Genomic DNA, 51415 nt, shown 5'->3' with positions numbered 1-51415 from the left:
TTTTTGCCGTCGCCTCCTAACTTTTTTTATAACCCACCCCCCTGCCGCACCCGCCCCGTCCCCCCTACCGCCGCACCGGGGGGGGGAGGGGGGCGGCCCGCGGCGCGGGGTGTTCATTCCCCCCGGCGCCTCGGCCGCTCTCGTCTCATGCCCGTGTGCGTGGGCGTCCTTGCCGCTAACGCGCCTGTGGTTCCAGGGTGTCCAGCGCCGCCAGGTCCCGGTCCGCGGTTTCTCGGCCGGTGAACGCGGCTATCGAGGCGATGACGCACACCACCGTGGTGAACAGGGCCGGTGGGATCCAGCCCTGGGGGCCGGTCTGCTGGATGGCGTAGCAGATGGTGGGGGCGAAACCGGCGACCAGGAAGCCTAGTTGGCTGCTGATGGCGACGCCGGTGGTGCGGACGTTCGTCGGGAACATCTCCGTGAACATGGAGAGCTGGAGTGCCTGCCCGGCGTTGAGGAATCCGTAGGCCAGAACCTCCAGGACGAGGATGTAGAGGAGGTTGCCGTTCTTGAGTGCCAGGAAGAGGGGGAAGATCAGCAGGCCGCCGATCAGGACACCGCCCGCGAACACCGGCCGGCGTCCCCAGCGGTCACCGAGGATGCCCCACAGCGGCAGCAGCGGTGTCGTCACGACGATCACGATCAGCTGGACGGTGAGGAGTTTGCTCGCGTCCAGACCCACCGTGTCGACGCCGTAGCCGAAGGCGTAGACGCCCACGACGGTGCCCGGGACCGCCATCAGGCAGAGCAGGATGACCCGGACGACGCTCCGCCAGTGATGGCGGAACAGCGGGGCGACCGGATAGCGGGCCACCTTGCCCTCGTTCTTGGCCTCGACGAACACCTCGGCGTCCTTGATCTTGCTCCGGAACGCGAGCACGATGATCGTCCAGATCATGCTGGCGAGGAACGGGATCCGCCAGCCCCAGCTGAGCAGGTCCTCCTCGGGCAGCGCCAGGATGGGGATGAAGGCGAGCTGTCCGAGCACCGCGCCGACCCCGACGCCGACATTGATGAAGCTGACGAAGAACCCACGGCGTTTGGTGGGCGCGTGCTCCATGGTCAGCGAACTGGTGCCGGCCTGCTCGCTGGAGGTGAAGAAGCCCTGGGCGATCCGCAGGATCACCAGCAGTACGGGCGCCGCGAAGCCGATCGTGGCGTATCCGGGGAGACAGCCGATCAGGAACGTGGCGATGCCCATGCCCGTGATGGTGATGACGGTGACCTTCTGGCGGCCGATACGGTCGCCCAGCGGGCCCAGGACGAACGCGCCGATGGGTCCGGTGATATAGGCGACCGCGAAGGTCGCGACGGCACCGATACTCGCCAACTGGGGATTGTCGGCGGGGAAGAAGACTTTGCTGAAGACGACCGCGGCGACGATTCCGTAGATCGACGCGTCCAGGAATTGGAAGGTCGTGCCGAGAAAGCTCGCGAACGCCGTCCGCTTCGCCATCTTCAGCTTCTGTCTGTCTTCGTCACTCGTTGACTGCACTGTCAATTGGGTCATTCGACTACTCGATTCGCGTACGGCCCACGAGGGGGACGGGGCTGCGGTGGGTCACCAGATGTCGCGTGGCGTGTACGCCTCGGCCGCCACGGCCGAAGTGCTGTTCAGGCGCAGTGCGGTGGCCACCTCGACGGTGTGCGCCACCAGGGAAGAGATCGGTACGCCGTCGTAGCCGAACACCGCGCTGCGCACGGTGTCCTTGAGCGGCGCGGTCCAGCGCTCGTCGATGGCCGCGGCGAGCGGGCCCGCCACCGAGCCGGCCGTCGCCCCGTTGGAGTCGGTGTCCAGTCCACCGAGGACGGTCAGGGCGATCGACTGGTCGAAGTCGCCGTCGGCCCACAGCAGTCCGGCGGCCAGGACGGCCGCGTTGACGACCGTGTGGACCGTGCCGTAGGAGCCGAGTCCGGCATCGATCCGCGCCCGCGCCTCCTCCCAGGTCAGCCCCAGGTCGTACGCCTCCCGTACGGCGGTCAGGGCCGCGTGCAGCCGCGAGCGGCGCGGGACGACGGTCAGTGAGCGGTCGTACGCCTCCCGGATGCCGCCCGCCGTGAAGGCCGCCGCCACCAGCGCGGCGCACCACATCTCGCCGTACACGCCGTTCGCCCGGTGCGACAGCGTCGCGTCCCGGTAGGCCAGTTCCGCCGCGCCCGCCGGGTCGCCCGGCCGGACGTAGCCGAAGACGTCGGCGCGGATCGCCGCCCCGATGTACTCCCGGTAGGGGTTACGGGTGTCCGCCGCGGCCTCGGGGGCGGCACCGGCCGCCAGATTGCGCAGGGCGACCCGCTCGGCGGTGTAGGTCTGGAGGAACGGCAGGAGGGTCAGCCAGGCGGCGGCCACGTCGGCCGTCGTGAAGGCCGGGCCCACCGTCCGCAGCAGATGCAGGTTGAGGACGGTGTAGTCGATGTCGTCGTCCCGCGCCGAGCCGTCGACCCGGCCCCGGGTCGTCTCGGTCCAGCAGGGGACGTACTCCGGGAAGCCCTCGCCGGTGTCCTCGACGGCCGGGAAGTAGTCGGTCAGCGGCCAGGCGTCCTGCGACTTGAGGAAGGCCCGCAGGACCGCCGGGGACCACTCCCCGAGGCTCTCCACCGGCTTCCCGAGCATGTTGCCGACGATCCGGCCGTGCCAGGCCCGGGAGACCTTGGCCGGGTAGTCCGGCGGGAGGCCGGGGCCGGGGTTCTCGGACAGGCCGGGGCCGGTGGCCGGTACGGCGTGGGCGTCGGCCGCCGGCCAGTCCGACTCCGCGATGATCTCCGCCAGGGTCTCCGGCTCGACATAGGCCCAGTCGGGGCGGTGGGCCGTCGCTTCGAGGTCCGTGAGGAATTCCTGTGCCCGGGGCTGGGCAAGGGCGTCGATGCCGCCCTCGGCGGAAATCCGTTCCGCGATGTCGGACACGTCGTATCCGCTCTCCGTCCGCTGTGCGAGTTCCGCCCGGAGGAGATGTTGTTGATTGAGTGCGCCGTGCAATGTGACTCCTGCGCTTTCGCAGACGAACGTACTTTTGCCGACAACCTCGGCGGACGACATGTCCAGAGAATCCGAGCGACGAGAATCACATGGTCGATCTCGGGCCCGGCGAGGGTTTTGGCTTTGACTTGCTATGTCGCTTCACTCATATCAACACGTGTTGCGGGGTGAGTCAACACGTGTTGCACGAGGTATTTTCCCGCTTCTCGCATGAGGTTTCCTCACTGCTCGAAGGACGGGATCTCCACCACCGAGCCGCCGTTCATCGCGGAGGTGTGCGCGGCGAATCCCGCCGCCGTCCACTGGGCCGCGACCACCGCGTCCAGGGCGGGGCGACGGCCCTCGACGACGCTGCTCACGAACTCGTGCACCAGGCGCGGAGCGGCGCCCCAGTACAGCTGACTGCCCCGGGCGAGGGCGGGCGGCATCGTGTCGGACAGGTCCGGCGGTGTGTACGGGACGGCCTCGACCATGCGTCCGCGCCCGCCCGGACCGTGCTCGCCCCAGGAGAAGTACAGGGGCGCCTCGTCGGTGGTCCGGCCCCACTCCAGGCCGTGCCGCTCCCCGTAGAGGGAGAAGGACTCCACCGGTGCGCGGGCGGTGCGGAACATCGACCGGGTGACCTGGAGGGTGGCCGTCGAGTCCGCCAGCTCGTACAGCGCGGTCTCCATCGGGTACGGGTTGTCCCACACCGCGCGTTCGTCCGCGGGCAGCCGTCCGGCGCCGAGCGCTCGGACCGTGGTGGGACGGCTGCCGAGCGCCGCGAGCATCGGGGACAGCGCGTGGGAGGAGTACCACATCGGCGGCAGCCCGACCCAGTAGCCGGGCCAGCCCTCCATGTCCTGGTGGTGCTCGCCGCGCCCGAAGACCACGTCCCCGAACTCTCCGGAGTCGACCAGACTCTTGATGTGCACGACCGGGTCGGAGTAGGCGCCGGTCTCCATCATCATGTAGTTCAGCCCGGTGCTGTGCTGGAGGTCGACGATCCGCTGGAGGTCGCCGGGGTCGAGGCTCGGGGTGACGGCGACGGCACAGTGTTTGCCCGCGCCCATCACGGCGAAGGTCTGCTCGGCGTGCAGATGCAGCGGGGTGAGCAGGTGGACCGCGTCGACATCCGGTGCCCGGAGCACCGCTTCCAGCGAGGGATGGGTGCCGGGGACGCCGTGCGCCCGCGCCACCCGTTCCAGGACGTCCGGCGCCGGGTCGCACAGCACGACCCGTTCCACCTCGGGGTGCGACTGGTAGATCGGCACCCATAGCTCGCCGAAGTTCAGCCCTACGACGGCGACGGTGATCCCGCTCATGGTTCTCTCCTGCTGGTGCTGGGGTGGTCAGGAACTGCGGAACTGCTCGATCAGTGCTTCGGCGAACGCGTGGTTGGAGTCGAGGGTGCGGCCCGCGTTGTGCGGGGTGTGCACCACGTTGGGCCGGCCGAGCAGCGGGTCGTCCAGCGGCAGCGGCTCGATGTCGAAGACGTCGGCGGCCAGCGACAGCTCGTCGGCCAGTACGCGCCGGCGCAGCGCCTTGCCGTCCAGGATCTGCATCCGGGTGACACAGACGACCAGACAGCCCATGGGCAGCGCGTCGATCAGCCGGTCCGTGATCAGGCCCTCCGTCGCGGGGAGGTGGGGGATCATCGGCGCGAAGATCTCGGCGTCGGCGACCAGTTCCTCCAGCCGGAACCGGCGCCGGGCGCCGGAGCGGTGGAACGCCGGGTCGGGCGCGGACCGGCTCCAGCCGACGACGTCCGCGCCGAGCGCGGCGCAGAAGGAGCCGTACCGGGTGCCGATGTTGCCCATGCCCGCGATCCGCACCCGCTTCCCGGCGACCGTGCCGGAGACGAAGGCCGGATCGTCGCCGAACTGGGCGGCCCGGGTGCGGGGACGGCCGTTGCCCTCACCCGGGTAGTACGACCAGACGTCGTGGCTCTCGCGCATCGCGGCGTACGTCTGCGGAATGCGGCGCAGCCCGCCGATGGTCAGGCCGAGGGCGAATTCGGCGACGGACTGGGCCCAGTAGCCCTCGTTGCGCGGCACATACACGGTGACTCCGCGCGCGGCGGCGGTGTCCGCGAATCCTGCGGTGCCGGGCACGTCGGCGAAGGCGGCCTCGGTCAGATGCGGCAGCGCCGGGAAGGAGCCGTCGCCGTAGTCCAGGTCGTAGCCGAGCACGAGGAGGCGCCGGGTGTCGCGGGGGAGGTCCAGCTCGTCCAGGGTGCGCGGGTCGCCGGGCGCGAGCCGGACGAAGTGCGGGTTCGTGCCGCGCCACAGGTGCAGGGCGTGGTCGGCGGCGTAGGACCAGTGCCGTTCGAAGGACTCGTTGACGACGATGACGTCGGTCATGGGGATCGGTTCTCCTGCTCTGTGCGTGGCGATCGCTGTCGGGATCGCTGTCGTGGCTGCCGGCCTGATCACTGTCGTGACCACTGTCGTGCCTAGTGACTGTGGTGACCGCTGTCGTGACTACTGTGATTACTTCCGTGGTGATCGCCGTGGTGACTGCCGTGGTGACTGCCACGGTGATCGCCGTGGTGATCGATGTGGTGATCGCTGTGGTGGCTACTGTCGTGATCGCTTGGGTGATCGGGGTGCCGTGTCGGCCACGGACGGGCGCGGTGGTGCTGAGGGCCGGTCGCGGGCCACCCGGAACGCGAGGGCGAACGCGAGCGCGGCGACGACGGCCGACGCGGCGAAGCCGATCCGTACGGCCCTGACCTCGCCCTCGACGGCGGCGCCGGGCCCCGCGGCCATCGCCGACAGTGAGAACACCGCCGCGAACACCGCGCTCCCGGCGGCGCCGGCCACCTGCTGGAGGGAGGCGATCACGGCGTTGCCGTGCGCGTACCTGCCCGGCGGCAGCGCTTCGAGTGCGCCGGTCACGGCCGGGGTGGACAGCACGCCCATGCCCAGTCCCATGAATCCGGCGTACAGGACGGCGACCAGCCAGACCGGGGTGTCGGTGCCCAGGAAGGCGAAGGCGGTGTAGAAGACGACCAGCGCCCCGGTGCCGGCGACCACGGGGACGCGTCCCCCGAAGCGGTCGAAGAAGTGTCCCGCGAGCGGGCCCATCAGTCCCATCAGCAGGCCGCCGGGCAGCAGGATCGTGCCGGTGGTGAGGGTGTCGAGGCCGAGGACGCGCTGAAGGTAGTAGGGCAGGGCGAGCAGGGCACCGTAGTACGCGGCCATGCACAGCAGCAGGATGCTCAGGCCGATCCGGAACTGCGGTGCCGCGAACACCCGGACGTCCAGCACCGGGTCCCCCGTCCCGGCGAGGGCCTTCTGGCGCCGGGCGAACAGCGCCACGCCGCCCGCCCCGGCGGCGACCAGCGCCGACGCGAGCACGATCCGCCCGGTCCCGTGCATCGCCTCGCCGAGCTGGCTGAGCCCGAGCACCAGGGGGCCGAAGCCGAGGACGGCCAGCGCCACCGACGGGAGGTCGAGCGAGACCCGGCGGGTCGTGCCGACGTCGGTGAGGAAGATCAGTCCGATGATGAGCGCGCCCACCGCGACGGGCAGCAGTACGACGAAGAGATAGCGCCAGTGCAGGTACTGGAGGACCAGCCCCGCCAGAGCCGGTCCGATGGCCGGCGCGACCGCGAGAACGATCGTCACCACGCCCATGAGCGCCCCCCGGCGTCCGGCCGGGGCGAGGGTGAGCACGGTCGTCATCAGGAGTGGCAGCATCACCCCGGCCGCCGCGGCCTGCACGATCCGCGCGGCGAGCAGCAGGGGGAACCCCGGGGCCACGGCCGCGAGCAGCGTGCCGCAGAGGAACACCCCGCAGCTCACGGCGAACACCGCCCGGGTCGGGAACCGCTGGATGACGAACCCGGTGGTCGGGATGACCACGGCCATCGTGAGCAGATACACGGTGGTCAGCCACTGGGCGGTGTTGACGGAGATCCCCAGCTCGATGACCAGCCGCGGGATCGCGACGGTCATGATCGTCTCGTTCAGCACCACGACGAACGAGGCGACGAGCAACACGCCGATCACGACACCCGTCCGTGCCGGTGCCGGAGATCCACGTCGTAGTCGCTGAGCCAAGGCCGGGTTCCTGTCGTAAGGGTCGTGTCGGGGCGATGCGGGGTGCGCGAGGCGCAGGGGGGTGGTGCGGGAGGTGCAGGGGGGTGGTGCGGAGGAGGTGGTGCGGAGGGGTGACGGGGTGGCGCCGGGTCCCGCCGCCAGATCCACGTCCAGGTCCACCAGGTCCCGACGTCGGGTTTCGCCGTCGTTTCCGTCGGGTTCCGCCGTCGGGTCCTCGTGGGGCGCGGTTCGGGTTCGGCGTGCCCTTGCAGGTCTTATGTCAACACGAGTTACCTTTATGGTCAACACGTGTTGCGTAACGGAGAACGACTCCGGGGAATCCCGTGGATGCCCAGCGAGGGGAGACAAGATCGTGCCCGGCACCGTCATCGTCGTGGGTTCGGCGAATCAGGACTACGTCATCGCCTGTACGGCGCTGCCCCGGCCCGGGGAGACCCGGCTCGCGGGACGGCTGAGACGGTTCCCCGGCGGCAAGGGCGTCAACCAGGCCGTCGCGGCGGCCCGGCTCGGCGGGGCCGTCCGCTTCGTCGGCGCGGTCGGGGACGACTCCGACGGGGCGTTCCTGATCCGTGAGCTGCGCTCGGAGGGCGTCGACACGAGCGATGTGGAGATCACCACGGTCGCCCGGACCGGCCTCGCCTTCGTGTCCGTCCTGCCCGACGGCGAGAACGCGATCACCGTCGTGCCCGGCGCGAACTTCACGCTGGTCGCCGACCGCACCGCCCGTGCCGTGCGGCGGCTGGCCGACGCGTCCTCGATCGTCGTCCTGCAAGGGGAGATCCCGGTGCCGGCGCTCCGTGCGGCGGTCGAGACGGGGGTGCGGTGCGGTGCGCGCGTCGTCCTCAATCTGGCGCCGTACACCGAACTCCCCGCCGAACTGCTGCGGCTCGCCGACCCGCTGGTGGTCAACGAGGTGGAGGCGGCGGCGCTGCTCGGCACCCCGGTCGCGGCGCTCGGCTCCCCGGCGCAGGCCGCCGGGCGGCTGGCGGAACGGGCCGCCTCGGCGGTGATCACGCTGGGCGGGGCGGGCGCGGTGTGGGCGCGGGGTCTGGACGGGGCGACGGTCCCCGCTCCCCCGGTGGGGCAGGTGGTGGACACGACCGGCGCGGGTGACGCGTTCGTCGGCGGCCTGGCCACGCTCCTGGCGGAGGGCCACGACCTGGACGCGGCGGTCCGCTTCGCGGTCGAGGTCGGCACGGTCGCGGTCACCCGCGTCGGCGCGCAGGCGTCGTATCCGTCGCGGGCGGACGTGGTGGAGGCGGGGCGGGCCAGGGGGCAGGGTGGGGGGCGGTTGGCGGGGCGGAAGTCTTCTTGAAACGGGGGCGGCGGCTGCGGGTGCCGGGTGGGCCCTGGTCGCCCCGGCCGGTTCAGATCGCCCGGCCGGGTCCCAGTCGCCTCGTCCCGTCCCGGTCGCCCGGCCGGGTCCCGGTCACCTCGTCCCGTCCCGGTCACCTCGTCGAGTCCCCGTCGCCCCGTCCCATCCCGGTCACCCGGTCCGGCTCGGTCGAGCCGGGGTTGTTCCGGGGTCAGCCCGGACGGGCCAAGGCCGACCCGAACCAGCCGAAGTCACCCGACGCCGGACCAACCGCAATCAGCCCAGCCAGACTCCTCTGCAGTCAGCCAGGGCCAACCCGGACCAGCCCAGGTCAGCCGCGGTCGGCCAAAGGCCCCCGCACCGGCCAAGGTCAACCCTCACCGGCCGGGAACGCTGGGCGCCCGTCAGCTCATGCCGCCCGTCCACTGGATCGTGGGCTCGCAGCCGCAGCTTTCGCCGATGAGGAGGTTGCCGCGCAGGGAGAGGCGGGGTGGGCGGGGCTGGGTCTCGGTGGAGTCGCCGGTGGTGATCAGGGAGATGGCCGTGCGGACGATCTCGCGCAGCGGCCTGCGCATCGAGGTGAGCCGGGGTGCGCTGAACAGGCCCTGGCGGACACCGTCGTAGGAGACGATCGCGAGGTCGCCGGGGACGTCGATGCCCAGTTCATGGCAGACGCGCAGGGCGCCGATGGCCTGGATGTCGCTGGTGACGACCACGGCCGTGGGCCGCAGTTCACGCCGGGAGCTGCGGTAGGAGTCCTCTTCGAGGAGCACCCGCAGGGCCATCGAGCCGCCCTCGGCACTGACATCGGCGTGGCCCACGAGGTCGTCGCCGGCCGGTAGGCCCTCCGCGAGTTGCTGGTCGCGCCACGCCTGGACGCGCCGGGCGTCGTCCGGCCAGGTGGGCGGTCCGGCGATGCAGGCGATGACGGAGTGGCCGTGGTACTGGAGATGATCGACGGCGCGGCGGACGTCGTAGTACGAATCGGCGTACACGGACGGCGAGTCGGGCGACACGTCGGTGACGTCGTCCAGCACCACGTGCGGGGTCGACCACTGCCCCGCGGCGAAGCCGGTGGGGAGGGACGCGGCGGACGCGATGAGCAGACCGGTCATCCGGCGGTCGTCGAAGGATCTGATCTGCGCCTCGTCCTGGGCGGCGTTGAACGCGCTGATCCCGATGGACAGGACATGGCCGCGCCGGGCGAGTTCGACCTCGACGGCGTGGGCCATCTCGGCGTAGTACGGGTTCATGGGGCTCGGCATCAGCAGCCCGACGGACATGGTGCGGCCGTCGCGGAAGGCGGTCGCCAGTGCGTCGGGCCGGTAGCCGAGGGCTTCGATGGCCGCCTCGACCCGGGCCCGCGCGGCGGCCGACACGGGGCGGGGGCCGCCATTGGTGACGTAGCTGACGACCGCCGGGGAGACACCCGCCATCCGTGCCACGTCCGAGCGTGTGACTTTCGGCGCCATCTGCTGCCCCTTACCTCGTTCCTCTCGGCGTCCCGACCGCACGCTCCACCGTTCCGGTCCCTGTGTCCCCCGGTCTCCGTGCCGTTCCACCGGTCAGCGCCTGAGCTGGCGGATGTCGCGGCGGTACGGGTACGAGGCCTGCGCGCCGACGCGTGACATGGCGACGGCGCCGGCCTCCGCGCCGACCCGGACCGCGTCCTTCAGGCTCGCGCCCTCGGCGAGCAGGGTGACCAGACCGCCGACGAAGGCGTCCCCGGCGCCGGTCGTGTCGACGGCCGGGCCGACCCGGGGCGACAGGACGTATCCGCTGCCACCGCCGTCGGCCCAGGCCGCGCCGGAGCGGTCGGCGACGACGACCACGGACCTGGCGATGCGCAGCAGCGCCGCCGCGGCCTCCTCGGCACGCTCCCTGCCGTCGATCGCGAAGCCGGTCAGCGCGGCGGCCTCGACGCCATGGACGACGAGCGGGTCGGCGTGGCGCAGCACGTCCTCGTCGAGGTCGATGACCGGCGACAGGTTCACCACGCTGCGCACGGCGCTCCGGGAGGCGGCGCGCACCACGGCGGTCACGACGTCGGCGGGGATCTCCGCCTGGACGACGAGGATCGCGTCCGGGGTGGCGAGCCGGGTCACCACATGGGCGGTCCGGGCGGCGCTGAGGGTGTGGTTCGCTCCGGGTACGACGGTCTGGGCGCTCTCGCCCGCCGGGAGGAGCGAGACGACGGCGAGCCCGGTGCGGTCGGCGGAGGTGATCTCGATCTCGCTGGTGTCGACGCCCTCGGCGCGCAGTTCGCGGATCAGCAGCGCCCCGTCGTCGTCGTCACCGACCGCGCCGACGATCGCCACGTGTGCCCCGAGCCGGGCGGCGGCCACGGCCTGGTTCGCGCCCTTGCCGCCGGGGAAGCGGCGCAGGCTGTGCGCCAGCCGGGTCTCCCCACCGGTCGGCAGCGCGTCCACCGCGAGGACGTAGTCCTGGTTGGCCGACCCGACCACGATGAGGTTCCCAGCCATTGCTTCCCTTCGCCGGCACTTGCCTGTTCTCCGCCCGGCCCATGGTATTCCCCCATGTGACGGGGGCGACGGCGGTCAGGCCGGTACGGGTGCGGCGGGGGCGGTGTGCCGGGCCTGTTCCGGGTCGGCGCGGGTGACGCCGTGCCGGGCGAGGGTGTCGGCCAAGAGACCTCAGCCGAAGACCCAGACCCCCGCGCCGGCGGCCAGACCGCCGGCCACACCGACGGTCACGCCCACCAGCCGAACCGCCCGCGCCCCCGCCATCGCCTCTCGGTCCCTGAGGGCGAGCAGAAACACCACGGCGGTGCCGACCAGCCCGTCGACCCCGGCCATGAGGAGCGTGAACTTCCAGTCGATGTCACCTGTGAACGCCCCGGCGACTGTCTGGACCACCAGCGACAGCGCGACGGTGACCATGAACGGCGGCCCGTAGCCCGACCAGTGCGGGGCCGCCGGGTTCCCGCGCCGCCGCGCGTCACGGACGATCGCGATAACGATGACCGCCATCGCGCCCAAGACCCAGGAAAGGGCGAGCACACCCGCTATGTTCCGGATCAATTCCATCAGGAAGCCACCTAGTTGCCCGTCGGGCGTCTGAGAACAACTCACGCCCGCACCACCACTGTTGCGGGACTTCCCGGCGATCTTCCGTGCCCGCCCGGATTCTGTCCAATCCCCGGTCCGCGCGTCGCCCGACCCCACGCACTGCGGCGGCGTACTCCGACGTGGATGTCGGGGTACGCCGCCGTGGTGCGGTGCCGGCTGGTTACTTCGGGTCGCGGTTGAAGAGGGACTTGGACCAGAAGTAGCCGAGGACGGCCAGGGCGAGGCACCACAGGACGGCCAGCCAGCCGTTGTGGCCGATCTCGGTGCCGAGGAGCAGTCCGCGCAGGGTCTCGATGGCCGGGGTGAACGGCTGGTACTCGGCGACCGGCCGGAACCAGCCCGGCATCGAGTCGATCGGCACGAAGGCGCTGGACAGCAGGGGGAGGATCATCAGCGGCATGGCGTTGTTGCTGGCCGCCTCGACGTTGGGGCTGGACAGGCCCATGCCGACCGCGATCCAGGTGAGGGCGAGGGAGACGAGGGCGAGCAGGCCGATGGCCGCCAGCCATTCCAGGGGGGTGGCGTCCGTGGACCGGAAGCCGATGGCCACCGCGACGGCCCCGACGAGGAGCACACTCATCACGCATTGCAGCACGCTGCCGATGACATGCCCGATGAGCACCGACCCACGGTGGATCGCCATCGTACGGAAGCGGGCGATGATGCCCTCGGTCATATCCATGGAGACGGACACCGCGCTGCCGATCGTGGTGCCGCCGATGGTCAGCAGGAGGATGCCGGGGACCACGTAGGCAAGGTACTGGGATCGGTCCGCCCCGCCCGCCCCGATGCCGGCGCCCATCGCGTCGCCGAAGATGTAGACGAAGAGCAGGAGCAGCATCACCGGCGTGAGCAGCAGGTTCAGGGTGAGTGAGGGGTAGCGCCGGGCGTGCAGGAGGTTGCGGCGCAGCATCGTGGACGAGTCACGGACGGCGAGGGTGAGGGCGCTCATCGGGCATCTTCCTTGGACTGGGCGGGGACGGTGGGTGTGGTGGTCGTTGTGGTGCCGGTGGTGGCCGTCAGTGCGAAGAACACGTCGTCCAGGTCGGGTGTGTGCACGGTCAGTTCGTCCGCCTCGATGTTCTCCGAGTCCAGCCAGTCGAGGATGGAGCGCAGTTCGCGCTGGCTGCCGTCGCTGGGGATCTGGAGGGCCAGCGCCTCGTCGTCCCGGGTGACCTCGCGCAGCGCGGTGGCGGCGCTCTGGTACGCGGCGGGGTCGGCGAACCGCAGCCGCACATGCCCGCCGGGGATCATGCGCTTCAGCTCCTCGGCACTTCCCTCGGCGGCGATCTTTCCGTTGTTCAGTACCGCGATGCGGTCGGCGAGTTCGTCGGCCTCCTCCAGGTACTGGGTGGTGAGGAAGACGGTGACTCCGTCGGAGACCAGTTCGCGGATGATCTGCCACATGTTGTGGCGGGAGCGTGGGTCGAGGCCGGTGGTGGGTTCGTCGAGGAAGATGATCCGTGGGTTCCCGACCAGGGTCATGGCGATGTCCAGGCGGCGTTTCATGCCCCCGGAGTAGGTGGAGGCGGGCTTCTTCGCCGCCTCCACCAGGTCGAAGCGGGCCAGGAGTTCGGCGGCGACCCGACGTCCCTCGCGCTTGGACAGGTGATGCAGGTCGGCCATGAGGAGCATGTTCTCCTCGCCGGTGATCAGGCCGTCCACCGCCGAGAACTGCCCGGTGACACCGATCGCCGCCCGCACTCCGTTCGGGTGAGCGGCGATGTCATGGCCCGCCACCTGCGCCTGCCCGCCGTCGGCGGTGATCAGGGTGGAGAGGATCTTCACGGCGGTGGTCTTGCCGGCGCCGTTCGGGCCGAGCAGCGCGAACACGGACCCGGCCGGGATCCGCAGATCGATGCCGTCGAGCACGGTCTTGTCACCGTACGACTTACGCAGGGCGGTGGCGGAGACGGCGACCGGGGACGGCTGACCGTCGCCTCGCTTGGACGTGGGCATGACAGATGAAGGCATGGAGCCCTCCCGTTCGAAGGCTGAAGTGATGAGGGGATCAGGTGAGATGAGGCGGTTGGGATCTCGGGGGGTGCGGGGGGGGTGCGGGGGGGGCGGGGGGGGTGAGCCGTGGCTCAGGACTTGGCGCGGAGGATGTCGATGTTGCCCCAGTTGGTACGGGCGCGGACCTTGACCGTCTCCTCGGTCTCCGTCGGGGTCTCCGAGGTGGCGAGCATGTTGCGTACCTGCCCACGGTTGGAGCTGACGTCGAGCCAGGCGGCCGTGCCCTCGCGGACACCGACCTCGATGTGGCCGTTGGAGGTCTCCAGACTGACCTCGCCGCGGACGACCTCGGCGACACGGAGGGCGCCGTTGGTCGTGGTGCCGGTGACCGACGCCTCGGCGCGTGCGATGTCGATGCCGCCGTTGGTGCCGTTCACCCGCAGCTCGCCGGTCACCGCGCCGACGGTCATGGTGCCGTGCGAGTTCTTCAGGACGGCCGGTCCGTCGATGAGGCCGACGCGCACATTGCCGGAGCTGCTGGTGATCTCGGCCTGGCCTTCGACCCGGTCCACGGCGCTGGCGCCGTGCGACGCCTTCAGCCGGAGCGGGCCGGTGGTGTCGAGACGCACATTGCCGGCAGAGCTGTTCACCCGCACCTCCCCGAGCCGGCCCTCACCGATCACATTGGCCGCGGCGCTGGTCATGTCGATGTGCGAGCCCACGGGGAGTTCCACCGTCACGTTCACGGAGCCGGCCCGCCCCAGCAGGTTGGCCTTGGGCGTGGTGATGGTCAGGGTGCCGCCGGCATAGCCGACCTCGGTCTGGTCGGCCGCCCGTACGTCCAGGTCCTTCTTCGGGTCGAGCGGCCGCACCTCCACGACGGTGTCGAAGCGGTCGCCCGCGGCGAACTGGACGGAGCCGGCGTACACGTAGGCGGTGACCGAAATCGGTTCGGGGGTGTCGAAAGAAGGCATGACTGTACCGTCCTCATGGGTCCTTGGGCCGTCCCCGCAGGTGGGACGTGGTGTGGGTGGAGTGACGTACTGAAGTGACCGTGGTGGTGCGGCGTGGGCGCGGCTAGCGCACCCAACCCGTGAAGCTCTGCCCGACGGTGCGGGTCCGCTCCGCCGTACGCGGTCGGGTGCCGCCGTCGACCGCGGCCGAAACGGCGCGCACCAGCCAGGCGTTGACCGACAGTCCCTCACGCGCCGCGACCTCCTCGGCCCGCGCCTTGAGCTGTGCCGGCAGCCGCAGATTGACCCGGGCGGTGCCGCCCTCGTCACCGTCGGCCGGGGCCTTGAGCGGTTCGACGGGCAGGGCCGGCATCTCGGGCGCCCCGCCGTCGCCGGGCGGCGGTGTCACCACGAAGTCGGGGTCCAGTCCGCGCAGCCGCAGGTCGACCGAGCCGGGGGCGAGTTCACGGGTGATCTCGTCCATCGCGGCGGAGAGCACATTGAGCATGGTCAGCCGGGTCGCCGACTCCAGCGGAGCGGTGAGCCGCTCGGCCAGCTCGCGGGCATCTTCCCCGCCTGCTTCGGCGGCCACCGCGAGTTCGCGGCGAAGGTTGTCGACGTACGGCGTGAGGTCCATGACGCCATCATGGCATCACTGTGGCGCCATCCGCAAGCCCGAATGGCGTCGGGAGGGGCGGAGGATCCGGAGATGCCGGTCTGAGCTGCGGAAATGGTGCGGCACAGTGTTGAGTCAGGGTGGCGTCATGCGCGCTCAGACGGCTTGCGGGGGCGCGAAATGGCACCGCGTGGCACCACATGGCACCGGATGGCGCTCGATGGCACCATGTGACACCAGGTGACGCCGGATGGCGCCACCCGGCGCCACGCATCCATGGCCGCCGCCCGACGCCCGTCGTGGTCGCCCCAGTCGCCCGGTCTCCCAGCCACCCCGTCGCCCTGTCGCCCCGTCGTCGTCGGCCGCCCGGATGGGGATCTCCCTCTCCACCATGTCCCGCATGGTGGACCTCCTCACCACGGCCCGGCGGGAGACCACGAGCGCGCTGTGCCACGAGATCTGCGACCTGGACGACACCTCACGCCGCCTGCTGGGCGAGGCCCTGCCCGCCCTGGAGGCCCTCGGCCGGCAGACACGCGCCCGTCTCTCGCCGCCCGGAGGAGGAGTACGGGGCATTCAGGACTTCGGGGAGAAGACCCGCGGACAGGATCAACTCCCCCATCGCCCCTTGGGGTGCCGCGGACGGCGAAGTAGAGTCCCGTTCATGGACGCCCTCTTGCCGTTCCTTGTCGCGACCGCGTTCTTCGCCACCGTCGCGGGCCTCTTCGCGTGTCTGGCGGTGCGTATCCGTCGCCGGGGCCTCGGGGGCGGGGCCATGGGCGCGGCGCTGGCCTCGTACGAGGAGGCGTTCAGAGTCACGGCCCACGAGTCTCATATCGAGATCCGCGCCCAGGCGGAACGCAAGGCGCCGCTCCTGTCGCCCGACGGCCACTGGCGGCGAAACCCCGGCGCGGGCGGTGCCGGCGGTGCGGGGGATCCTCGGCCGCGTCGGGCGCGGGCGCGCCGGTCACGACGGAGTCCGGGCCGCTGGGCCGGCCGGCTGAGGCGCGGTCACTGACCCGTGGACACCGTGGTGCTGGTGGCAGGAGTGGTCGTCGTACTGGGCATCGCCGTGTTCCTGACGGATCGGGTGCTGCTGGCGATGGAGGCGCGGGGCTGGATCCACTGGCGCCGGACCAAGGGCCTGTCGTCCATCGGCGCCGACCTCCTCCAGGAGGGGGACCCGGGGGCCCGGGCCGTCAGACACGCCATGGAACAAGAACGGGTACGCAAGAACGTCAGACCGGCTCAGGACCCGCCGTTCAGGGTGGACTTGGAGGCGGGTACCGTGCGTGTTCGCCGCGCGGCTCCAGCGGATGTGCGCCAAGCCGACACCCGGGCCGTCGCGCGGCCAACCGCCCCCGCGCCCACATCCCCTGCCCCTGCCCCTACCCCTGCCTCCGTCCCCACCACGGGCCGCGCATCCGGTCGTACGCCGCGTGCCCGCTGAGTCCGGCTTCGCGCCCCCTCGGACGGCCTAACCGTCGCTGGTTCCGGGTCCGGCGTGATCCATAGCCTGGCGCCCGGCGCGTGATCTCGCGTCTGCCGGACGGAAGGCGAGCGACTCCCCGTGAAACTCCCCCTGCTGCACCGCATGGCCTGGCTCACCGCCGTGGCCGTGCTGACGACGATGCCCGGCGCTTCCCCGGCCGCGGCTCTGGGCGCCAGCCCGTGGCAGAAGGTCGGCAGCGACGCCCACAGCGGCGTGAGCGGCATCGCGTACGAGGGCCGTACCGATGACGGCACCGGCGTGCGGGTGCTGGTCGTGCACGACAACAAGCGAACCGGGCAGCCGCGGCTGTCCCGCATCACCCATGAGGAAGGCGCCGTCGGTGTCTCCCCCGTCACCTGGGACGGGCCCGAGCCGTCCGACCTGGAGGCCATCGAGGCCATCCCGGGAATGCCGGGCGAGTATCTGGCCCTCGCCAGCCGTGGCATCGTCTACCGCCTCAAGGTCACCGACTCCACCGCGACCGTCGTCGACCACTCACCGCTGCCGGCCATCGGCGAGGGCGACGACTTCGAAAGCCTCGCCCTCTTCTCGCACGACGGGCGACTCGCCGCCCTGTGGGCCGACCGGGGAGCGGGCGCCGAACGCCCCGCCACGCTGTACGCGGCTCCCCTGACCTTCGCCGCCTGGGGACAGCCCCTGTTCGGCGCCGTCACGCGCCGCGCCTACCGGGCCGCCTACCCGACCGACGCCGCCACCCGGCACCTCTCCGACATCTCCCTGACCGGCTCCGGCCGGATCATCGCCGGCTCGGCGTCGGACGCCGGGGACAACGGGCCGTTCGACTCCGCGGTGAGCGACGCGGGCCGGGTGACCGTGTCGGCGGACGGCGGCGTACAGGTCGCTCTCGCCCCGTTCCCCACCGTCCTCGGGACGTTCCCGCAGTACAAGGTCGAGGGGGTGGAGTGTCTGCCGGGGTCGGCCGATGCCGTCCTGGGCACCGACGACGAGAACCGGGGCGGGTACGTGCGGGACGTGCCGCTCTGCGGGGTCTGAGCCCCGACTCCGGTCCGATCCGCGACGGAGCACATGACGTGCCCTATGGCTTCCTCCCCCTGGAGACCGGCCCGTTCCCAGCGGACTGAGTCCGATACGACGTATCGTACACTGACCCCTATGCCCCGCAGCTCTCCTTCCCTGGACCGTGCGACCCCCGAGCGCATCGCCGCCTGCGCCCTTCAGCTCATCGACGAGGGCGGTCCGGGGGCGCTCACCTTCCGGGCGCTCGCGGCGCGGCTGGGGATCTCGCTGGCGTCGGTGCAGCGGCGGTGCACGGATCTGGCCGGGCTGCTGGACCTGTGCACCGATCATCTGGCGGCGCGGCTGCCGGACGTGGCGCCGGGTACGGCGTGGGCCGCGGCCACCGAGACCCGGTTCACCGCGCTGTACCGGCTGCTGGTGGCCCATCCGGGGCTGATCGCCCTGCGCGGGACGCGGCCCTGGCTCGGGCCCCATCTGCTGGCCCGGCTCGTGGAACCGCAGCTCGCCCACAACCTCGCCGCCGGGATGGGTCCCGAGACGGCGTTCGCCACCTACCGGCGGATGTATCTGCTGGCCCTGGGCTGCGCCGGGTTCGTCGATCACCGGGAGCCCGGGATCACCCAGACCGCCACCCGTACGGCGCTCGCCGCGCTCGATCCCCGGGAGTTCCCGGCGCTCACCGGCACCCTCGCGGCGCTCCTGCCCGTCATGACCGACCACGAGGTGTACCACGGCGCCCTCCGCCAGCTCATTGACGCCGCCGACCCCGCAACCGCCCCCGGCGCCGAAGCCGCGGAAGAGACCGAAGGAACCTCCCGATGAGCAACACCACTCCCCCGGCCCGCGTCTTCAGCAGCGACAACGCCGCGGGTGCCTCGCCCGAGATCGTCGAGTCCCTGGTCCGGGCCGCGACCGGTCAGGCACTGCCCTACGGCGCCGACGACCTCACGGCCACCGTCCGGCGCCGGCTGGGCGATGTCTTCGAACGTGAGGTGGACGTCCTGCTGGTCTCCACCGGGACGGCCGCCAACTCACTGAGCCTGGCCGCGCTGACACCGCCCTGGGGCAGTGTGCTGTGCCACCGGGACAGTCACATCAACAACGACGAGGGCGGAGCGCCCGAGTTCTACACCAACGGCGCGAAACTGGTCCCGCTCGGCGGTGCCGACGCCAAGATGGACCCGGTGGAGCTGCGCGCGGCCGTGCGGAACAAGACCGGGGATGTGCACAGCGTCCAGCCGTCCGTCGTCAGCATCACCCAGGCCACCGAGACCGGAGCCGTCTACAGCCTGGAGGAGGTCCGTGCCCTCGGGGCGGTCACCAAGGACGCGGGCCTGCGGCTGCACATGGACGGCGCCCGGTTCGCCGGTGCGGTCGCCGCCCTCGGCTGCACCCCGGCCGAGGTCACCTGGCGGGCCGGGGTGGACCTGCTGTCCCTCGGCGCCACCAAGAACGGCACCATGACGGCCGACGCGATCGTGGTCTTCGACCGGAGTCTGACCACCGAACTCGCCCATCGCGGCAAGCGCGCCGGGCAGCTGACCTCCAAGATGCGCTACCAGGCGGCCCAGTTGGACGCCTACCTCACCGGTGATCTGTGGCTGCGCAACGCCACCCGTGCCAACACCATGGCCGCACGGCTCCAGGACGGTCTCAAGGCGATACCCGATGCGGAACTCCAGGGGGTGACCGAGGCCAACATCGTCTTCTGTCGGCTGCCGCAGCAGGTCATCGACGGTCTTCTCGGCGACGGCTATGTCTTCTACCACGACCGCTGGGAGCCGGGCATCGTCCGCTTCGTCACCAACTTCACCACCGCCGAGCGTGATGTCGACGCCCTGCTGCACGCGGTCGGGCGGCACGCGGGCCGCCCGGACGCCCGCGCCTGAGCCGGGACGCCCTTCCGGCCCGCCTCCCTCACCGCACCACGTCCACCAGATGCGGCACCACCCGGGTCAGGCGCAGGACGCCCCAGACGATCAGGCCCACCCCCATCGCCTCGGGGAGGAGCCACCAGCCCGTGCGGACCGACTCCTCGAAGAGGGTGACGCCCAGGAGGAGGCTCACCGACGCGTCACCGATGGTCAGTGCGGGCTGGGAAGCGGCGAGGGGTCCGGCCTGGAGGGCGTTCTCCAGCAGGAGGAGCGAGGCGACTCCGGTGAGGGCGAAGCCGTAGGTCTGCCAGGTGGTGAGGAAGGCGGGCAGGCCCGCGTCGGCGAAGCGGCCCGCCGCCGATTTCATCAGGGCGGCGGTGAGGGCGTTGCCGATCGCGGCGCCCGTGGCCAGGGCGGCGGCCCGGAACAGGGGCGAGGTGGAGGTGCGCACGAGCAGCACCGCGGCCGTGATCGCGCCGACGGTGAGCAGCAGCACCGGGATCCAGCGGGTCATCGGCGCCTGCTGCCGGGTGCCGGCGGGGGCCGCGGCGGCGAGCAGCACGGTCAGTCCCGCGACCATGGCGGCGACGGCCCACCAGCCCTGGGCGTTCAGTCTGCGGTGCATCAGGGGGATCGCGACCAGCAGGGCGAAGGGCAGTTCCAGGATGAACAGCGGCTGGACGAGCGCCATGGGCCCGTTGACCAGGGCCAGCGCCTGGAACAGCGCCGCTCCTGTGACACCCGCGATGCCGATGGCCCAGGCCGGGCGGTGGACGAGTGCGCGCAGCAGCCGCACCCCGCCGCCCCGGGACACGGTGGAGGCGGCCTTGCGCTGGAACGCCGTGCCCACCGCGTTGCTCATGGCGCCGAGGACGGCGAACAGCACGGCGAGGACCATCATCACTCCACCATGCCTTGAGGGTGCCGGGGCCGCCCCCGGTGGCGCCTCGGGCTCGGCCGCCGGAGGCTCTTGGCCCGCTCGACGGCGGCGATGGACGTGACGGGCGATGGCGGCGGGCGTTGGCGACGGCCGAGAGGGACCGATGCACGGCGGGCCGGTCAGCGAGCCGTCGGCCAGTCCTCGCGGGCGGCGACCTGCCGGGCCGTGCGGACGAAGGCCCTCAGCGCCGGGGCGTCGTGCGGGGTGCGGTGGAGCAGGTGGAGGGTGATCGGCGGGAGGGGGTCGGTCAGGGGCAGGTGGGCCGCGGCGGGCAGCAGATGCGCGGCGACGGAGCGAGGCAGCAGCATGAAGCCGTCGCTGCGGATGCCGAGGTGGTTGCGCAGGCCGGGGACCGGGTTCTCCCAGACGGTGAAGTCCTCGCCGGTGCTGCGGGCCACGGCGAGGACCGCGTCGTGGTAGGCGGGCGCGAGGTCCCGGGCGAGGAAGCGGAAGGTGTCGCCCCGCAGGTCGCGCAGGGCCACGGCGTGCCGCCCGGCGAGCCGGTGGCTGGCGTGGACGACGACCACGTACTCCTCCGTCCGCAGCGGTACCGCCGCGCAGCCGTCGGGCACCGGGAGATGGCGGCCGAGCACGGCGTCGAACTCCCCGTCGCGCAGGCCCTCCAGCAGTTCGGTGTCCCATGCCTCCTGCGTCTCCAGAACGACCTCCGGATGGTCCCCGGCGAGCGCGGCGACGAGCTGTGGCATCTCGGCGTGCGCCGACATCGGCCCGTAGCCGACCCGTACGGTGCCGGTGGCGGTGCGGGCGGCCTGGCGGGTGACGGCGACGGTGCGCTCCGCCGCGTCCAGCGCCTCGCGCGCCGAGGCGACGAAGGCCAGACCGGCATGGGTCGGCCGGGTGGGCCGCCGGTGGAACAGGGCGACTCCCAGCTCCTTCTCCAGTTGCCGGATCTGACGGCTGAGCGGGGGCTGTGCCATGTGCAGGCGCTCGGCGGCCCCTTGGAAGCTGCCGGTCTCGGCGACGGCGATGACATAGCGCATCAGACGCAGGTCGATCGGCATACCGTGAGGGTATCTCCACCGACCGAACGGGTCTGTGCGTTCTCCCTGTTCCCCGGCCTAGGGTCAAAAGCGGCAAGTACGGCGCTCACGACGGGAGTTGGCCTTGACCCACCACGACAGCACGGCCTCGCACGACGCACTCGCCCCGGACCCGCCCGCGTCCCGCCGCCATGTGCTCAAGGCGGCGGGCGGCCTGGCGGCGGCGTTCGCGGTCGCCGGTACGGGGACGACCACGGCGGCGGCAGCCGGGGACGGCGAGCAGCCCGCCGCGCCGGCGCCGGGGAGACTGATCACCAAGATGCTGCCCGGCACCGGGGAGCGGCTCCCGGCGATCGGCCTCGGCACCTTCACCGTGTTCGACAGCCTGCCGGGCGCCGACACCGCCCGGCTCCATGAGGTGGTCCGGCGGTTCTGGGCGGCCGGGGGCCGGGTGATCGACACCTCCCCGCTGTACGGGGCGGCCGAGGCCAATACGGGCGCCGCCGTCGCGGGCTTCCAGGACCAGGTGTTCCTGACCGACAAGATCTGGGCCACGGGCGAGCATCTGTGGGACGAGAGCCATGCGCTGGCCAGTCTGGAACGCTCCATGGAACGCCTCTCGCGCGGCCGGCCCATCGATGTGATGCAGGTGCACAACCTGGTCAATGTCGACTGTGTCCTGCCGATGCTGCACGCCTGGAAGAAGGAGGGCCGGATCCGGGCCCTGGGAGTCACTCATCACGAGCCCGCCTACTTCGGTGTCCTGGCCGACTGGGTCGAGCGCGGCGACCTCGACTTCATCCAGGTGCACTACTCGATCCGCACCCGGGAGGCCGAGCGGCGCGTCCTGCCGGCCTGTGCCGCGAACGGGGTGGCGGTGATGGCCAACATGCCCCTGGAGAAGGCCCGGTTGCACAAGGTCGTCGAGGGCCGGCCGCTGCCGGGCTTCGCGGCGGAGGCGGGCGCGGCGAACTGGGCCCAGTTCTTCCTCAAGTGGGTCATCGCCCATCCGGCGGTGACCTGTGCCCTGCCCGGCACCTCCGACCCGGACCACATGACGGAGAACGCGGGCGCCATGCGCGGCGAACTGCCCGACCGGCGGCTCCGGGAGCGGATGGCGCGGCACATGGAGTCGCTGCCCGGCTTCGACGCCGTGCCGACCCTGCCATGGTTCCCGGACAAGGCGTACCCGGGCCCGGTCTCCCGCGCCCAGTCCGACATCCGCGCCCGCAGCCCGTGGTGGCCGTCCGCGCCGACTACCTGACCCGCCCGAGGGGGATGACTGACGCGGGCGCCGGGACGTACGTACGTCCCGGGACGGTCAGAGGGACATGAGCAGACGATCCAGCGGCCTGGGTACGTGGGTCAGGTCGAGGTGGGTGACCAGCGCCCGCGCGTACTGGGCCTTGCGGCCGCTATGGGTGCCCAGAAAGCGGCGCAACTGGTGCTCCACGGGGCGTTCCCGCTGGGCGGGCTGGCCCTGGAAGGTGTGGAAGGGGCGCGTCTCGCCCTGGGCGTCGATGACCTGCTGGACTCCGGCGGCGCCGAGGGCACGGATCAGTTCGTCCTCCAGGTCGGCGACACACACGTAGAAGCCCAGGGACTCCAGTTCGCCGGGCGTCAGGGCCGTGGCGAGGCCGACGCGCTCCAGGTGGCGGCGGAAGTGTCGTTCCTCGCCGATGTCACAGAGTCCGGCGAGCGGGAGGCCCAGCCCTGGTGGGCCGCAGACGTCCAGGAAGCGGCCGATGTTGGTCGCGCCGCCGAGCGGGACCACGGCGACGCCCTCCGCGTCGAGGTCCCGGCCGTGCCGCGCGGCCAGCGCCGCCAGCGCCGCCTCGTCGCTGTGGCCCTCGACGAGCACGATCGTGCGGACCGCGCCGGCCAGCGCCCGTGCCTCGGACGCGGCCTCGCCCGCGCGGGCCCCTCCGGCCGCCCATTCGCCCAGCGCCCGGTGGAACCGCCTCGACTCGTCCATGGAACCTCGCCTCCCCCACGCCATCGTGACATGGCGGTGATCCCGTACGCATGCGTGTTTGCGGGCACGCGGGTCTACGGGGTGACTCGCCGGCGGAAATCCGTGGCGGCCCGCGCTGTCCGGGAGCTAGCCTCCGCGAGGGCGGGGGCGAGGGTCGTGACCGCGTGAGGAGCGAGGGGGCCGCGGTGGAGACCGGGGATATGAGGACCGACCGTCTGAGCGTGCTGATCGACCAGTTCGACCAGGCCAGGGAGACGGCGGAGGTACGGCTCACGGGGCTCGGCGACGAGGAGTATCTGTGGGAGCCGGTGCCCGGGTGCCATTCGATCCGGCGGCGCGAGGAGGCGACCTCACCCAGGGCGTTCGGGCCGGGTGACTGGCTGCTCGACCAGGGCGCGCCGGACATTCCGGCGAGCGAGTACGCCGAGGTCGCCCGGCAGGTCGAGAGCGGTATGACGATCGAGAAGATCGCCGAGGACTGGAGCGTGAGCGTCGGGCGGGTGACGGAGGTCCTCGCCCACACCGGGCCGGTGGAGCCCGACACGACGCCGGTCACCACCATCGCCTGGCGGCTGGGTCATCTGCACTTCTGCTTCGCGGGCACCTGGGAGTGGACCTTCGGCGAGCGGCGGCGGGATCCCAAGCAGCTGGTCGACTTCACCCCGTCCGCGTCCCTGGCCCTGGAGCGGCTCTTCTCCGCGCTGGACAGCTGGCGCGAGCGGATCGCGACGGTGACGCCCAAGCAGCTCGACACGATCGGCTTCTCCCAGTACCCGTACGGCTCCGACGCCGACGAGCCGTTCATCGGCGTGATCTGGGGCTGCAACCTGGAACTCATCCATCACATGGCCGAGATCGCCCTGCTGCGGGATCTGTGGCGGGCGGGATTCACGGGCGGGGGGAGGGCGTAGCGCCCACGCGATGGCCGGTGGCGCCGACAGTCTGTGGCCGATGGCTGGTGAGGTGACCGATGGCTGGTCACCTCACCAGCCATCGGCCCACCGGTCACCAGCCACCGGTCACCGGTCACCGGTCGCGCAAGTAGGTCTCCAGCTCCGCCGCCCCGCCCAGCAGCGCGCGGCCCCGTGCCGACAGGCGGTTCCGCCAGTCGCGCAGGGCGGCTTCCAGGGGTTGCAGTCCGCCGGCCGCCCGTACCTGGGTGATCAGCGGGGCGATCTGCTCCAGCAGATAGCCGCCGCGCCGGAGCTGGTGGGCCAGCCGGGCGTCCCGTACGTCGGCCTCGGTGTAGACGCGGTATCCGGTGCCGGGGTCGCGGTGCGGGCGCACCAGTCCGGCGTGCTCCCACTTGCGCAGGGTGGCGGGCCGGATGCCGAGCCGCCGGGCCAGCGGCCCGATGAACATGCTGCCGCCGGGCGACGGCTCCGGGCCCGGCTCGGGTTCCAGGTCGCGCAGGGCCCGTTCGACGGCCTCCAGGGTCCGCCGGTCGTCCAGGAGCTGGGCGTGGCTCTGGTCGATGAGGCGGAACGCGTCCTCGTGCCCGCTCTCGTTCACCGCCCGCATGATCGCCGTGGCCGTGCGATGGCCGTGGCCGGGTACCAGGGCGAGGAAGGTGCGCAGGGCCGACGCGTGCAGGGGGGTGTAGGTGCGGTAGCCGTGGGGGGTGCGGTCGGCGGTGGGGAGGATGCCCGCGTCCTCGTAGTTCCGGACGGCCTGGGTGGACAGTCCATGGGCGCGCGCCAGATCGACCGGCCTGAGCCTGGCCCGCCCCTCGCTTTGAGGGTTTTTCTGCATACCTTCCCCACCATCCCGAGGATCTCGCGTAAAAGTCTCCACCGTAGGTTCAACGATACCGTTCATGGCATGGCTACCGACATCGAGGACACCGTCCATGCCGTCGACGCGGCCGCGCTGCTGCGGCTGCTTCCGGACCGGCCCCGGGTACTGGCCCTTGGCGAACCCACGCACGGCGAGGACACCTTGCTGGAGACACGCAACGCGTTGTTCCGGCAACTGGTCGAGGACGAGGGGTACCGGACCATCGCGATCGAGAGCGACGCCCTGATGGGGCTGGTCGTGGACGACCATGTCACCTCGGGCGCGGGCACTCTCGACGAGGTCATGGAGCATGGCTTCAGTCATGGGCTCGGGGCGTCCGCGGCCAACCGGGACCTCGTGCGCTGGATGCGCGCCCACAACGACGGCCGGCCGGCGGCGGATCAGGTCCGGTTCGCCGGTCTCGACGCCCCGCTGGAGATCACCGGCCCCGCGAGCCCGCGCCAGGCCCTCCTCGCGCTGCACGGCTGTCTCGCGGCGGAGGTGGACGCCGAACTGCTGCCCTGCACCGCGGACACCCTGCTCCGGTTGCTCGGCCCGGACGGCCGCTGGACCGACGAGGGCGCGATGCGGGACCCCTCCCGGTCCGTGGGACGGTCACCGGAGGCGGGCGAACTGCGGCTGCTCGCCGACGACATGGCGTCCCTCGTCCATGAACGGTCGCCGCGGCTGATCGCCCGGACGTCCCGGGAGGCGTGGGACCGGGCGCGGCTGTACGCACGTACCGCGACCGGGCTGCTGCGCTATCACTCCTGGCTGGCCGACACCTCACCGGGCCGGATGACCCGGCTGCTGGGTGTGCGGGACCAGTTGATGGCGGACAACCTGCTCGCCCTCGCCGAGCGCGGCCCGACCCTGGCCTTCGCACACCATCTGCATCTCCAGCGGCACCTCGGCGAGATACGGATGGGCGGGCAGCCGCTGCGGTGGTGGAGCGCGGGCGCGCTGGCCGCCGCCCGGCTCGGCCGGAAGTACGCCGTCGTGACGACCGGCCTCGGCACGATCCGGCACCGGGGCGTGGACATCCCGCCGAAGGACACCGTCGAGGGGCTCCTGTACGGGCTCCCGCAGGACCGTGCGCTCCTCGACGCGCGACGGCTGGCCACCGCCCTCACCAGCCCGCCGCCCACTCCCCGGGTCTCCTCCTGGTTCGGCTACTTTCCGCTGACGCCGGAGCATCTGACCGGCAGTGAGGCGATCCTCTACATCAGGGATGTGCCGCAGGTCTGATACATCAGGGATGTGCCGCAGGTCTGACGCGTCCCCGTCCGTCCGCAGGGGGCGGGAAACGATCGGTCGACGCTGATCGCTTCCCGCCCCGAGGAACCGGGCGGGGCCGGGCTCGACCACCTCACGTACGCCACCGCCATCGAGGCCATGTCGCGTGTCGATCACTGTCACGGACGAGTGACCCGAGCACCACCATGACAAGCAGGGGGCCTGATCCTCGGATCAGGCCCCCGCGCGTTCGCCGCACCGGCCGTGGCGGCCGGGGTGTCAGCCCCCGTCGCCGTCCCGGTCGCCCACCAGATCGAGGGCGATGTCGACGATCATGTCCTCCTGGCCGCCGACCAGTCCACGGCGTCCGGCCTCCATGAGGAGGGTCCGTACGTCGATGCCGTACCGCTCACCGGCGGCCTCCGCGTGCCGCAGGAAGCTGGAGTAGACGCCTGCGTAGCCCAGGGTCAGGGTCTCGCGGTCCACCCGCACCGGGCGGTCCTGCAAGGGCCGCACGATGTCGTCGGCCGCGTCCTGGAGGGCGAACACGTCACAGCCGTGCTTCCAGCCCATCAGGTCGGCCACCGCGACGAACGCCTCGATCGGGCAGTTGCCCGCGCCGGCGCCGTGCCCGGCGAGCGAGGCGTCGACGCGGACGACACCGTTCTCGACGGCGACGACGGAGTTGGCGACCGACAGGGAGAGGTTCTCGTGGGCGTGGATCCCGATCTCCGTGCCGTCGTCGAGGAGGTCGCGGTAGGCGCGGACCCGGTCGCGGACGCCGTCCAGGGTGAGTCTGCCGCCGGAGTCGGTGACATACACGCAGTGCGCGCCGTAGCTCTCCATCAGCTTGGCCTGCCGGGCCAGTTCGGCGGGCGGGGCCATATGGCTCATCATGAGGAACCCGGCGACGTCCATGCCGATCTCGCGGGCGGTGGCGATGTGCTGGGCCGCCACATCGGCCTCGGTGCAGTGGGTCGCCACCCGCACCGAGCGCACCCCGAGGTCGTAGGCGCGCCTGAGTTCCTCGATGGTCCCGACGCCGGGCAGCAGGAGGGTGGTCAGACGGGCGTTGGTCAGGTGGGCCGCCGCGGCCTCGATCCACTCCCAGTCGCTGTGCGAGCCGGGGCCGTAGTTGACCGAGCCGCCGGCCAGTCCGTCGCCGTGGGCGACCTCGATCGCGTCGACCCCGGCCGCGTCGAGGGCGGCGACGATCCGGCCGACGTCCTCGGGACTGATGCGGTGCCGGACGGCGTGCATGCCGTCGCGCAAGGTGACGTCCTGGACGAACAGGTTGACCTGGCTCATCGCTGGCTCTCCTCCTGCTGGGCGATCCGCTCGGCCACCTGGAGCGCGGCGGAGGTCATGATGTCGAGATTTCCGGCGTAGGCGGGCAGGTAGTGGGCGGCGCCCTCCACCTCCAGGAACACCGAGACCCGGTGCGTGGGGTGGCTCGTGGCGCCGGGCGCGAGCAGGGTGTGCACCGGCTGGTCGGCGGGGATCGGGTCGATCTGCACGCTCTGCTTGAGCCGGTAGCCGGGCACATAGGCGGCCACGTCGCCGACCATCTTGGCGACCGAGGACCGGATCCGCTCGTGGGTGGCGGCGTCGGTCGCGTCGACCAGGCAGAAGACGGTGTCGCGCATGATGAGGGGCGGTTCGGCCGGGTTGAGGATGATGACGGCCTTGCCCCGCTCGGCGCCGCCGACGCTCCGGATGGCGTGTGAGGTCGTCTCGGTGAACTCGTCGATGTTGGCCCGGGTGCCGGGACCGGCGGAGCGGGACGAGATGGAGGCGACGATCTCCGCGTACGCCACCGGGACGATCCGGGAGACGGCCGCCACGATCGGGATCGTGGCCTGTCCCCCGCAGGTCACCATGTTCACGTTCGGCGCGTCGATGTGTGCGTCGAGGTTGACCGCGGGGACGACGAACGGGCCGACGGCGGCGGGCGTGAGGTCGATCAGCCGCTTCCCGAGGGGGGCGAGCCGGGCGTGGTTGGCGAGGTGGGCCTTGGCGGAGGTCGCGTCGAAGACGATCCCGAGGTCCGCGAAGCCGGGCATGGCCAGCAGGCCCTCGACGCCCTCGTGAGTGGTGGGGACGTTGAGCCGGGCGGCGCGGGCCAGTCCGTCGGAGGCCGGGTCGATGCCGACCATGGCGCCCATCTCCAGCCGCCTGGAGTGCCGGAGCACCTTGATCATCAGGTCCGTGCCGATATTGCCGGAGCCGATGATCGCGACTTTGGTCTTCTGGGTGTCAGTCACTTGTCCCACTCCTGCTGAGGGCCTTGAGTGCCGGGGGTTCCTTGGGTGCCGGGGGTTCCTTGGGGACCGGGGGTGCCCGGGATGCTGTGCGTGCCCGGGGTGCCGGGGGGACCCGGGGTACCGGGGGTACCCGGGGTACCGGGGGTGAAGGTGGCCGTCACGGTGCCGAGGGGCCGGATGGTGGCCTGGACGGTCACTCCGGGCCGTACGGGGCTGAGCGGGCCGAGGGCTCCGGAAAGGATCACCTGGCCGGACCGGAGCGGGTCGCCGAACTCCCGGGCCCGCTGGGCCAGCCACGCGAGCGCGTTGAGGGGGTCGCCGAGGCAGGCGGCACCGCTGCCGGACGACATGAGTTCGCCGTCGACCTTCAGTCCCATGACCACGTCGGCGGGTTCGAAATCGTCGAGGGTGTGCCGCTCGCTGCCCAGGACATAGACGCCGGCGGACGCGTTGTCGGCGACCGTGTCGGCGAAGGTGATGTCCCAGTCGGTGATCCGGCTGTCGACGATCTCAAGGGCGGGCATCGCCCAGGCGACGGCCGCGCGGCACTGGGCCGCGTCCAGGGGACCCTCCGCGAGGTCGGCGCCGAGGACGAAGGCGACCTCGGCCTCCACCCGGGGCTGCAGCAGCCGCCCGATGGGGATCAGGGCCCCGTCGGCGTACTGCATGTCGTCGTACAGCACGCCGAAGTCGGGTTGGTGGACGCCGAGTTGGACCTGTACGGCTTCGGAGGTGGCCCCGATCTTGCGTCCTACGACGGTCCTGCCGCGGGCGCGGAGGCCGTTGAACCGCTCCTGGATCCGATAGGCGGCGACGATGTCGTCCGGGCCGATCAGATCACTGACCGGCGCACAGGTCACGCCGGTGGCGGCGGCCGTGGCGAGCCGGTGTGCGGCCTCGTCGACGACCGAGTCCGGGACGGGCGCCCGCCGCGCGCCGGAAGTTTGCTCGGATGACATGCACCACTCCTTCGTTGACCCGTCCAGTGGACATGCCGGTCTTGGCCCCGCACCATGACTGTGGTCCACTGAGCGGACCGTTTCTTCGAGAGGTCCGCATGCCCGACACCCACCCCGAAGCCCCGCTGGACGAGCGCTCCGTGCTGGGCAGGACCATGCGCATCCTGCGGTGCTTCCGCACGGAGGACCGGGGCGTGGGGCTGTCGGAGCTGGCGCGCCGGACCGGGCTGCCGAAGGCGACCGTGCACCGGATCGCCCAGGATCTGGTGGCCGCCCGGATGCTCGCGGCCACCGACCGCGGCTACCGCCTGGGCGGCGGCCTGTTCGAACTGGGCATGCTGGCGGCCCCCGAACGCAGCCTCATCGAGGTCGCCGTGCCGTTCATGCAGGACCTGTTCCTGCGGACCGACGAGACGGTCCACCTGGGAATCCGGGAAGGCACCGAGGTCGTCTACATCTCGAAGATCGGCGGTCACCGCCAGGCACCCTCACCCACCCGCCTCGGCGGCCGGATGCCGCTGCACTGCACGGCCATCGGCAAGGCCCTCCTCGCTCACGCGCCCCCGCCGGTCACCGACGCCGTCCTGACCGGCCCGCTGGAGCGGCGCACCTCCCGCACCCTGATCCAGCCGGGGCTGCTGCGCAGACAGCTGGAACAGATCGCCGAGCAGGGAGTGGCCTACGAGTACGAGGAGTCCGTGCCGGGACTGGTGTGCATCGCGGCGCCGGTACTGGACGCCGGCGACCGGCCACTCGCCGCGATCTCCGTCACCGGACCGTCGACCCGATTCCGCCCCGACCGCCACCAGACCCCGGTCCGCGCCGCCGCGGCCGGAACAGCATCCATCCTGGCCCGCCGGGGACAGCTTGCACTGCCGGACGAGGGGTGACGCCGGTCGGCGTCATGATGTCCATGGACGCTGTGCGCGATGTCCTGGCGCACGGGGCAGAACCCCTCGGTGGCCAGCATCTGCCGGGCGCCGGTCGGGCACGCCGGGGGCGAGGCTCGCCCGAAGCCGGCGAGCAGGCGCACGGCGACGCGCTGACGTCATACCTCCCTGCTCAGGCGGCGGTCCGCAGCTGTTCGTGCGCCCACTCTTCGAAGCCGGTCAGGTCGATGCCCAGCGCACGAGCGAAGTGTGGCCGGGCCGGCTGGCCGAAAACCTCCATGAACGCGTGGGTGGCACCCATGTCGCCCATTCCGGCGGCGCGGGCCTGTTCCTCGGTCATGTCCGGGGCCGTCAGCGGGACGCCCACGGCGCGGGAGAGGATCTCGGCGATCTCGGTCATGGTCAGGTAGTCGCCGGCCAGCTCCAGTTCCACCCGGTGGAACTCGGCGGGGGCGGAGAGGGCGGCCGCCGCGGCCCGGCCCACGTCCTTGGCCGCCACGAGTGCCAGGTGCGTGCTCGGTTTGAGAACGGTGACCAGACCCCCTTCGATACCGCGGGGGAAGTAGAACCGCATGGACGGCTCGAAGTTCTCCATGAAGAACGACGGCTTGAGCAACGTCCAGTAGGGAAAGTCGAGTTCGCGCAACCGGTCCTGAATCGCGGCCTTCGTGCCGAGCGGGGTTTCCAGCGCCGCCCACCGTCCTTCGGCCCAGCCCGGGGCCTCGATGTGCTGTCCCACGCCGCTGGTGGAGGACTGGACGAACTGTTCCACACCGGCGGCCCGCGCGGTCGTCATCAGGTTGTCCGCCTGGCTGACCTCGCCGGCGAAGTCGAACCCCTGCTCGGTGTATGCGGGCATCTGCACGGAGAAGACGGCCCGCACGCCGTCCATGGCCGCCTCAAGGGTCGCGGGTTCGGTGAGATCGCCCACGAACAGGCCGGCGCCGAGTTCTTCGACGGCCCGCGCACGCGGCGTGCCCGGATCGCGCACCAGGGCGCGCACCGGTATTCCCCGCGCGAGCAGGGCGCGGGCGGTGGCACCGCCCTGGCGGCCAGTGGCACCGGCGACGAGTACGGGTGGTGCGGCAGTGGTCATGTGTACATCTCCTCAGCGGTCACGCACATCACAGAGAGCGGTCACGCACCTCATAAACGGCGGGGTCCGCCGTTTCGTGTTCGCTACAATACGGCGGGGCCCGCCACTTATCAATGTTGGGGAGATCATGACCGGCCAGCGCTCGGACGCCCGCCGCAACTACACGCACATCCTCGCCGTGGCCGAGGCAGAGGTGGCGGCCCAAGGAGCCCAGGCGTCCCTGGAGCGGATCGCCCGCGTCGCGGGCGTCGGCTCAGGCACCGTGAGGCGCCACTTCCCCACCCGCAGAGCCCTGCTCGAAGCCGTCTTCAAACAGCGCGTCCATGACCTGTGCGATCGCGCTCATACGCTCTGCGGCGAGCCCGACAGCCGCTCCGCGCTGGTGGAATGGCTGCGCGAGCTGCTCGCCTACTCACTCGCCGCACGCGGTCTGGCGGACGTCCTCTCCTACCAGCCCCTCCAGGACGAGCCCGCCCCGGACTCCTGTGCACCGGCCATCGGCGCGGCCGGGGACTTGCTGCTGCGCAGGGCCATTGACGACCGGACCGTCCGGGCGGACATCACCATCGACGATCTGCTCACACTGATCGTCGGAATCGCCCTGGCCACCGAGAACTACACCGACCCGGCGACGCAGGCGGACCGCGCCTTCCGGCTCGTCGTCGCGGGCTTCGACACCCACGGCACCTGAGCACTCATATACGACCGTCACGTTCATGGTGCAGGCCCTCGCCGCCGCCGACCTGCCCGAGTGCACGGCCGGGGCGTTGAGCGGGCGTGGGTGGGGATTCAGGACCGTCAGCACACATCCCCGCCGGGCTCAACGCACACCACCATCGGCCAGGCACAGTCCCCACTCACCACCCACCACCGGCCCGGCGCAGCCCCCACCCACCACCCACCGAGCGCAACGCCCGCCCACGACCGCCCCGGCCGAGGCAGCCACCGGCAACCGCCGACGCACATCCGCCACGCGCGGCCACACCCCCGTCAGCGATCCGTACGCATCCCGGGTGCCGCCACCGACGACCACTGCACAGGCTGGCGGGACAGTTCGCGGTACGCGGCCATCCAGGAGGCGCGGGCCTCCTCCAGGTGCACCCGCATGGAGTCCTCGGCGGCCTCCGGATCGCGGGCGCGGAACGCCTTGAGGAGATTGCGGTGGGCCTCAAGAGCCAGGGCGCGATGGCCATGGGTGAAGTCCGCGGCGACCACGCCGAAGGCCAGCCCGTCGGCGACCGATTCGACCGCCGCGGAGAACAGCTCAAGGACGGGACTGCGGGCCGCCGAGGCGACCAGCTCATGGAACTTGAAGTTCTCCTCGCGGAACAGCTGCCGGTCGTCGAGGTCGGCGGCCATCCGCTCGATGGACCCGGCCATCGCCGTCAGGGTCTCGTCGTCCATGTTCTGCGCGGCCATGCGGGCGAGGATGGGTTCGAGCGCCTGCCGGGCCGCGAAGACCTCGACGAAGGGCACGCCCTCGAACTGCATCAGCAGGGTGAGCGCTTCCCCCAGGTCCGAGGGGCGCGGGCGGCGGACGACCGGTCCGCCGTCGCGGCCGGGGCGTACGGTGAGCACGCCCCGGCTCTCCAGCAGCCGCAGCGCCTCACGGAGCGTGCTGCGACCGACCTGGTAGGTCTCCAGCATCTCGCGCTCGGTGGGTAGCTTGGTCCCCTCGGGGAGCCGCTCCGTCATGATCTGCTTGGTGATCTCGCGCGCCACGGACGGCTCGATCCCGCGACCGTGAAGGCCCCTCCCGCTACACGATCTTCGCGGTGGACGCGCCGCCTGTCCGAGCGATGAGCGAGGTGCGGGCCCGCTCCGGCGACGACACCCTGGACTACGTCCCCACCTACGCCCAGTTGTTCGAGGTCCAGGACGGTGTGATCACCACGTTCTGGGAGTTCGCCGACACCGCGCTGCTGGAACAGCTCGCCTTCCGCGCGGCGTGCCGCCGAGCCCACGACCGTACCCACATCCAGGAGATCCGCCAGGTCGGCCGCACACCGCTGGTGTTCAGCAGCAGTGACGGGATCCTGCTGAACGACTCTGAACGAGCAGGTGCGGGTCGTGGTGACCGAGATCCTCGACGCCGGACGGCCGGGGGCGGACACGGACTGGCTCACCGATGCCGCCATGGCCGTCCCCTCGGTCGAGGCCGGGGCCGCCGAGATCATGGGCCGGTAGGCCGCCGAATGGGGCGGCCTGTTCCACGGCCTGGCCAATGTCGCGGGCGTCATCCTGGCCCGGCCGCTGACCGACTGCACACTGGCCGATCTCGAACGCCTGATGCGGATCAACGTGGGCGGCGTTCTGGTGATGTCCCGCGCGATCCTGCCGCATCTGGCGGAACGGGCGGTGATCGTGAACGTGAGTTCCAGCAGTGCCGGGCGGATGACCCCCGGGCTGGGCATCTACGGGGCCAGCAAGGCGGCGAACCTGTTCATGACCAAGGCGCTCGCCGTCGAGTGGGCCGCGCGCGGGGTACGGGTGTGTGCCATCGCGCCCGGCGCCGTGGACACCGCCATGCCGCGCAGCACGATGCCGCCCGGCGAGGAGGGCGAACGCCTGCTCGCCCGGGCCGTCGACGGGGCCCAGCTGATCAAGGCGCTCGCCCAGCCGGGTGAGGTGGCGGCGGCGATCGGGTTCCTGCTCGGCGAGGACGCGGGCTACGTCACCGGCTCGACACTGTGGTTCGACGGCGGCATGCCCCACTGACGCCGCCGAGGCCCCACGCCACCCAGGTCACCGTTCAGTCGTCCCCCTGCGCCCAGGCGGCCACCGGCAGTGACAGACAGACGCCGAAATCGCCGAGGGCGACGGTGGTGCTGATGCTCGTATGCAGCCGGTCCACCCGTTCCTGACGGTCGGCCGCCCTGCTCTCGACGTACTTGGACCGCACCTCGATCACCACGTCCAGTCCAGCGCGGTCGAGCGGCCCGAGCATCCGGAAGCGGATCGCCACGTCACCCGGTCGCAGCTCCCCGTCGTAGGTCATGATCACCGGGACCCGTCAGGATTCGAGAAGCGTCCCCGGCGCACCGCTCCTACGGTTAGGTCCATGACCGGCAGGACGACCGACGGAGGTGGCCCGATGGCCCAGCAGCAGGCGGCGAAGCGCAGGCCGGGAACGCCCGGGGCGTTCTCCCGGTGGATGCAGCACAGGGCGAACGCCCGGCTGATGCGCAAGATCCGGCGCGGCAAGGGCGCGTTCATGGGCATGGACGTACTGATCCTGAACACCGTCGGCAGCAGAAGCCAGGAACCCCGCGAGACACCCGTGGCGTGGTGGGCCGACGGCGAGGACGCCTGGCTGGTGGTGGCCTCGGGCGGCGGCACCCGGCATCCGGACTGGCACGACAACCTGCTCGCGCACCCCGACCGGGCGTCGATCGAACTGCCCGGCCGCGCCGCCCTGCCGGTCACCCCGCGCCCCCTGGACGGCACCGAGCGGGAGCAGGCGTGGCAGCGCATCACCGAGGCCCAGCCACGGATCGGCAAGTACCAGAGCAAGTCCGAGCGGCAGTATCCGGTCATCCGGCTGACCTCCCGCTGATCCCGACCCCCGCCGCCAGGGCATGGTGCGCGTCGGGTTTCGGACATTCCCCGGGTCCGGCCCGCCGCGCCGCCCTGACCCGGCCACCGTCGCCCTAAACTTCTACTCGCTTGTAGAGGACAGCCCGGAGCTGCCGGGAGGTCCCGCGTGATGTACGCACGCACACAGACGCACGTACATGGATGCACGTAAAGGAGTGGACGCCGCGATGGTGTTCAAACGGCTGCTCGGTTCGCTCGGTGTGGGTGGGCCCACGGTGGACACGGTCCTGGAGGGGGGTCCGGCGGTGCCGGGCGGTGCCCTGGTGGGCGAGGTCCGGCTCAAGGGCGGGGACGCCGACTTCGAGATCGAGGAGATCGGCCTGGAGCTGGTGGCCCGGGTCGAGGCCGAGCACGAGGACGGGGAGAGCGAGGGGACCGTCGTCTTCGACCGGTTCACCGTGGGCGGCGGCTTCCGGCTGGCGGCCGGGCAGGAACTGAGCACACCGTTCCGTCTGACGCTGCCCTGGGAGACGCCGGTCAACGAGCTGTACGGCCAGCCGCTGGGTGTGATCCTGGGGGTGCGGACCGAGCTGGCCGTGGCGGGCGCCAAGGACAAGGGCGACCTCGATCAGCTCACCGTGGGCCCGCTGCCCGTGCAGGAGGCGATCCTGGAGGCGCTCGGCCAGCTCGGGTTCGGCTTCCGGACGGCCGACCTGGAATACGGCCGGATCGGCGGCACGGGCCAGCAGCTGCCGTTCTACCAGGAGATCGAGCTGAGCCCGGCCCCGCGCTACGCCCACCAGGTCAACGAGATCGAGCTGACCTTCCTCGCCTCGCCCGGCGGCCTGGAGGTGGTCCTGGAGGCCGACAAGCGCGGCGGGCTGTTCTCCGGGGGACACGACACGATCACCCGCTTCACCGTCGGGCACCACGACGTCCGTGACTGGAACGCCGAGGTCGACGGCTGGGTGCGGCAGCTGGTGGAGCACCGGGCGGCGTACGGCCATCAGGGCGGCCACGGGTACCACGAGCACCACGACGCCCACGGCTCTCACGACACCCACGGCTCTCACGGCTCCCATGACTCGGAGGGGCATCGCTCCGGTCCCGGGGTGGGGACCGTCGTCGCCGCAGGCGCGGCCGGGCTCGCGGTCGGGGTCGTCGGGGGCATGGTCGCGGCCGAGGTCGTGGACGAGGTGGGTGACTTCTTCGAGGGGGACGACGAGGAGGAGTGAGCGCCTGCGCCGGGCGCTACAGCGGGGTCGCCGCGTGCAGGATGACGACCAGGGTCACGGCCGAGTTCGCGGACGCCATCGCGGACACGGCCGTCCCCGCGGCGGCCGTCCACGCGGCGGCGCCGACCCCGGTGAACAGCGACGGCCAGGTGCGCGGTGCGGGCGGCGCGGTGCCGAGCAGGGCGGCGACCCGGCGCGGCACCGGGCCGGGCGCGGCGAGGCCCGCGAGGGTGGGCAGGGGGGTCCCCCGGGACACCAGGGCCGCCTTGCCGATGGCGCGGGCCACGGCCCGGCGGTCACCGACCGTACGGGCCGCCTCTTCGTCCGCCCAGCGTTCGGTGGTGTACGACACGGCGGTGCGCAGCGGGCGCAGAAACGGATTGGCGCGCGCCGCGAGCTGGGCGGTCAGCAGGAACCGGTGGTGACCGGCGGTCAGATGGGCGCGCTCATGGGCGAACAGGGCCCGGCGTTCGGCGGGCCCGAGGCCGTGCAGCAGCGCGGTCGTGACGACGATCCGGTCCCGGGCGCCCCGGCCGGGCAGGGCGTACGCGTAGGGCGTGGCGTCGGGCAGGACGGCGACCTCGGTGTCCGGCAGCCCGGCCAGCGCCCGGTGGGAGCGCCTGCGCACCCGGCGGTGCCGCCAGAGCGTACGGGCGCACGCGGCGGCCACCACCAGCAGCGCGGGGATGGCGACGCGGCCCGCCACCTCGTCGTACGGCACCGCCGCGCGCACCTCGGGGTCGGACCAGCCGTCCGGCAGGGGGTTGCCGGGCAGTTGCGCGGTGCCGACGACCATCAGCAGCGCGAGGCACACCGTGCTGCACAGGGCCATCACGCCCGCGACGGCGGTCAGCAGCCGGGTGGCGACGCGCGGGTGCAGATGCTGTTCGGCCAGCCGGGCGATCGGCCAGGCCGTGAGCGGCAGCAGCAGTGGGAGGAAGACGAAGATCCCCATCGCGGATTCAGTGTTCCCCTTCGCCCTCGGCGTCGTCCTCGCCGTCGTCGGCCTCGTCGTCCTCGTCCTTGGCTCTGTCGAGGAGGTCGCGCAGCAGGCGTTCGTCCTCGGGTTCCAGGGCGGTGACGAAGCTGGCGAGGACCGCCTGTCGGTTCCGCTCGGCGTCCAGCACCTTGCGCATCCGGCGGGCGGCGAGTCCGGCCTCGTCGGAGGCGGGCGTCCAGGCGAAGGACCGTCCCTCGCGCCGACGGGTCACCGCTTTCTTGTCCAGCAGCCGGGTCAGGATGGTGATCACCGTGGTGTAGGCGAGGTCGCCGCCGAGCCGCTCCTGGACCCAGCCGGCCGTCGCGGGCCCGTCCGCCTCGCACAGGGCGGAGAGGACCTGTGCCTCCAGCTCGCCCTGCCCCCGGCGCCGGGGCCGCTGGTGATCTGTCACGTCCTGTCTCCCTTCCGCTGCCTTGCCCTTCGCAAGCGGTCCATCGTAAGGACACAGGGTGCTCCGGGCACGCCACTCTACTTCTACAGTGTTGTAGAGTCGCAGGTAGTGCTGTGACTCAGTCGAACAGCTTGAACTAGGAGGATGACTGTGGGGGTTTCCCTGTCCAAGGGCGGCAACGTATCGCTCACGAAGGAGGCGCCCGGCCTGACCGCGGTCCTGGTGGGCCTCGGCTGGGACGTGCGCACCACGACCGGCGCCGATTACGACCTCGACGCCTCGGCGCTGCTCCTGGACACCGCGGGCAAGGTGCTCTCCGACCGGCACTTCATCTTCTACAACAACCTCACCAGCCCGGACGGCTCGGTCGAGCACACCGGTGACAACCTCACGGGTGAGGGCGAGGGCGACGACGAGGTGGTCAAGGTCGACCTCGCCGCCGTGCCCGTCGAGATCGACCGGATCGTGTTCCCGGTGTCGATCCACGACGCCGAGAACCGCGGCCAGAGCTTCGGTCAGGTGCGGGGCGCGTTCATCCGCGTGGTGAACCAGGCGGGCGGTGCCGAGATCGCCCGGTACGACCTGTCCGAGGATGCCGCCACCGAGACCGCGATGGTCTTCGGCGAGCTGTACCGCAATGGCGCCGAGTGGAAGTTCCGGGCCGTGGGTCAGGGCTATGCCTCCGGTCTCTCGGGCATCGCCGCCGACTTCGGCGTCAACGTCTGACACGGAGTGGGGTCGATATGTTCGGACTGAGTGAGCTGGCGATCGTCCTGATCGTCATCGCCGTCGTCATCGCCGTGAAGAAGGGTCCCGAACTCGCCCGTTCGGCGGGCAAGTCGGCCCGGATCCTCAAGGCGGAGGGCCGGGCGATGAAGGACGACGAGCCGGCGCCGGAACCCCGGCTGATCCAGGGCGAGACCGTCACTCCCCAGGGACCGCAGGGTCCCCAGGGATCTCAGGTACCGCCGTCGTCGGAGGGCGGGCCGGGACACCCACGCGGCTGACCGGCCCGCCGGGGCAGGACGCAGGGGCCGGACGCAGGCGCCGCGCGACGGACACGGATACGTGTCGTCGCGCGGCTCGCGCATGTCGTCCGGCATTCCTGGACGGCCGGGCCCCAGGCCGCAGGACCCCGAGGGTCAGAACGCGGGATGTGTGACTCCGTGCCGCGCGGTCCCGGGCGTCACGCCCCGGACCCCACCGGCTGCTCCCGCCCCCGGCCGGGGGCGGGCATCCGGTCACCGCGGCGCACGAGCAGTCCGTACGCCGTGTGCGCGATGTCGGACGGGTGGGCGCCTGCGAAGACAGGTATCTCGATGTAGCGGGTGCCGCTCGCCTCGTGGCGGGCCCGGACCGGGGCGGGTGGGCTGTCCGCGGCGCACGGGGCGATGGCGACGATGCCGTTGCGGGCCAGCACCTCGGCCAGCAGGCCGGTGCGTTCGAGGGCCGCGCGAGGGGCGGACTCGCCGGACTCAGCGGCGAAAGGACGGTCGATGATCTCGGCCCGCCTGCCGTCGGCCGTCAGGAGATCGGCGAGGGCGCAGGCTGTGGCGCGGCGGTCGGCGACGGACGGGCCGGTCACCCAGACGGTGGCTCCGGGGCACGTACATCGGCAGCTGGGGTCGTGCGGGTCGGTCAACATGGATACCCCCAGGCACGCGTGATCTCGCGCAGCGGGGCGGGGACATCCTCCGCCTCGGGCAGCGGCCGGGCCTTCTGGATCTTCCCGGACTTGATGTTCTCGCTCCAGTCGCCGATGAACGGCACGAACGGACCGTGGTCGCCCTTGCGGTAGTCCAGCATCCTGGCGGTCCAGGGGACGCCGAGGTGGGCGCAGATCTGGCGGGTGACGTCCTCGGGGCGCTCGGTCAGGTCCTCGTAGCGGACCGTGAGGCCGGGCAGCGCGTTGCGGGCGGCCTCGACACCCTCGACGTATCCGCGCACCTCACGGACGGTGGCGTTCAGATCGCGGTCCGGCCGGTTGTTGATCAGCGAGCTGACCATGGAGGCCGGGTGGCGCAGCAGGAAGATGTAGCGGGCCTTGGGCCAGCCCTCGTGCAGGCGCTCCCACACGCCCGCGTTGCCCGGTGTCTTGTCGACCATGACCCGCTTGCCGCTGCGCAGCAGTTCCCGGTGCATGATCCGGTCCCACAGCAGATACTCCAGCTCCCGCTCGTCGAGGCTGAGTTGCTTCATCGCCTTGACGGTGTAGGGCTTGGTCAGGTCGATCGACAGGGTGCGCAGATGCATCTCGTGCGGGGCGCGGATCTGCGGGTGGCTGTTGAGCAGCACCCGCAGCAGGGTGGAGCCGGAGCGTACGGACGACAGGACGAACACCGGGTCCGGTACCAGCCGGTGGGCCGACTCGGGCACCGGCGGCGCGGACCATCTCCGTATCCGCCGCTTCACCCCACGCGCCACCCGGCGCACCTGCGGACCCACCACCGTCATGTCCTGCCTCCCTCGACCCCCCGGTTGTCTGAAGCCTCACCCTCCCCCAGATGGCTTTGACCTTACTGTGACGACCACATGGTTTCGCCATGGAATGCGGATGAGAGTTTCCTGAGATACGGGGGCCGAGCCAACCACATCGCCCGTTCTGGCATCAGGGCCGCGCGGGGCGGCTCAGTCGGTGTAGAAGAGCCGGGCGGGTGCGTCGACCAGGATCTGGTGGCGGTCGGCCGCGTCGGGGGCCCAGTCGGCGAGCAGGTTGAGGTACTCCCCCGTGTCCCGTGCGCCGTCCGTGAGATGGGGCCAGTCGGAGCCCCACACCAGGCGGTCGGGGCGGGCGGCGACCAGGGCTCGACCGAGGGGGGCGACCGAGGACAGTGGCCGGTTCCCGGCGACGCGATAGGCGCCGGACAGCTTGAGGTAGCAACTGCCGTGGTCCAGAACGCGGATGAGCTTCGCGTGGTCGTCGGGGGTCAGGCCGTCGGACTCCTTCATGTATCCCATGTGGTCGATGACATAGGTGTCCTCGAAGTCCGCGAAGAAGGGCAGCAGGTCGCGTACGACGGTGCCGGGTGTGTAGAACTGGAGGTGCCAGCCGCGTGGCCGGGCCCGGTCGGCCATCGCGCGGATGTAGGCGATGAGGTCGGCGAGCGGCCAGCCGGCGCGGGCGAACAGGTCGAGGCGGATCGCGCGCACGCCGAGGCGGTGGTAGGTGTCCAGTTCGGCGTCGGAGGTGTCGTCCGCGATGCGCACCACTCCCCGGCAGCGCGGGCCGACCGACTTGAGGACGTCCACGAGCAGGCTGTTGTCATCGCCGTAGTAGGTGGGCTGGACCAGCACCATGCGGGTGATGCCGAGCCGTTCCATCGCGGTGAGGTACTGCTGGAGGGTGCCGTCGGGGAACTGGTACAGCGGTGCCGGGCCGACCGGGTAGCCGGGTTCGAAGACATGGAAGTGGGTGTCGCAGCTGTCCGGCGGCATCTCGAACACCGGCTCGGTGAGGGTCTCGGCGGCCCGCATGGGGGTGGGCCGGGGCAGGTCGGCGGTCATGACGGCTCTCTCTGTACGGAGGGGTGGGCGGGGCGGGGGCCTACGGCTGGGCGGGGCCGAAGGCGTCCAGGGCCCGGCGGGCATGGGCAGCGGCGGCTTCGTGGAGCAGCGCGGTGTCGGTGCCGGTCATCCGCAGCGGGCACACCCCCAGCGGTACGAGTGCGTCCATCAGCTTCTGGTCGCCGATGCCGCCGAGGACCATGAGCTTGCCGTGCCGTCGGCAGGCGTCGGTGAGCCGTGCCACGGCGTCGCGGACGCGCGGGTCGCCGTACTGGCCCGGGATGCCCAGTTCGGCGGTGAAGTCATTGGCGCCGAGGGCCAGCATGTCCACCCCGTCGAGGGCGGCGATGGCGTCGGCGTTCGCGATCCCGGCGGGGGTTTCCAGGAGGATCTGCACGATCGTGCCGGCGTCGACGGCGGGGTTCATGGTGGCCGCCGGGGTGGGCCGCATGCCCAGTTGGGGGACCATGCCGGTCTGGGAGCGCCGGCCTCGGGGCGGGAAGCGGCAGGCGCCGACGATCTGGCGGGCCTGCTCTACGGTCTCGATGCGCGGGGCGACGATCCCGTGGGCGCCGCCGTCGAGCAGCCGGCCGATCATGCCGTACTCGCGTTCCGGGACCCGGACCAGTGCGGTCAGTCCGAGGCTGCCGGCGAGGGCGCACAACTGGGCGGCGGTGTCGGTGGACATGGTGGAGTGTTCGAGGTCCAGCATGACGCCGTGGTGCCCGGTGGAGGCGGCGATGTGGAGGGTGTCGGCGGTCCGCGCGGTGCGCACGATCAGCATCAGGGTGGGGTCGCCCGCGTGCAGGCGATCGAGGAATCCGGGGTGCGGGGGGTGGGCCATCGTCGGGTCTCCTGCGGGTCAGGCCGCCGCGGACGCGGTGCCGAAGGCGGGGTAGGGCTCGTTGTCGAGGCCGGGGACCACGACGGCCGACGGGTTGTTGTCATGGGCGATGAGCTGCTGGGCGGCGTAGTCGGTGACGGCGCCGGAGAGCAACTGGCGGGGGTCCTCCATCACCAGACGGAGCCGGGTGACCAGGGACAGCCAGTCGTCGACGGCCCGGATGACCGGCTGTTCGGTGACGAGGGCACCGGCACCGGTGCCGGTGACTGTACCGGGACCGGTGATTGTGTCGGGACGGGTGACGGTACCGGGGCCGGTGACCGGGTGGGGGCCGGTGGTCTCGTCGCCGGGGTCGAAGGCGGGGTAGCCGTCGAACATGGCGCCGCCGAGTTCGACGGTGACACGGGTGCCCGCCCACAGTTGGCGAAGCTGTTCCTCCACGGCCCTGACCTCGCGCAGATCGCCGTCCACGGGGGTGGCGAAACCGGCGGCGTGCGGGGCGATGTAGAGGTGGCTGAGCGGGAGTTTGCCCCGGGAGGCGGCGAGCACCATCCCGGCGACACTGTTGGTGCGCCAGGTGACCCCGGCCGTGGGGCGGCCGATCTGGCCCACGACGACGACCATGGCACGGGCCCAGTCGATGCCCCGCTCGTCGAGCCAGCTGATGAGCCGGTACGAGGTGTCGAGCCCGACGAGGAAGAACGTGGCGACCATGATCCGGTTGAAGGAGACCGGTGTCTCGGGGTGACCGTCGTCCAGGTAGGTGTCCCGCAGGGTCTCGTGGTTGAAGTAGCGGGCGGGTTCGGCCAGGGCGCGCAGCAGATAGCGTTCGGTGATCGCGCACGCGTAGTCGACCATGGCCGCGACGGACTCCTCGCGCCCGCGCAGGGCCGCCGCGTCGATACGGTCACGCCACAGGGCGGCGCTGTTGGCGGCGCGGGCCCGCCGGGTGCGGCGCAGCAGCAGTTCGGCGTCCTGGCGCCAGACGCCGTCGGGTTCACGGTGGTACAGCTCGGCGAGGGAGGAGAGGGCGGTGCCGAGGTGGGACACGGCGGCCAGTTCCTTGAAGCCCCGGTTGGTCAGCCGGTACGGCAGCACGGTGGGCGGGGTGCCGTCGCCGGGGTACAGCGCCATGTCGGCCCCGGTGACGACGAGCAGGGGGTCGCGGGAGCGTCCCCGGGCCGCGCAGGCGCGCAGATGGGCGCCGATGGAGTCGGGGCCGGCGGTGTACGCCGTGAACAGATCGACTAGCTCGGGGCTCTCGTGGTCGGACATGTCATCTCTCCTTGGCCACGCCGTGGGCTGCCGGGGTGGTGGTCACCGGGAACGCGGGGCGGGTCATCGGTCCGTGAAGCGGTAGACGCGTACGTGGGCGGAAAATCTCAGGTCGGGGCTGAGGGCGTTGCTCTGGACTACGAGGGGGCCCTCGGCGCTCGGGAGGACCTCCAGATCGGTGCCGCCGGTGGTGGGGAACTCCTCGACGAGTTCGAGGTGGTCCTTGTCCCAGCGGTAGATCTGGGACATCAGGGCCGCGGTGGGGTCGGCGGGGGTGCCGTGGATGAAGTTGACCCGGATCAGGTAGAGCGCCCGGTCGGTGCGGACGAGGGCGAGTTCCCGGCCGCCGGGTCCGTCGAGCGACTGGTGCTCGGTGAAGGTGCCGGTGGCGGCGTCCCGGCGCAGTACCCGGGACGGCCCGTCGATACGGGCGACGACGAGGTAGGTGTCGTCCCCGCCGGGGTCCTGGAAGGTGGTGAAGGCGCGGCCTCCGGTCGGGGCGAGGTCCTGGTGGGCGACGAAGCGGGTGCCGTCCCAGCGGTGCAGCACGCTCGGGGCGGCGTGGTCGGCGTGCGCGAGGAAGAAGTGGCCGCCGGTGGTGAACGGGTGCCAGTTGTAGCCCCACCGGGAGTCGATGTCCTGGAAGTGGGTGAAGCGGGTGCCGTCCCAGGTGTAGAGGGCGGAGGGCCGGTTGATGTCCTTGGTGTGGGGCAGGGCGACGCCCTGGGCGAGGGCGAGGAAGTGGCGGCCGTCGACGGTGAAGTGGCGCCACTGCTTGGCGGCGAAGCCGTCGAACGACTGGAAGGGTGTGAAGCCGCTGCCGGTCCACTCGTGGACGACGGAGGGCACCTGGTAGTCGTAGGGCCCGGCGCCGGTACGGATGCCGGCGACGGCGAGGAAGGTGCGGTCGCCGATGGTGAAGGATTCGGCGTCCTCGCCGCCGGGGGCGGGCAGGGTGCCCCAGGGGGTGAAGCGGTCGCCCTCACGGCGCAGCAGCAGCAGTTCGGTCCCGCTGTCGCCGCCGTTGATGTGGGCGGGGGTGCCGGGGACGTCGTAGGCCAGTTGCGGGATCGCGAGGAGTTCCAGCTCGCCCACGCGCAGACTGTGCGCGGCGCGCGCACCGGAGGCCGGGATGTCCTGGAGGGGGATGAGGTGGCTGTGGGTCACGGCGACTGGTCTCCGTCGGGGCGGCTGGGGGTGGCGGACCGGCCCATGGCGGGGGCCGACCTCGGGGGGGTGAGTACGGTGGTGGTGCGGTGGTACGGGGCTGTCGGCCGCGGCGCTTGGGGGTGCCCGGCGGGGTCGGGCCGTCTCCCGGTCGTGGGTGGCGTCGAGGGGTTCGCCCGCCCGGTCAGGCGGCGGCCTCGTGGTCGTAGGCACGGGCCAGTTGGGAGACGTCGTGTCCGGCGTTGCCGCGGCGGATGCCCGTCTCCTCCAGGTGGGTGGCGTCGGCGCAGGAGGGGACACAGGCGGTGAGCCGGTGTCCGGCCGCGCTCAGGCGCCGTGCGACGGGCAGGGTGAGCGGGCTCGCACCGGCCGGGCCGACCCGCGGGGGCGCGGTCATGACGGCTCGCTGTGCTGGGGGGCGGCGCCGAAGAACAGCCGGGCCATGTCCGGGTCGGCGAGCAGGGCCTTGGCGTCTCCGGTGTGCAGTACCCGGCCGCTCTCCATCACGACGGCGTGTTCGGCGAGGGTGAGCCCGAACCGTACGTTCTGCTCGACCATCAGTACGGTGACGTCGGAGTCCTTCAACGCCCGGATGGACGCGCCGAGTTGGGCGCATGCCTTGGGGTCCAGGCCCAGGGTGGGCTCGTCCAGGAGGACCACCTTGGGGCTGAGCATGAGGGCGCGGGCGAACTCCACCGTGCGGCGCTGGCCGCCGGACAGGGAGGCGGCCTTGTCGCCCGCGCGTTCGGCGACCAGCGGGAAGACCTCGGTGATCTCCTGGTAGCGGCGGCGGTTGCGTTCCTTCTCGCGGCGCCGGGTGTAGGCGCCGAGCATGACGTTCTCGCGGACGGTCATGGTGGGGAACAGTCCATGGTGCTGGGGCACCTGGACGACGCCCTGGCGCAGGATGTCGCCGGGGCTGCGGCCACTGATCTCGTCGCCGCCGATGTGCACCTGTCCGGCGCGCGGTTCGAGCAGTCCGCTGCACACCTTGAGCACGGTGGACTTGCCCGCCCCGTTGGGGCCGACGATGCAGGTGATGGCGGCGGTGGGGGCGGTGAGGTCGACGCCCCGCAGGATGTCGCCCGCCTTTCCGTAGCCGGCGACCAGGCCGGTCAGGGTGATCATGCGTCAACTCCCGTAGCGGTGGTGGTGCTCGCCGCGGCCGGTGTGTGGTCGCCGAGGTAGGCCTCCAGCACGGCCGGGTCCTGCTCGATCTGCCGGGGCGGGCCGCCGGCGATGACATGTCCTTGGGCGAGGACATGGATCTGGTCGCACAGGGACAGCACGAGCGGCATGTTGTGCTCGACGATCACGACGGTGGTCCCGGCGGCGTTGAGCTTCCGGATGATCTCGGCGAGCCGCTCGATGAGGGTCGGGTTGATGCCGGCGGCCGGTTCGTCGAGAAGCAGTACCTCGGGCTCCAGCATCAGGGCCTGGGCGAGTTCGATCAGCTTCTGCTGGCCGAAGGAGAGGTCGCCCGCCTGGTGGTCCGCGTACTCGGCCATGCCGACGAACTCCAGCCATTCCCGGGCGCGTGCCGCTGTCCTGCCGCTGATGGCTGAGTCGGCGAGCTGTCCGGTGGAGAAGGTGCGGCTGGGCACGGCGAGGTTCTCCAGCGCGGTCAGGTGCGGGAAGATCCTGGTCGCCTGGAAGGTGCGGGCGAGGCCGTGGTGGGCGCGCTGCCAGCGGGGGGTGCCGTCGAGGCGGCGCCCGCCGAGGTGGATGGTGCCGCTGTCGGCGGCGAGGCTGCCGTCGAGGAGGTTGAAGACGGTGGTCTTGCCGGAGCCGTTGGGCCCGATCAGCCCGGTGATGGTGCCGCGTCGCACGGTGAACGAGCAGTCGTCGACCGCTCGGACGCCGCCGAACGACTTGCTGAGTCCTTCGACCCGCAGCAGGGTGTCGTCGACGGGCGCCGGGCCGGTGGACGAGGGGTGCGCGGGGCGCGCGGTGTGCTGGGTGAGCGCCTTGGGCGGCAGTTCGACGGCGGCCGTGCTGAGCCGGGCCCCGGCCAGGGCCTGCGGGCCGGTGCGGCGCAGCCGGGCCAGCCAGTCGACGCCCTCGGTGAGGACTCCGCGCGGGAAGAACAGCACGATGGCGGCGAGCAGGGCGCCGTAGATGATCAGGCGCCAGGAACCGGCGTCGGGGCCGCTCAGGCTCTGGTTGGTGAACTGGTTGAGCGGTTCCAGCATGAAGGCGCCGAGGACCGGGCCCCACAGGGTGCCGACACCGCCCAGGTGTGCGGCGAGCACGATCTGCATGGCGATGACGATGTCGAACATCGACGCCGGTTCGAGGAAGGCGATGTAGTAGGCGTAGACACCGCCCGCGATGCCGATGGGGAAGGCGCTCGCGGCGAAGGCGAACATCTTGTAGCGGTCGGTGCGCACCCCGATGCCGTCGGCCTTGGACTCGTCGTCGCGGATGGCCATGAGGCCGATGCCGAACCTGGAGCGGCGGATGGCCCAGGAGCCGAGCACGGTCAGGCCGAGGAGGACCAGCAGGTAGTAGTAGAAGGGCCAGTTGAGGAAGGCCCGGTCCCAGTCGGGCAGCGGCAGGTTGAGTCCGTGGTTGCCGTTGGTCAGGGACGACCAGTTGGACGTCAGCAGGGCCGTGAACTCCAGGAACGCGAAGCTGATGATCACGAAGGCGGCGCCCCGGGTGCGCCGCCCGACGAGGCCGAGCAGCATGGCCGCGAGGGCGGCGACGACTCCTCCGGCGGGGGCGGCGATGAGCGGGGAGACACCGGTGTGGATGGACAGCAGGGCGGTGGTGTAGGCGCCGAGGCCGAGGAACGCGCTCTGGCCGAGCGAGATGTAGCCGGCGTAGCCGGAGATGATGTTCCAGCCGGAGGCCATGATGGCCAGCAGGAACGCCATGATGGCCATGTTCTGCCAGTAGGCATTGTCGGACAGGACCGGGAAGAGGGCCAGCGCGACGGCACCGGCTCCGATGCCCGCGGCCCGCAGTCGGGTGATGCTCATGCGCGGCTCATGTCCTCTCGCAGTCGTGTCCCGAGCAGGCCCTGGGGGCGGGCGGCGAGCACGACGATGATCGCAATGTAGGGCACCGCCACGGCCCAGTCGGGCGAGACATAGGTGGAGGTCAGCGACTCGGCGACGGCGATGACGAGCGCGCCGAGGACGCTGCCGGGCAGGCTGCCCATGCCGCCGAGCACGATGATCGCCAGGGTCAGGCCGATCCAGTGGTCGGAGGAGCTGGGCATGAAGGGGTAGAGCACGCTCAGCAGGGAGCCGCCGGCCCCGGCCGCCGCCACGCCGATGGCGTAGGCGGCGGCCCAGGTGGAGCGGACGTCGATGCCGATGAGGCGGGCCCCTTCGGCGCTGGCGGCGGCGGCCTGGATGGAGCGTCCCATCCAGGTGCGGCGCAGCAGCAGATACAGGCCGGCCAGGACGACGGCGGCGACCAGCCAGGAGTACACCTGGGCCTGCGGGAGGCGCATCCCGAGCACGCTGAAGGACTCGTTGGCGTAGCCGGGGGTCACCGAGTGCGGTTCGTTGCCCCAGATCAGGGCGATGACACCCTTGACCATGAGGGCGAGGCCGAAGGTGGTGACCAGGGCCATGGACGGGTCGGTGGTGCGGGAGCGCTCGATGAAGATGTAGTAGGTGACCCAGCCGACGACGAACAGACACGGTGTGGTGATGACGGTCAGCAGCAGCGGGTCGATGCCGGTGGCCTCCCAGAGCGAGTAGGTGAGGTAGGCGCTCAGGATGAGCATGCTGCCCTGGGCGATGTTGACCACCCGCATGACCCCGAAGACGAGGTTCATGCCGGAGGCGGCCAGCGAGTACACCCCGCCGATCAAGAGCCCGAGAATGAGCGCTTGAAAGAACATCGACACTACGACCACCCCGGCTTGGGGTTGACCGCCTCGGGCACGGTCTGCTGACCCTCGGGGAGGATGAACTCCAGGTTGCCCCGCTGCCACTGGGCGAGCAGCATGTCGCCCTCGGGCACCCCGCGCTCGTCCCAGCGCAGGCTGCCGACGATGGTGGAGACGGGGTGGGAGTGCAGCCAGTCGGCGAGCGCGGTCTGGTCGAGGCTGCCGACCTGCTCGACGGCCTCGCCCAGCACCTGGGCCGCGGTGTACGCGTTGGCGGCGTCGTCGGTGGGCGGGGAGCCGTAGGAGTCGGTGTACGCCTTCACGAACTCGGCGTTGCCCGGGTAGGTGGACTTGGGGCTCCACGCGGTGGTGGTGAAGATGCCCTCGGTGTTGGCCTCGCCGACGGCCTGCGGGTAGGAGCCGACCAGGCTGGGCGCATTGGTCTGGAACATCATGTCCGGGCTGAAGTCCTGCTTCTGGAGCGCCTTGACCAGTCCGGCGCCGTCGTTGGCGGCGACCGCGCCGTGCACGACCAGCTCGGGGTTCTCGCGGGCGATGGCGCTGGCGATCGGGTCGAAGTTGACCGTCTCGGGGGCGTACTTCTCGTTGTAGACCGACTCGACACCCAGCTCGGTCAGCCGCTCGCGGAACTCCTCGATGGTGACATCGGTGTTGGGGTCGTCCTGGGTCGGGTAGGCGGCGGTCCTGGGCCGCTGGTCGGCCGGGAGTGAGGCGATGTAGTTGACGAACTGCTCGGGCAGGTCGAGGGAGGTGCTGGGCTGGGCGAAGAAGAGGTATTCGTAGCCGCGGGTGAAGATCTCCTCGGCGCCGCCGGAGGGTTCGACGTAGAGCATCTTGTTGCGCTCGGCGACGGAGGACGCGGGCAGGTTGAGTTTGGAGGAGAAGGTACCGAGCAGCAGGTCGACCCGGTCCTGGCTGATCAGCCGGTTGTAGTTGCTGACGACGGTGTTCTGGTCGAATCCGTCGTCCAGGACCTTGAGTTCCACCTGGCGGCCCAGCAGTCCGCCTTCGGCGTTGATCTGCTCGACCCAGACTTTGTAGCCTTCGTAGGCGGGTTGGGAGGCGTCGGCGACGGGGCCGGACAGCGGCAGTGAGATGCCGATGGTGATGGGGCCGTTGGTCGAGCCGGAGCCCGAGCCGCACGCGGCGGCGGTGGCCATCAGGAGTGCAGCGGTGCCGAGGGCGGCGTAGCGCCGTCCGCGTCGGCCGATTCCTGGCATGAGACCCACCTTCAGTCGGTGACAGGTTCTGATGGTGTGCTGGGACAGCCCCTCGCTCCGTGCATGGGTGAGCGGCTCAGCCCCGGTGGGGTGGGGGCGGCGACGTCCGGCATGGCGGCGCGTCGGTCTGGTCCGGCGTTCTCCGGTGAGGGCCTGTCCCTGGCACTTCGGAGTTCTCCGGGGGCGCTGGTGGTGCCCCAGTCGGCTGGGGCTGCGGGGCCCCTCGCCTTCATGTGCAATGTATACATTGCACATGAAGGGTCGGCAAGACATCGTGCAGAGGATGTGGAGTGAAATCTTCTACCGCCGGGTAACCCGGTTGCCGCCTCTTTCAAGGCCGTGATGTCGGCTGCGGCGGGGGGTGTTTTCGGGGCGCCGGTGGAGAGGGACCGGAGGCGGCGAAACGCCGAAGGGGGCGGCTGGGCCGCCCCCTTGGATCCCGCGCCGCCGACAGCGACTCAGGCGATCACTTGATGGAGTACTGGAGTCATGGACTGATCAGGTATTGGAGTGCTCGTGGCTGTACATCACCACGGCCTGGTGCACATGCTCGGCCGCCGCCGTCTCGGCCCGCTCCGGGTCCCCGGCGAGGATGGCGGCGAGGATCGCGTCGTGGTCGCGCGGGGTGAGATCGGTACGGCGGTTGATGTTGGCCAGACTGCCGACGGCGAACCGCGCCCAGATCCGGTCCAGCGCGTCCGTGAGCAAGGGGTTTCCGGCCAGCCGGGCGAGCAGCATGTGGAACGCCAGGTTGGCGTGCCAGGCGCCGGTCGCGTCTCCCGCCTCGGCACGCTCCTCGACGGCGTGTGCCGCCGACTCCAGGTCGCTCAACTGGGCCGGGGAGAGCCGTCCGTCGCGCTGGGCGGTGGCCGCGAGCTTGGCGGCCAGTGCGTCCAGGGCGCCCTGGAGCTGCATGGCGTGCAGCATCTCCTGCGGGGTCAGGGAGCTGACCACCACGCCCCGGCCGGTCGAGGCGACCAGCCCGTCACTCTGGAGCCGGCGCAGCGCCTCACGGACCGGGGTCCGGCTCATGTCCAGGTCCTTGCACAGGCCCAGTTCGGTCAGCCGGTCGCCGGGCCGGTAGTGCCCTTCGACGAGCCGCTCCCGCAGCCGTCGGTAGGCGACCTCGGCCTGATTGTGGATCCCTGGACGCTCCTCGACAGAGCCACCGGATGACAGCATGACTAACGTATACATTGTATTCAGTCGCACCCGCAATACGCCGGGGTCACCACGTGCCACATGCTTCCACGCCAGGCTGTGGGGAACGGGGGTGGGTGCGGGCTGACGCGGGGTGGGTGCGGGGGCGGGTGGATCGGCGGGCGATCACCGGGTCGGCGGGCCGATGCGGGGGGCGCCATGGCTCAGGCGGATCGGGGGGCGATCGAGGTGCGGGCGGGGCTGAAGGGACGGGTGCCTGCCTGAGCAGGCGGATCGGCGGCCGATCACCGGGTTGGCGGACACGCCGTGCCGATACGGCCCCCTCACCTCCCCCGGACCGACCCGGATCACCTCACCCAAGCCGCCCCGGCCACCGACCGGCCAGACGCCGCACCGGAGATGGTGGCCTCATCACCGGCGCCCCGCGAGACGACGCACCCAACCGTCCGTCAGAGTCGGGGTCCGGGCCTGGCCCAGGCCGTCCCGGGGCCGGACCCAGGACCGCGCCAAGGCGCCGAGCCCGATGCCGGACGGCGGACCCTCACCAGGCCGCCGGACGCACCGACTCGATACCGCCCCTCACCTCACCCAGCCCGATCCGGCCAGGCGCCCGACCCCAGATGGCGGCCTCATCACCGGTGCCCAGGAAGCCACGCACCGGCCACCGTCAGGGTCGGGGACCGGGCCTGGCCAGGTCAGCCCCGGGGGCCGGACCCAGGACCGCGCCAAGGCGCCGAGCCCGATGCCGGACGGCGGACC

General features: G+C 71.5%; 51 protein-coding genes. 15 read left to right on the top strand and 36 right to left on the bottom strand.

Annotation, left to right across the window (positions count from 1 at the left end; all coding sequences use genetic code 11):
* Positions 1-175 precede the first annotated feature (175 nt).
* From ACFRFC_RS24345 to ACFRFC_RS24325, 5 genes are all read right to left on the bottom strand, one after another.
* The gene (locus tag ACFRFC_RS24345) at positions 176-1459 is read right to left on the bottom strand and encodes an MFS transporter (RefSeq protein ID WP_382692334.1); all 1284 of its coding nucleotides are present in this window, start codon (positions 1457-1459) and stop codon (positions 176-178) included.
* 105 nt (positions 1460-1564) lie between these two features.
* Positions 1565-2905, bottom strand: coding sequence for an ADP-ribosylglycohydrolase family protein (locus tag ACFRFC_RS24340; protein ID WP_382692335.1), 1341 nt, complete (start codon positions 2903-2905; stop codon positions 1565-1567).
* A 293-nt stretch (positions 2906-3198) separates the two neighbouring features.
* Positions 3199-4281, bottom strand: a complete 1083-nt coding sequence (locus tag ACFRFC_RS24335; protein ID WP_382692336.1) for a Gfo/Idh/MocA family protein — start codon at positions 4279-4281, stop codon at positions 3199-3201.
* Between the two features lie 27 nt (positions 4282-4308).
* The gene (locus tag ACFRFC_RS24330; RefSeq protein WP_382692337.1) at positions 4309-5319 is read right to left on the bottom strand and encodes an NAD(P)-dependent oxidoreductase; all 1011 of its coding nucleotides are present in this window, start codon (positions 5317-5319) and stop codon (positions 4309-4311) included.
* A 216-nt stretch (positions 5320-5535) separates the two neighbouring features.
* Positions 5536-6972 carry a DHA2 family efflux MFS transporter permease subunit gene (locus ACFRFC_RS24325; RefSeq protein WP_382692338.1) on the bottom strand — a complete coding sequence of 479 codons (1437 nt, stop codon included), beginning with the start codon at positions 6970-6972 and terminating at the stop codon, positions 5536-5538.
* 403 nt (positions 6973-7375) lie between these two features.
* Between ACFRFC_RS24325 and ACFRFC_RS24320 the strand changes: the two genes are divergently transcribed.
* The gene (locus ACFRFC_RS24320) at positions 7376-8338 is read left to right on the top strand and encodes a ribokinase (protein WP_382692339.1); all 963 of its coding nucleotides are present in this window, start codon (positions 7376-7378) and stop codon (positions 8336-8338) included.
* A 404-nt stretch (positions 8339-8742) separates the two neighbouring features.
* Here the strand turns inward: ACFRFC_RS24320 and ACFRFC_RS24315 are convergent, their stop codons facing one another.
* The 7 genes from ACFRFC_RS24315 to ACFRFC_RS24285 all read right to left on the bottom strand — a co-directional run bounded on the left by ACFRFC_RS24315 (position 8743) and on the right by ACFRFC_RS24285 (position 14973).
* A complete protein-coding gene (locus ACFRFC_RS24315; protein ID WP_382692340.1) occupies positions 8743-9810 on the bottom strand; it encodes a LacI family DNA-binding transcriptional regulator in 1068 nt (355 codons plus the stop codon).
* Between the two features lie 93 nt (positions 9811-9903).
* Positions 9904-10821 carry a ribokinase gene (locus ACFRFC_RS24310; RefSeq protein WP_382692341.1) on the bottom strand — a complete coding sequence of 306 codons (918 nt, stop codon included), beginning with the start codon at positions 10819-10821 and terminating at the stop codon, positions 9904-9906.
* A 171-nt stretch (positions 10822-10992) separates the two neighbouring features.
* Entirely contained in the window at positions 10993-11328 is a 336-nt protein-coding gene (locus tag ACFRFC_RS24305; protein ID WP_382692342.1) for a hypothetical protein, read from the bottom strand.
* Between the two features lie 259 nt (positions 11329-11587).
* A complete protein-coding gene (locus ACFRFC_RS24300; RefSeq protein WP_382692343.1) occupies positions 11588-12379 on the bottom strand; it encodes an ABC transporter permease in 792 nt (263 codons plus the stop codon).
* A complete protein-coding gene (locus ACFRFC_RS24295) occupies positions 12376-13401 on the bottom strand; it encodes an ATP-binding cassette domain-containing protein (protein WP_382692344.1) in 1026 nt (341 codons plus the stop codon). Before ACFRFC_RS24295 ends, ACFRFC_RS24300 begins: the two co-directional genes overlap by 4 nt.
* A 113-nt stretch (positions 13402-13514) precedes the next feature.
* Positions 13515-14357, bottom strand: coding sequence for a DUF4097 domain-containing protein (locus tag ACFRFC_RS24290; RefSeq protein ID WP_382692345.1), 843 nt, complete (start codon positions 14355-14357; stop codon positions 13515-13517).
* A gap of 103 nt (positions 14358-14460) precedes the next feature.
* The gene (locus ACFRFC_RS24285; protein WP_382692346.1) at positions 14461-14973 is read right to left on the bottom strand and encodes a hypothetical protein; all 513 of its coding nucleotides are present in this window, start codon (positions 14971-14973) and stop codon (positions 14461-14463) included.
* 379 nt (positions 14974-15352) lie between these two features.
* Between ACFRFC_RS24285 and ACFRFC_RS24280 the strand changes: the two genes are divergently transcribed.
* The 4 genes from ACFRFC_RS24280 (at position 15353) to ACFRFC_RS24265 (ending at position 19332) form a co-directional block, all read left to right on the top strand.
* Positions 15353-15970, top strand: coding sequence for a hypothetical protein (locus tag ACFRFC_RS24280; RefSeq protein ID WP_382692347.1), 618 nt, complete (start codon positions 15353-15355; stop codon positions 15968-15970).
* A 552-nt stretch (positions 15971-16522) separates the two neighbouring features.
* The gene (locus ACFRFC_RS24275; RefSeq protein ID WP_382692348.1) at positions 16523-17458 is read left to right on the top strand and encodes a hypothetical protein; all 936 of its coding nucleotides are present in this window, start codon (positions 16523-16525) and stop codon (positions 17456-17458) included.
* A gap of 120 nt (positions 17459-17578) precedes the next feature.
* Positions 17579-18265 (top strand): TetR/AcrR family transcriptional regulator, encoded by a 687-nt coding sequence (locus ACFRFC_RS24270; RefSeq protein WP_382692349.1) that lies wholly within the window; start codon positions 17579-17581, stop codon positions 18263-18265.
* Positions 18262-19332: a threonine aldolase family protein gene (locus ACFRFC_RS24265; protein ID WP_382692350.1), complete on the top strand. Its 1071-nt coding sequence runs from the start codon at positions 18262-18264 to the stop codon at positions 19330-19332. The genes ACFRFC_RS24270 and ACFRFC_RS24265 overlap by 4 nt, the downstream gene beginning before the upstream one ends.
* Before the next feature lie 28 nt (positions 19333-19360).
* On the opposite strand, the gene ACFRFC_RS24260 is transcribed toward ACFRFC_RS24265, so the two are convergent.
* Both ACFRFC_RS24260 and ACFRFC_RS24255 read right to left on the bottom strand, forming a co-directional pair.
* Positions 19361-20218, bottom strand: a complete 858-nt coding sequence (locus ACFRFC_RS24260) for a DMT family transporter (protein WP_382692351.1) — start codon at positions 20216-20218, stop codon at positions 19361-19363.
* A gap of 158 nt (positions 20219-20376) precedes the next feature.
* Entirely contained in the window at positions 20377-21279 is a 903-nt protein-coding gene (locus ACFRFC_RS24255; protein WP_382692352.1) for a LysR family transcriptional regulator, read from the bottom strand.
* 103 nt (positions 21280-21382) lie between these two features.
* Between ACFRFC_RS24255 and ACFRFC_RS24250 the strand changes: the two genes are divergently transcribed.
* A complete protein-coding gene (locus tag ACFRFC_RS24250; protein WP_382692353.1) occupies positions 21383-22522 on the top strand; it encodes an aldo/keto reductase in 1140 nt (379 codons plus the stop codon).
* A 57-nt stretch (positions 22523-22579) separates the two neighbouring features.
* Here ACFRFC_RS24250 and ACFRFC_RS24245 read toward each other — a convergent pair whose 3' ends face one another.
* Entirely contained in the window at positions 22580-23233 is a 654-nt protein-coding gene (locus ACFRFC_RS24245) for a TOPRIM nucleotidyl transferase/hydrolase domain-containing protein (protein WP_382692354.1), read from the bottom strand.
* 185 nt (positions 23234-23418) lie between these two features.
* On the opposite strand from ACFRFC_RS24245, the gene ACFRFC_RS24240 reads away from it, so the two are divergent.
* Positions 23419-24144 (top strand): DinB family protein, encoded by a 726-nt coding sequence (locus tag ACFRFC_RS24240; protein WP_382692355.1) that lies wholly within the window; start codon positions 23419-23421, stop codon positions 24142-24144.
* Positions 24145-24259: 115 nt separating this feature from the next.
* On the opposite strand, the gene ACFRFC_RS24235 is transcribed toward ACFRFC_RS24240, so the two are convergent.
* Positions 24260-24985, bottom strand: coding sequence for a TioE family transcriptional regulator (locus ACFRFC_RS24235; RefSeq protein WP_382692356.1), 726 nt, complete (start codon positions 24983-24985; stop codon positions 24260-24262).
* Between the two features lie 69 nt (positions 24986-25054).
* Here ACFRFC_RS24235 and ACFRFC_RS24230 point away from each other — a divergent pair, with 69 nt between their 5' ends.
* Positions 25055-26257, top strand: coding sequence for an erythromycin esterase family protein (locus ACFRFC_RS24230; protein WP_382692357.1), 1203 nt, complete (start codon positions 25055-25057; stop codon positions 26255-26257).
* Between the two features lie 267 nt (positions 26258-26524).
* On the opposite strand, the gene dmpG is transcribed toward ACFRFC_RS24230, so the two are convergent.
* From dmpG to ACFRFC_RS24215, 3 genes are read right to left on the bottom strand one after another with little or no spacing between them, the layout of a single operon-like run.
* Positions 26525-27553, bottom strand: a complete 1029-nt coding sequence (gene dmpG / locus ACFRFC_RS24225; RefSeq protein WP_382692358.1) for a 4-hydroxy-2-oxovalerate aldolase — start codon at positions 27551-27553, stop codon at positions 26525-26527.
* A complete protein-coding gene (locus ACFRFC_RS24220; RefSeq protein WP_382692359.1) occupies positions 27550-28509 on the bottom strand; it encodes an acetaldehyde dehydrogenase (acetylating) in 960 nt (319 codons plus the stop codon). The genes dmpG and ACFRFC_RS24220 overlap by 4 nt, the downstream gene beginning before the upstream one ends.
* The gene (locus tag ACFRFC_RS24215) at positions 28506-29468 is read right to left on the bottom strand and encodes a 2-keto-4-pentenoate hydratase (RefSeq protein ID WP_382692360.1); all 963 of its coding nucleotides are present in this window, start codon (positions 29466-29468) and stop codon (positions 28506-28508) included. Before ACFRFC_RS24215 ends, ACFRFC_RS24220 begins: the two co-directional genes overlap by 4 nt.
* A gap of 98 nt (positions 29469-29566) precedes the next feature.
* Between ACFRFC_RS24215 and ACFRFC_RS24210 the strand changes: the two genes are divergently transcribed.
* A complete protein-coding gene (locus tag ACFRFC_RS24210; protein ID WP_382692361.1) occupies positions 29567-30358 on the top strand; it encodes an IclR family transcriptional regulator in 792 nt (263 codons plus the stop codon).
* A gap of 172 nt (positions 30359-30530) precedes the next feature.
* Here ACFRFC_RS24210 and ACFRFC_RS24205 read toward each other — a convergent pair whose 3' ends face one another.
* Positions 30531-31454 carry an NmrA family NAD(P)-binding protein gene (locus ACFRFC_RS24205; protein WP_382692362.1) on the bottom strand — a complete coding sequence of 308 codons (924 nt, stop codon included), beginning with the start codon at positions 31452-31454 and terminating at the stop codon, positions 30531-30533.
* 127 nt (positions 31455-31581) lie between these two features.
* Between ACFRFC_RS24205 and ACFRFC_RS24200 the strand changes: the two genes are divergently transcribed.
* On the top strand, positions 31582-32145 hold the full coding sequence (locus tag ACFRFC_RS24200) for a TetR/AcrR family transcriptional regulator (RefSeq protein ID WP_382692363.1): 564 nt from the start codon (positions 31582-31584) through the stop codon (positions 32143-32145).
* 299 nt (positions 32146-32444) lie between these two features.
* On the opposite strand, the gene ACFRFC_RS24195 is transcribed toward ACFRFC_RS24200, so the two are convergent.
* Positions 32445-33176, bottom strand: coding sequence for a FadR/GntR family transcriptional regulator (locus ACFRFC_RS24195; RefSeq protein WP_382692364.1), 732 nt, complete (start codon positions 33174-33176; stop codon positions 32445-32447).
* A gap of 483 nt (positions 33177-33659) precedes the next feature.
* Between ACFRFC_RS24195 and ACFRFC_RS24190 the strand changes: the two genes are divergently transcribed.
* Complete coding sequence (locus ACFRFC_RS24190) at positions 33660-34172, top strand: SDR family NAD(P)-dependent oxidoreductase (RefSeq protein ID WP_382692413.1); 513 nt, start codon at positions 33660-33662, stop codon at positions 34170-34172.
* Positions 34173-34206: 34 nt separating this feature from the next.
* On the opposite strand, the gene ACFRFC_RS24185 is transcribed toward ACFRFC_RS24190, so the two are convergent.
* Entirely contained in the window at positions 34207-34452 is a 246-nt protein-coding gene (locus ACFRFC_RS24185; RefSeq protein ID WP_382692365.1) for a hypothetical protein, read from the bottom strand.
* Positions 34453-34515: 63 nt separating this feature from the next.
* Here ACFRFC_RS24185 and ACFRFC_RS24180 point away from each other — a divergent pair, with 63 nt between their 5' ends.
* Entirely contained in the window at positions 34516-35010 is a 495-nt protein-coding gene (locus ACFRFC_RS24180; protein ID WP_382692366.1) for a nitroreductase family deazaflavin-dependent oxidoreductase, read from the top strand.
* A 208-nt stretch (positions 35011-35218) separates the two neighbouring features.
* Entirely contained in the window at positions 35219-36226 is a 1008-nt protein-coding gene (locus tag ACFRFC_RS24175) for a sporulation protein (protein WP_382692367.1), read from the top strand.
* Positions 36227-36242: 16 nt separating this feature from the next.
* On the opposite strand, the gene ACFRFC_RS24170 is transcribed toward ACFRFC_RS24175, so the two are convergent.
* The gene (locus ACFRFC_RS24170) at positions 36243-37181 is read right to left on the bottom strand and encodes a M56 family metallopeptidase (RefSeq protein ID WP_382692368.1); all 939 of its coding nucleotides are present in this window, start codon (positions 37179-37181) and stop codon (positions 36243-36245) included.
* A gap of 7 nt (positions 37182-37188) precedes the next feature.
* Complete coding sequence (locus tag ACFRFC_RS24165) at positions 37189-37617, bottom strand: BlaI/MecI/CopY family transcriptional regulator (protein ID WP_382692369.1); 429 nt, start codon at positions 37615-37617, stop codon at positions 37189-37191.
* Positions 37618-37767: 150 nt separating this feature from the next.
* Here ACFRFC_RS24165 and ACFRFC_RS24160 point away from each other — a divergent pair, with 150 nt between their 5' ends.
* Both ACFRFC_RS24160 and ACFRFC_RS24155 read left to right on the top strand, forming a co-directional pair.
* A complete protein-coding gene (locus ACFRFC_RS24160) occupies positions 37768-38343 on the top strand; it encodes a TerD family protein (RefSeq protein WP_382692414.1) in 576 nt (191 codons plus the stop codon).
* A gap of 17 nt (positions 38344-38360) precedes the next feature.
* On the top strand, positions 38361-38624 hold the full coding sequence (locus ACFRFC_RS24155; RefSeq protein ID WP_382692370.1) for a twin-arginine translocase TatA/TatE family subunit: 264 nt from the start codon (positions 38361-38363) through the stop codon (positions 38622-38624).
* A 179-nt stretch (positions 38625-38803) separates the two neighbouring features.
* On the opposite strand, the gene ACFRFC_RS24150 is transcribed toward ACFRFC_RS24155, so the two are convergent.
* The 12 genes from ACFRFC_RS24150 to ACFRFC_RS24095 all read right to left on the bottom strand — a co-directional run bounded on the left by ACFRFC_RS24150 (position 38804) and on the right by ACFRFC_RS24095 (position 50677).
* On the bottom strand, positions 38804-39202 hold the full coding sequence (locus tag ACFRFC_RS24150) for a hypothetical protein (protein ID WP_382692371.1): 399 nt from the start codon (positions 39200-39202) through the stop codon (positions 38804-38806).
* 53 nt (positions 39203-39255) lie between these two features.
* Positions 39256-40071: a sulfotransferase family protein gene (locus ACFRFC_RS24145; RefSeq protein WP_382692372.1), complete on the bottom strand. Its 816-nt coding sequence runs from the start codon at positions 40069-40071 to the stop codon at positions 39256-39258.
* A 174-nt stretch (positions 40072-40245) separates the two neighbouring features.
* A complete protein-coding gene (locus ACFRFC_RS24140; RefSeq protein WP_382692373.1) occupies positions 40246-41121 on the bottom strand; it encodes an amidohydrolase family protein in 876 nt (291 codons plus the stop codon).
* Positions 41122-41161: 40 nt separating this feature from the next.
* Complete coding sequence (locus ACFRFC_RS24135; protein ID WP_382692374.1) at positions 41162-41965, bottom strand: HpcH/HpaI aldolase/citrate lyase family protein; 804 nt, start codon at positions 41963-41965, stop codon at positions 41162-41164.
* Between the two features lie 18 nt (positions 41966-41983).
* Positions 41984-43240 (bottom strand): DUF5624 domain-containing protein, encoded by a 1257-nt coding sequence (locus tag ACFRFC_RS24130; protein ID WP_382692375.1) that lies wholly within the window; start codon positions 43238-43240, stop codon positions 41984-41986.
* A gap of 63 nt (positions 43241-43303) precedes the next feature.
* Entirely contained in the window at positions 43304-44407 is a 1104-nt protein-coding gene (locus ACFRFC_RS24125; RefSeq protein ID WP_382692376.1) for a hypothetical protein, read from the bottom strand.
* A 184-nt stretch (positions 44408-44591) separates the two neighbouring features.
* A complete protein-coding gene (locus ACFRFC_RS24120) occupies positions 44592-44804 on the bottom strand; it encodes a hypothetical protein (RefSeq protein ID WP_382692377.1) in 213 nt (70 codons plus the stop codon).
* Positions 44801-45535, bottom strand: coding sequence for an ABC transporter ATP-binding protein (locus ACFRFC_RS24115; protein WP_382692378.1), 735 nt, complete (start codon positions 45533-45535; stop codon positions 44801-44803). The genes ACFRFC_RS24120 and ACFRFC_RS24115 overlap by 4 nt, the downstream gene beginning before the upstream one ends.
* Positions 45532-47391 (bottom strand): ATP-binding cassette domain-containing protein, encoded by a 1860-nt coding sequence (locus ACFRFC_RS24110; RefSeq protein WP_382692379.1) that lies wholly within the window; start codon positions 47389-47391, stop codon positions 45532-45534. Before ACFRFC_RS24110 ends, ACFRFC_RS24115 begins: the two co-directional genes overlap by 4 nt.
* Complete coding sequence (locus tag ACFRFC_RS24105; RefSeq protein ID WP_382692380.1) at positions 47388-48236, bottom strand: branched-chain amino acid ABC transporter permease; 849 nt, start codon at positions 48234-48236, stop codon at positions 47388-47390. Before ACFRFC_RS24105 ends, ACFRFC_RS24110 begins: the two co-directional genes overlap by 4 nt.
* A 35-nt stretch (positions 48237-48271) precedes the next feature.
* Complete coding sequence (locus ACFRFC_RS24100) at positions 48272-49495, bottom strand: amino acid ABC transporter substrate-binding protein (RefSeq protein ID WP_382692381.1); 1224 nt, start codon at positions 49493-49495, stop codon at positions 48272-48274.
* Positions 49496-49993: 498 nt separating this feature from the next.
* Complete coding sequence (locus tag ACFRFC_RS24095) at positions 49994-50677, bottom strand: GntR family transcriptional regulator (RefSeq protein WP_382692382.1); 684 nt, start codon at positions 50675-50677, stop codon at positions 49994-49996.
* Positions 50678-51415: the final 738 nt, after the last annotated feature.

Source organism: Streptomyces sp. NPDC056734, from assembly GCF_042790455.1.
Lineage (GTDB): Bacteria > Actinomycetota > Actinomycetes > Streptomycetales > Streptomycetaceae > Streptomyces.
Note: the sequence above shows the minus strand (reverse complement) of the source record. Positions and strands in the feature narration are given on the sequence as shown.

Bases quoted from the DNA above. Each gene is read 5' to 3' on its own strand.
- ACFRFC_RS24345 (WP_382692334.1), bottom strand. From the start codon at position 1,459: ATGGCGAAGCGGACGGCGTTCGCGAGCTTTCTCGGCACGACCTTCCAA.
- ACFRFC_RS24335 (WP_382692336.1), bottom strand. From the start codon at position 4,281: ATGAGCGGGATCACCGTCGCCGTCGTAGGGCTGAACTTCGGCGAGCTA.
- ACFRFC_RS24330 (WP_382692337.1), bottom strand. From the start codon at position 5,319: ATGACCGACGTCATCGTCGTCAACGAGTCCTTCGAACGGCACTGGTCC.
- ACFRFC_RS24315 (WP_382692340.1), bottom strand. From the start codon at position 9,810: ATGGCGCCGAAAGTCACACGCTCGGACGTGGCACGGATGGCGGGTGTC.
- ACFRFC_RS24310 (WP_382692341.1), bottom strand. From the start codon at position 10,821: ATGGCTGGGAACCTCATCGTGGTCGGGTCGGCCAACCAGGACTACGTC.
- ACFRFC_RS24305 (WP_382692342.1), bottom strand. From the start codon at position 11,328: ATGGCGGTCATCGTTATCGCGATCGTCCGTGACGCGCGGCGGCGCGGG.
- ACFRFC_RS24300 (WP_382692343.1), bottom strand. From the start codon at position 12,379: ATGAGCGCCCTCACCCTCGCCGTCCGTGACTCGTCCACGATGCTGCGC.
- ACFRFC_RS24295 (WP_382692344.1), bottom strand. From the start codon at position 13,401: ATGCCTTCATCTGTCATGCCCACGTCCAAGCGAGGCGACGGTCAGCCG.
- ACFRFC_RS24290 (WP_382692345.1), bottom strand. From the start codon at position 14,357: ATGCCTTCTTTCGACACCCCCGAACCGATTTCGGTCACCGCCTACGTG.
- ACFRFC_RS24285 (WP_382692346.1), bottom strand. From the start codon at position 14,973: ATGGACCTCACGCCGTACGTCGACAACCTTCGCCGCGAACTCGCGGTG.
- ACFRFC_RS24280 (WP_382692347.1), top strand. From the start codon at position 15,353: ATGGTGGACCTCCTCACCACGGCCCGGCGGGAGACCACGAGCGCGCTG.
- ACFRFC_RS24270 (WP_382692349.1), top strand. From the start codon at position 17,579: ATGCCCCGCAGCTCTCCTTCCCTGGACCGTGCGACCCCCGAGCGCATC.
- ACFRFC_RS24265 (WP_382692350.1), top strand. From the start codon at position 18,262: ATGAGCAACACCACTCCCCCGGCCCGCGTCTTCAGCAGCGACAACGCC.
- ACFRFC_RS24260 (WP_382692351.1), bottom strand. From the start codon at position 20,218: ATGATGGTCCTCGCCGTGCTGTTCGCCGTCCTCGGCGCCATGAGCAAC.
- ACFRFC_RS24255 (WP_382692352.1), bottom strand. From the start codon at position 21,279: ATGCCGATCGACCTGCGTCTGATGCGCTATGTCATCGCCGTCGCCGAG.
- ACFRFC_RS24245 (WP_382692354.1), bottom strand. From the start codon at position 23,233: ATGGACGAGTCGAGGCGGTTCCACCGGGCGCTGGGCGAATGGGCGGCC.
- ACFRFC_RS24235 (WP_382692356.1), bottom strand. From the start codon at position 24,985: ATGCAGAAAAACCCTCAAAGCGAGGGGCGGGCCAGGCTCAGGCCGGTC.
- ACFRFC_RS24230 (WP_382692357.1), top strand. From the start codon at position 25,055: ATGGCTACCGACATCGAGGACACCGTCCATGCCGTCGACGCGGCCGCG.
- dmpG (WP_382692358.1), bottom strand. From the start codon at position 27,553: ATGAGCCAGGTCAACCTGTTCGTCCAGGACGTCACCTTGCGCGACGGC.
- ACFRFC_RS24215 (WP_382692360.1), bottom strand. From the start codon at position 29,468: ATGTCATCCGAGCAAACTTCCGGCGCGCGGCGGGCGCCCGTCCCGGAC.
- ACFRFC_RS24210 (WP_382692361.1), top strand. From the start codon at position 29,567: ATGCCCGACACCCACCCCGAAGCCCCGCTGGACGAGCGCTCCGTGCTG.
- ACFRFC_RS24205 (WP_382692362.1), bottom strand. From the start codon at position 31,454: ATGACCACTGCCGCACCACCCGTACTCGTCGCCGGTGCCACTGGCCGC.
- ACFRFC_RS24200 (WP_382692363.1), top strand. From the start codon at position 31,582: ATGACCGGCCAGCGCTCGGACGCCCGCCGCAACTACACGCACATCCTC.
- ACFRFC_RS24185 (WP_382692365.1), bottom strand. From the start codon at position 34,452: ATGACCTACGACGGGGAGCTGCGACCGGGTGACGTGGCGATCCGCTTC.
- ACFRFC_RS24180 (WP_382692366.1), top strand. From the start codon at position 34,516: ATGACCGGCAGGACGACCGACGGAGGTGGCCCGATGGCCCAGCAGCAG.
- ACFRFC_RS24175 (WP_382692367.1), top strand. From the start codon at position 35,219: ATGGTGTTCAAACGGCTGCTCGGTTCGCTCGGTGTGGGTGGGCCCACG.
- ACFRFC_RS24170 (WP_382692368.1), bottom strand. From the start codon at position 37,181: ATGGGGATCTTCGTCTTCCTCCCACTGCTGCTGCCGCTCACGGCCTGG.
- ACFRFC_RS24155 (WP_382692370.1), top strand. From the start codon at position 38,361: ATGTTCGGACTGAGTGAGCTGGCGATCGTCCTGATCGTCATCGCCGTC.
- ACFRFC_RS24145 (WP_382692372.1), bottom strand. From the start codon at position 40,071: ATGACGGTGGTGGGTCCGCAGGTGCGCCGGGTGGCGCGTGGGGTGAAG.
- ACFRFC_RS24140 (WP_382692373.1), bottom strand. From the start codon at position 41,121: ATGACCGCCGACCTGCCCCGGCCCACCCCCATGCGGGCCGCCGAGACC.
- ACFRFC_RS24135 (WP_382692374.1), bottom strand. From the start codon at position 41,965: ATGGCCCACCCCCCGCACCCCGGATTCCTCGATCGCCTGCACGCGGGC.
- ACFRFC_RS24130 (WP_382692375.1), bottom strand. From the start codon at position 43,240: ATGTCCGACCACGAGAGCCCCGAGCTAGTCGATCTGTTCACGGCGTAC.
- ACFRFC_RS24120 (WP_382692377.1), bottom strand. From the start codon at position 44,804: ATGACCGCGCCCCCGCGGGTCGGCCCGGCCGGTGCGAGCCCGCTCACC.
- ACFRFC_RS24115 (WP_382692378.1), bottom strand. From the start codon at position 45,535: ATGATCACCCTGACCGGCCTGGTCGCCGGCTACGGAAAGGCGGGCGAC.
- ACFRFC_RS24110 (WP_382692379.1), bottom strand. From the start codon at position 47,391: ATGAGCATCACCCGACTGCGGGCCGCGGGCATCGGAGCCGGTGCCGTC.
- ACFRFC_RS24100 (WP_382692381.1), bottom strand. From the start codon at position 49,495: ATGCCAGGAATCGGCCGACGCGGACGGCGCTACGCCGCCCTCGGCACC.
- ACFRFC_RS24095 (WP_382692382.1), bottom strand. From the start codon at position 50,677: ATGCTGTCATCCGGTGGCTCTGTCGAGGAGCGTCCAGGGATCCACAAT.